This window comes from Nostoc sp. PA-18-2419 (assembly GCF_005869855.1).
GTDB lineage: Bacteria > Cyanobacteriota > Cyanobacteriia > Cyanobacteriales > Nostocaceae > Nostoc.
The window spans coordinates 288,356-346,026 of record NZ_SZNH01000002.1; the positions used below are offsets into that span (position 1 = coordinate 288,356).

50 protein-coding genes (1 of these 50 cut by a window edge) are annotated in these 57,671 nt (G+C 41.2%); 24 read left to right on the plus strand and 26 right to left on the minus strand.

All coding sequences use genetic code 11. The features are described 5' to 3' along the window. The first annotated feature begins 417 nt into the window (after positions 1-417). From FCR06_RS03140 to FCR06_RS03150, 3 genes are all read left to right on the plus strand, one after another. Complete coding sequence (locus FCR06_RS03140) at positions 418-2,775, plus strand: family 2 encapsulin nanocompartment cargo protein terpene cyclase (protein WP_138497394.1); 2,358 nt, start codon at positions 418-420, stop codon at positions 2,773-2,775. A gap of 165 nt (positions 2,776-2,940) precedes the next feature. Next, positions 2,941-4,350 carry a family 2B encapsulin nanocompartment shell protein gene (locus tag FCR06_RS03145; protein WP_138497395.1) on the plus strand — a complete coding sequence of 470 codons (1,410 nt, stop codon included), beginning with the start codon at positions 2,941-2,943 and terminating at the stop codon, positions 4,348-4,350. 107 nt (positions 4,351-4,457) lie between these two features. Next, positions 4,458-5,867, plus strand: coding sequence for a family 2B encapsulin nanocompartment shell protein (locus tag FCR06_RS03150; RefSeq protein WP_138497396.1), 1,410 nt, complete (start codon positions 4,458-4,460; stop codon positions 5,865-5,867). A 113-nt stretch (positions 5,868-5,980) separates the two neighbouring features. Here FCR06_RS03150 and FCR06_RS03155 read toward each other — a convergent pair whose 3' ends face one another. Together FCR06_RS03155 and FCR06_RS32370 are read right to left on the minus strand one after the other, a co-directional pair. Next, the gene (locus FCR06_RS03155) at positions 5,981-7,708 is read right to left on the minus strand and encodes a CHASE3 domain-containing protein (protein ID WP_223280029.1); all 1,728 of its coding nucleotides are present in this window, start codon (positions 7,706-7,708) and stop codon (positions 5,981-5,983) included. A 341-nt stretch (positions 7,709-8,049) separates the two neighbouring features. Further along, positions 8,050-8,196 (minus strand): hypothetical protein, encoded by a 147-nt coding sequence (locus tag FCR06_RS32370; RefSeq protein ID WP_189523305.1) that lies wholly within the window; start codon positions 8,194-8,196, stop codon positions 8,050-8,052. Between the two features lie 454 nt (positions 8,197-8,650). Here FCR06_RS32370 and FCR06_RS03160 point away from each other — a divergent pair, with 454 nt between their 5' ends. From FCR06_RS03160 to FCR06_RS03185, 6 genes are all read left to right on the plus strand, one after another. Beyond that, the gene (locus FCR06_RS03160) at positions 8,651-9,994 is read left to right on the plus strand and encodes an adenylosuccinate synthase (RefSeq protein WP_138497398.1); all 1,344 of its coding nucleotides are present in this window, start codon (positions 8,651-8,653) and stop codon (positions 9,992-9,994) included. Positions 9,995-10,049: 55 nt separating this feature from the next. Next, positions 10,050-10,652 carry a 50S ribosomal protein L25/general stress protein Ctc gene (locus tag FCR06_RS03165; RefSeq protein ID WP_138497399.1) on the plus strand — a complete coding sequence of 201 codons (603 nt, stop codon included), beginning with the start codon at positions 10,050-10,052 and terminating at the stop codon, positions 10,650-10,652. Positions 10,653-10,773: 121 nt separating this feature from the next. Beyond that, a complete protein-coding gene (locus tag FCR06_RS03170; protein WP_138497400.1) occupies positions 10,774-12,315 on the plus strand; it encodes an AAA family ATPase in 1,542 nt (513 codons plus the stop codon). A gap of 16 nt (positions 12,316-12,331) precedes the next feature. Continuing rightward, positions 12,332-12,835: a hypothetical protein gene (locus tag FCR06_RS03175; protein WP_138497401.1), complete on the plus strand. Its 504-nt coding sequence runs from the start codon at positions 12,332-12,334 to the stop codon at positions 12,833-12,835. Between the two features lie 108 nt (positions 12,836-12,943). Next, the gene (locus FCR06_RS03180; RefSeq protein ID WP_138497402.1) at positions 12,944-13,735 is read left to right on the plus strand and encodes a YdcF family protein; all 792 of its coding nucleotides are present in this window, start codon (positions 12,944-12,946) and stop codon (positions 13,733-13,735) included. Between the two features lie 8 nt (positions 13,736-13,743). Beyond that, positions 13,744-13,968, plus strand: coding sequence for a hypothetical protein (locus FCR06_RS03185; RefSeq protein WP_138497403.1), 225 nt, complete (start codon positions 13,744-13,746; stop codon positions 13,966-13,968). Between the two features lie 5 nt (positions 13,969-13,973). Here FCR06_RS03185 and FCR06_RS03190 read toward each other — a convergent pair whose 3' ends face one another. Continuing rightward, on the minus strand, positions 13,974-14,195 hold the full coding sequence (locus FCR06_RS03190; RefSeq protein ID WP_411267979.1) for a ferredoxin-thioredoxin reductase variable chain: 222 nt from the start codon (positions 14,193-14,195) through the stop codon (positions 13,974-13,976). Positions 14,196-14,386: 191 nt separating this feature from the next. Here FCR06_RS03190 and FCR06_RS34160 point away from each other — a divergent pair, with 191 nt between their 5' ends. Next, positions 14,387-14,518: a hypothetical protein gene (locus tag FCR06_RS34160; protein WP_262984640.1), complete on the plus strand. Its 132-nt coding sequence runs from the start codon at positions 14,387-14,389 to the stop codon at positions 14,516-14,518. Between the two features lie 114 nt (positions 14,519-14,632). On the opposite strand, the gene FCR06_RS03195 is transcribed toward FCR06_RS34160, so the two are convergent. Continuing rightward, entirely contained in the window at positions 14,633-15,895 is a 1,263-nt protein-coding gene (locus FCR06_RS03195; protein WP_138497405.1) for a glycosyltransferase family 2 protein, read from the minus strand. 839 nt (positions 15,896-16,734) lie between these two features. Here FCR06_RS03195 and FCR06_RS03200 point away from each other — a divergent pair. Beyond that, a complete protein-coding gene (locus tag FCR06_RS03200) occupies positions 16,735-16,923 on the plus strand; it encodes a hypothetical protein (protein WP_138497406.1) in 189 nt (62 codons plus the stop codon). Positions 16,924-16,960: 37 nt separating this feature from the next. On the opposite strand, the gene FCR06_RS03205 is transcribed toward FCR06_RS03200, so the two are convergent. Continuing rightward, positions 16,961-18,946 carry a protein phosphatase 2C domain-containing protein gene (locus FCR06_RS03205; RefSeq protein ID WP_138497407.1) on the minus strand — a complete coding sequence of 662 codons (1,986 nt, stop codon included), beginning with the start codon at positions 18,944-18,946 and terminating at the stop codon, positions 16,961-16,963. Between the two features lie 210 nt (positions 18,947-19,156). On the opposite strand from FCR06_RS03205, the gene FCR06_RS03210 reads away from it, so the two are divergent. Together FCR06_RS03210 and FCR06_RS03215 are read left to right on the plus strand one after the other, a co-directional pair. After that, entirely contained in the window at positions 19,157-19,591 is a 435-nt protein-coding gene (locus FCR06_RS03210; RefSeq protein WP_138497408.1) for an NfeD family protein, read from the plus strand. 114 nt (positions 19,592-19,705) lie between these two features. Continuing rightward, complete coding sequence (locus FCR06_RS03215; protein WP_138497409.1) at positions 19,706-20,716, plus strand: SPFH domain-containing protein; 1,011 nt, start codon at positions 19,706-19,708, stop codon at positions 20,714-20,716. A gap of 103 nt (positions 20,717-20,819) precedes the next feature. Here FCR06_RS03215 and FCR06_RS03220 read toward each other — a convergent pair whose 3' ends face one another. Beyond that, positions 20,820-21,203, minus strand: a complete 384-nt coding sequence (locus FCR06_RS03220; protein ID WP_138497410.1) for a Fur family transcriptional regulator — start codon at positions 21,201-21,203, stop codon at positions 20,820-20,822. 146 nt (positions 21,204-21,349) lie between these two features. Between FCR06_RS03220 and purS the strand changes: the two genes are divergently transcribed. Then, positions 21,350-21,628, plus strand: a complete 279-nt coding sequence (purS, locus tag FCR06_RS03225) for a phosphoribosylformylglycinamidine synthase subunit PurS (RefSeq protein WP_138497411.1) — start codon at positions 21,350-21,352, stop codon at positions 21,626-21,628. Between the two features lie 159 nt (positions 21,629-21,787). Then, positions 21,788-22,465, plus strand: a complete 678-nt coding sequence (gene purQ / locus FCR06_RS03230; protein WP_138497412.1) for a phosphoribosylformylglycinamidine synthase subunit PurQ — start codon at positions 21,788-21,790, stop codon at positions 22,463-22,465. Positions 22,466-22,691: 226 nt separating this feature from the next. Here the strand turns inward: purQ and FCR06_RS03235 are convergent, their stop codons facing one another. The 8 genes from FCR06_RS03235 to FCR06_RS03270 all read right to left on the minus strand — a co-directional run bounded on the left by FCR06_RS03235 (position 22,692) and on the right by FCR06_RS03270 (position 30,353). Then, the gene (locus FCR06_RS03235; protein ID WP_138497413.1) at positions 22,692-24,770 is read right to left on the minus strand and encodes a glycoside hydrolase family 10 protein; all 2,079 of its coding nucleotides are present in this window, start codon (positions 24,768-24,770) and stop codon (positions 22,692-22,694) included. 144 nt (positions 24,771-24,914) lie between these two features. Next, a complete protein-coding gene (locus tag FCR06_RS03240; RefSeq protein WP_138497414.1) occupies positions 24,915-25,394 on the minus strand; it encodes a GNAT family N-acetyltransferase in 480 nt (159 codons plus the stop codon). Positions 25,395-25,547: 153 nt separating this feature from the next. Next, positions 25,548-26,120: a DUF308 domain-containing protein gene (locus tag FCR06_RS03245; protein ID WP_138497415.1), complete on the minus strand. Its 573-nt coding sequence runs from the start codon at positions 26,118-26,120 to the stop codon at positions 25,548-25,550. Between the two features lie 116 nt (positions 26,121-26,236). After that, positions 26,237-26,788, minus strand: coding sequence for an alpha/beta hydrolase (locus tag FCR06_RS03250; protein ID WP_138497416.1), 552 nt, complete (start codon positions 26,786-26,788; stop codon positions 26,237-26,239). Positions 26,789-26,957: 169 nt separating this feature from the next. Next, entirely contained in the window at positions 26,958-27,149 is a 192-nt protein-coding gene (locus tag FCR06_RS03255) for a bromodomain-containing protein (RefSeq protein ID WP_138497417.1), read from the minus strand. Between the two features lie 233 nt (positions 27,150-27,382). After that, entirely contained in the window at positions 27,383-28,918 is a 1,536-nt protein-coding gene (locus tag FCR06_RS03260) for a tetratricopeptide repeat protein (RefSeq protein ID WP_138497418.1), read from the minus strand. Positions 28,919-28,945: 27 nt separating this feature from the next. Next, positions 28,946-29,965, minus strand: a complete 1,020-nt coding sequence (locus tag FCR06_RS03265; protein ID WP_138497419.1) for a caspase domain-containing protein — start codon at positions 29,963-29,965, stop codon at positions 28,946-28,948. A gap of 10 nt (positions 29,966-29,975) precedes the next feature. Next, on the minus strand, positions 29,976-30,353 hold the full coding sequence (locus tag FCR06_RS03270) for a hypothetical protein (protein ID WP_138497420.1): 378 nt from the start codon (positions 30,351-30,353) through the stop codon (positions 29,976-29,978). A gap of 339 nt (positions 30,354-30,692) precedes the next feature. Here FCR06_RS03270 and FCR06_RS03275 point away from each other — a divergent pair, with 339 nt between their 5' ends. Further along, the gene (locus tag FCR06_RS03275; RefSeq protein ID WP_223280030.1) at positions 30,693-30,881 is read left to right on the plus strand and encodes a ChaB family protein; all 189 of its coding nucleotides are present in this window, start codon (positions 30,693-30,695) and stop codon (positions 30,879-30,881) included. Positions 30,882-30,907: 26 nt separating this feature from the next. On the opposite strand, the gene FCR06_RS03280 is transcribed toward FCR06_RS03275, so the two are convergent. The 3 genes from FCR06_RS03280 to FCR06_RS03290 all read right to left on the minus strand — a co-directional run bounded on the left by FCR06_RS03280 (position 30,908) and on the right by FCR06_RS03290 (position 34,414). Beyond that, positions 30,908-31,780, minus strand: coding sequence for a Uma2 family endonuclease (locus tag FCR06_RS03280; RefSeq protein WP_138497421.1), 873 nt, complete (start codon positions 31,778-31,780; stop codon positions 30,908-30,910). A 210-nt stretch (positions 31,781-31,990) separates the two neighbouring features. Continuing rightward, a complete protein-coding gene (locus tag FCR06_RS03285) occupies positions 31,991-33,820 on the minus strand; it encodes a peptidoglycan D,D-transpeptidase FtsI family protein (protein WP_138497422.1) in 1,830 nt (609 codons plus the stop codon). Positions 33,821-33,943: 123 nt separating this feature from the next. After that, positions 33,944-34,414 (minus strand): hypothetical protein, encoded by a 471-nt coding sequence (locus tag FCR06_RS03290; protein WP_317616790.1) that lies wholly within the window; start codon positions 34,412-34,414, stop codon positions 33,944-33,946. On the opposite strand from FCR06_RS03290, the gene FCR06_RS34550 reads away from it, so the two are divergent. From FCR06_RS34550 to glgB, 5 genes are all read left to right on the plus strand, one after another. After that, positions 34,398-34,667 carry a hypothetical protein gene (locus tag FCR06_RS34550; protein ID WP_317616791.1) on the plus strand — a complete coding sequence of 90 codons (270 nt, stop codon included), beginning with the start codon at positions 34,398-34,400 and terminating at the stop codon, positions 34,665-34,667. The genes FCR06_RS03290 and FCR06_RS34550 overlap by 17 nt on opposite strands. Positions 34,668-34,828: 161 nt before the next feature. Further along, positions 34,829-34,987: a hypothetical protein gene (locus FCR06_RS33355; protein WP_223280022.1), complete on the plus strand. Its 159-nt coding sequence runs from the start codon at positions 34,829-34,831 to the stop codon at positions 34,985-34,987. A gap of 622 nt (positions 34,988-35,609) precedes the next feature. Further along, the gene (locus FCR06_RS03295; RefSeq protein ID WP_138497424.1) at positions 35,610-35,819 is read left to right on the plus strand and encodes a hypothetical protein; all 210 of its coding nucleotides are present in this window, start codon (positions 35,610-35,612) and stop codon (positions 35,817-35,819) included. A gap of 936 nt (positions 35,820-36,755) precedes the next feature. Next, positions 36,756-37,088 (plus strand): hypothetical protein, encoded by a 333-nt coding sequence (locus FCR06_RS03300; RefSeq protein ID WP_138497425.1) that lies wholly within the window; start codon positions 36,756-36,758, stop codon positions 37,086-37,088. Between the two features lie 252 nt (positions 37,089-37,340). Beyond that, on the plus strand, positions 37,341-39,632 hold the full coding sequence (gene glgB / locus FCR06_RS03305; protein WP_189523306.1) for a 1,4-alpha-glucan branching enzyme: 2,292 nt from the start codon (positions 37,341-37,343) through the stop codon (positions 39,630-39,632). Between the two features lie 42 nt (positions 39,633-39,674). Here glgB and FCR06_RS03310 read toward each other — a convergent pair whose 3' ends face one another. Then, on the minus strand, positions 39,675-40,535 hold the full coding sequence (locus FCR06_RS03310) for a hypothetical protein (protein WP_138497426.1): 861 nt from the start codon (positions 40,533-40,535) through the stop codon (positions 39,675-39,677). Between the two features lie 285 nt (positions 40,536-40,820). On the opposite strand from FCR06_RS03310, the gene FCR06_RS03315 reads away from it, so the two are divergent. After that, a complete protein-coding gene (locus tag FCR06_RS03315; RefSeq protein WP_138497427.1) occupies positions 40,821-41,423 on the plus strand; it encodes a hypothetical protein in 603 nt (200 codons plus the stop codon). A gap of 438 nt (positions 41,424-41,861) precedes the next feature. Here FCR06_RS03315 and FCR06_RS03320 read toward each other — a convergent pair whose 3' ends face one another. Next, positions 41,862-42,605 (minus strand): response regulator transcription factor, encoded by a 744-nt coding sequence (locus tag FCR06_RS03320; protein ID WP_138497428.1) that lies wholly within the window; start codon positions 42,603-42,605, stop codon positions 41,862-41,864. Between the two features lie 157 nt (positions 42,606-42,762). Here FCR06_RS03320 and FCR06_RS03325 point away from each other — a divergent pair, with 157 nt between their 5' ends. Continuing rightward, the gene (locus FCR06_RS03325; protein WP_138497429.1) at positions 42,763-43,827 is read left to right on the plus strand and encodes a YheT family hydrolase; all 1,065 of its coding nucleotides are present in this window, start codon (positions 42,763-42,765) and stop codon (positions 43,825-43,827) included. Between the two features lie 129 nt (positions 43,828-43,956). Here FCR06_RS03325 and FCR06_RS32375 read toward each other — a convergent pair whose 3' ends face one another. After that, entirely contained in the window at positions 43,957-44,124 is a 168-nt protein-coding gene (locus tag FCR06_RS32375; protein ID WP_189523307.1) for a hypothetical protein, read from the minus strand. A gap of 42 nt (positions 44,125-44,166) precedes the next feature. Continuing rightward, positions 44,167-44,436 carry a hypothetical protein gene (locus tag FCR06_RS03330; protein WP_138497430.1) on the minus strand — a complete coding sequence of 90 codons (270 nt, stop codon included), beginning with the start codon at positions 44,434-44,436 and terminating at the stop codon, positions 44,167-44,169. An 874-nt stretch (positions 44,437-45,310) separates the two neighbouring features. On the opposite strand from FCR06_RS03330, the gene hetI reads away from it, so the two are divergent. After that, a complete protein-coding gene (gene hetI / locus FCR06_RS03335; protein ID WP_138497431.1) occupies positions 45,311-46,030 on the plus strand; it encodes a 4'-phosphopantetheinyl transferase HetI in 720 nt (239 codons plus the stop codon). A 52-nt stretch (positions 46,031-46,082) separates the two neighbouring features. Here the strand turns inward: hetI and FCR06_RS03340 are convergent, their stop codons facing one another. The 5 genes from FCR06_RS03340 to FCR06_RS03360 all read right to left on the minus strand — a co-directional run. Next, positions 46,083-46,886, minus strand: coding sequence for an SDR family NAD(P)-dependent oxidoreductase (locus FCR06_RS03340; RefSeq protein WP_138497432.1), 804 nt, complete (start codon positions 46,884-46,886; stop codon positions 46,083-46,085). An 817-nt stretch (positions 46,887-47,703) separates the two neighbouring features. Further along, on the minus strand, positions 47,704-49,218 hold the full coding sequence (locus tag FCR06_RS03345; protein WP_138497433.1) for a thioester reductase domain-containing protein: 1,515 nt from the start codon (positions 49,216-49,218) through the stop codon (positions 47,704-47,706). 2 nt (positions 49,219-49,220) lie between these two features. Next, positions 49,221-50,894 (minus strand): PfaD family polyunsaturated fatty acid/polyketide biosynthesis protein, encoded by a 1,674-nt coding sequence (locus tag FCR06_RS03350; RefSeq protein ID WP_138497434.1) that lies wholly within the window; start codon positions 50,892-50,894, stop codon positions 49,221-49,223. 271 nt (positions 50,895-51,165) lie between these two features. Beyond that, positions 51,166-55,902 carry a PfaB family protein gene (locus FCR06_RS03355; protein ID WP_138497435.1) on the minus strand — a complete coding sequence of 1,579 codons (4,737 nt, stop codon included), beginning with the start codon at positions 55,900-55,902 and terminating at the stop codon, positions 51,166-51,168. Between the two features lie 222 nt (positions 55,903-56,124). Further along, a protein-coding gene (locus FCR06_RS03360; RefSeq protein WP_138497436.1) for an SDR family NAD(P)-dependent oxidoreductase crosses the window boundary here: on the minus strand, positions 56,125-57,671 show its 3' portion. It continues 169 nt past the right edge of the window; only the last 1,547 of its 1,716 coding nucleotides appear in the window; its start codon lies off the right edge, out of view; its stop codon occupies positions 56,125-56,127.

The window sequence follows — 57,671 nt, forward strand, 5'->3', positions numbered from 1 at the left end:
ATTTTTCGATTATTAGAGGTAATTTTACTTATCAAAGATTAACAGCAGATGTCAAATTACAGCGCTTGCCACTTAGGTAAGGTACAATATTATATCACTAAGTATACGGACACGGTAGTGCCTATTAGTATCAACTTAAGCCCAAATTCCTTTAAAACCTTGTTTCCAGCCATATGCTGAAAATACTATTGTTGTGGCAGAGTTGAGAGTTAAGAGGCAGAGCCTCTCATCAGGTGTTTTCTGTCAGAGATTGGAAACGAGACACTCTCTAAAAGTTGGTTATAGAATGGCTTTCACGTTAAGTTGACACCAGCAGGTAGTGTCGAGGTTCTATGAATATTCCTCGTGTAAACGAGAACTACCATTACACGACTTCAATCAAGATAATAAGCTTAAACTAATAGGTTTAAATGGACAATGACTTCAAGCAAGCAACCTTTTGAGTTGCCGAGTTTTTATGTGCCTTGGCCAGCACGGCTGAACCCAAACTTGGAAGCGGCACGGGTACATTCTAAAGCTTGGGCTTATGAAATGGGAGTTTTGGGTGGGGCAGAGGGATCGGAAGATTATGGGATTTGGGATGAGCGCAAGTTTGATGCCCATGACTATGCGTTGTTGTGTTCCTATACCCATCCAGATGCCGATGAACCGATGCTCAATCTGGTGACTGACTGGTATGTTTGGGTATTTTTCTTCGACGATCACTTCCTTGAGCTTTACAAGCGTACCCAAGATATGGCTGGGGCTAAGAAGTACCTCAATGGACTACCAGCGTTTATGCCTGTGCAGCCCCAAAAAACGCAGCCAGAACCCACTAATGCTGTAGAAAAGGGTTTAGTAGACCTCTGGAATCGCACCATCCCCAATGCATCCCAAGACTGGGTAATCCGGTTTTCTGAGAGTACGATCGCTCTTCTCAAAGAGTCTCTGTGGGAACTCGCCAATATCAGCCAGGATCGAGTCGCTAACCCCATTGAATACATTGAGATGCGCCGTAAGGTGGGGGGAGCGCCTTGGTCAGCTAACCTAGTGGAACACGCGGTTGGGGCAGAAATTCCCGATGCGATCGCTCCCACTCGACCAATGCGTGTCCTCAAAGACACTTTTTCTGACGGAGTACATCTGCGAAATGATATCTTCTCTTACCAAAGAGAAGTGGAAGAAGAAGGGGAAAATGCTAACTGTATCCTAGTTTTAGAACGATTCCTCGATGTCAAGACTCAAGAGGCAGCCAACCTCACTAACGACTTACTAACGTCTAGGGTGCAACAGTTCGAGAACACCTTTGTTACTGAGCTTCCTTCCTTGTTCGAGGAATATAGTCTGACTCCTGATGAGCGTCTGAAAGTAGTTCTATATGCCAAAGGACTTCAGGACTGGCAGGCGGGGGGTCATGAGTGGCACATGCGATCGAGCCGCTACATGAACCAAACATCAGACAAATCTTCAACTCTCGGCTGGCTTTTAGGCGGCCCGACTGGACTAGGCACATCAGCGGCCCGTCTTAGAGCCTTATACGATAGTTTGGGACTAAAACGGTTCAAAAGCTTCACCCATGTTCCCTATCAGCCTGTAGGGCCAGTAACCCTGCCGCAGTTTTATATGCCCTTCTCCACCAGTTTGAACCCTCATCTAGACGAGGCTCGGCGGCATTCTAAAGAATGGGCGCGTCAGATGGGGATGTTGGACGTACTGCCAGGAATGCCCAGCATTTACATCTGGGATGACCACAAATTTGATGTGGCCGACGTAGCCTTATGTGGTGCTTATATTCATCCCAATGGGTCTAGTGCTGAGTTGAATATCACAGCTTGCTGGCTGGTTTGGGGAACCTATGCCGATGACTACTTCCCGGCACTGTACGGCCATAGCCGCAATATGGCAGGGGCAAAAGTTTTCAACGCTCGGCTATCAGCGTTTATGCCTCTTGATGGGAGTCCTATCCCCGTACCAACGAACCCAGTCGAACGAGGTTTAGCTGACATTTGGGCGCGGACGGCTGGCCCCATGACGAAGAATGCTCGTCGCCAGTTTCGTCAGGCGATCGAGGATATGACGGAAAGTTGGTTATGGGAACTGGCTAACCAGACCCAGAATCGCATTCCCGACCCGATAGACTATGTGGAAATGCGTCGTAAGACCTTTGGCTCCGATCTAACTATGAGCCTGTCTCGACTTTCCCAAGGGAACGAGATCCCACCAGAGATTTTCCGTACCCGAACCATGCAGAATATCGATAATTCGGCTGCTGATTTCGCCTGTTTGACGAACGATATTTTTTCTTATCAGAAAGAAATCGAGTTTGAGGGCGAGATTAATAACGGTGTGCTAGCGGTTCAGAATTTCCTGAACTGCGATATTCCCCACGCCGTCGCCATTGTTAACGACCTGATGACCTCGCGTGCCCTTCAGTTTGAACACATCGTTGCGACTGAACTCCCTATCTTGTGTGACGATTTCGATCTGAATACCAGTGCTCGGGAAAAACTGTACGGTTACATTAAGAAACTGGAACAGTGGATGTGCGGCGTACTCAAATGGCATAGGGCGGTAGACCGTTATAAGGAATTTGAATTGCGGGATAACTCGACACAAAAGCGGTTACTCCAAGGTCCCATAGGGTTAGGCACTGCCGCGACCAAAATTAGACCAAGTGTCGGTCAGCAAACAACTCAAACCAATGTTCAGCCAGTGATACAGAAGTTACTGAATGGACCAACAGGTTTAGGGACTTCAGGTATCAAAATCGGTTCGTTGTTAGGAACAAAAGATTAGCTTAATCTGAGTCCTTATTGCGATCAATCAAATAATACCAATTTGAAAAAAGAATGCGACAGATACAAACCCAAAAACCTATATAAAGTCTGGCTTTCTTAATTACGAATTACGAATTACGAATTGGTATAACTTGTCAACAAACATTACTAATGGAGATTAATCATGACTAATGCAGCAAACACTCCCCTAGAAAATCAAATTGAGCAACTGCCAATGAGTTTGCAGACCGAAGCGGCGCGTAATTTGGCAACGACCACCAAAACCCAACCCCAAATGCAGGGAATTACCTCACGGTGGCTTTTAAAACTGTTGCCTTGGGTAGAAGCAGTGGGTGGTAGCTTTCGGGTCAACCGTCGCTTAACCTATACGGTTGGGGATGGACGGGTCAGCTTTACTAATACAGGGGCCCAGATACAGGTTATTCCTCAAGAACTCACTGAGTTACCTTTGTTGCGCGGATTTGAAGATGTCGGGGTGTTAAATGCTTTGGCTAGTCAATTTGTGCAACAAGAATACGCTGCGGGTGCTGTCATCGTCCAAGAAGGCCAACCAGCCGATCGCGTATTGCTGATTGCTCATGGTAAGGTAAATAAAATTGGCCCAGGCAAGTTTGATGATCGCGTTGTTTTGGCTGTATTAGCTGATGGCGACCATTTTGGCGACTACTCTTTAGTCGAATCCCAAGATACTTGGGATGTCACCCTCAGTGCCATTACCCGTTGCACCATCTTGTCTCTGCCTCAAGCAGCTTTTCAAAACTTGGTTAACCAGTCTGAGGCTCTGCAAGCGCAAGTAGATCGATTCAGAGAAAAATTGCGCCAACCCAAAAACGAAGCCGGGGAAGCCTCAATCGATATTACTTCAGGCCACCTCGCGGAAGCAGTATTACCTGGGACTTTTGCAGATTATGAAATCAATCCAAGGGAATATGAGTTAAGCGTCGCTCAAACCATTTTGCAAATCAATACACGGGTTGCTGACCTCTACAACGAACCCATGAATCAGACGGAGGAGCAATTACGGCTCACCATCGAAGCATTACGGGAACGCCAAGAACACGAAATGGTTAATAATCGTGACTTTGGACTGTTGCACAATGCCGATCTCAAACAACGCATTTTTACCCGCAGCGGCCCCCCAACTCCTGACGATCTCGATGAGTTGATCTCTATTGTTTGGAAAGAACCGAGCTTTTTCTTAGCTCATCCCCGCACAATTGCTGCTTTTGGTCGGGAATGTAACCGCCTTGGACTTTATCCCGATCCTATCCCTACGGGTAACAGTGCAATTCCCTCTTGGCGTGGTATTCCCATCTATCCTTGCAATAAGATTCCTGTTACAAAAGAGCGTACTAGCTCCATCATGTTAATGCGTGTGGGAGCAACCAATCAGGGTGTTATTGGTCTTCATAAAACTGGCATTCCTGATGAATATCAACCTAGTTTGTCTGTGCGCTTCATGGGTATTAACGAAAAGGCCGTTATTTCCTACTTAGTCAGCGCTTACTACTCTACAGCTATTCTCGTTCCTGACGCATTAGGCATCCTTGAAGATGTAGAAATTGGTCTTTAAGTAGTAGTCGGATATCCTCTTCAAAGTAGGGGCGAACGACTGTTTGCTCCTACCTCCTGATGCTCTCTGTTAGGAATGTAAATTTAGTTGCATGAAACGTTAAGTTTATGACAGATGCTTTGATTAGGCCAGATTTAGGTCAAGAAAACGGGCAACCCCAGATGAGCTTAAGCACGAAAGGGGCGCGGAATTTAGCCAAAACCACGAAAACTCCGCCCCAGATGCAGGGCATTACCCCAAGATGGTTGTTGCAGATGTTGCCTTGGGTACAAATCAAGGGTGGAGCCTATAAGGTTAACCGTCGCTTGACCTATGATGTTGGCAATGGACGGGTCAGCTTTACAAATACAGGGGCCGAGGTACGGGTCATTCCCCAAGCACTTTGCGAACTATCTTTACTACGTGGTTTTGAGGATATTGAGATACTCAACGCCTTGGCAGACCGCTTTGTACAACAAGAATTTGCCGCTGGTGAGGTCATTGTACAGGAAGGTCAACCAGCCGACCGCGTGTTATTAATTGCTCATGGTAAAGTTAATAAGCTGAAGGCCGGAAAATATGAGGCGGAAGCTTTACGAGATATCTTAGCTGACGGCGATTGTTTTGGTGGCGAAGCTATAGTTTTATCTCAGGACACTTGGGAGGTGAGCCTAAGAGCTGTTACACGCTGCATAGTTTTGTCTTTGCCAGTACAGGCGTTTCGGGAGTTGATGAACCAATCTGAAGCGTTGCAGACTCAGGTTGATCGCTTGAGAGCTATGTTGAGTAAACCCCAAGATAGGTACAATCAAGCTGAAATCCTTCTGTCCGCAGGTCATAGTCCGGAAACAGAGTTACCCAGGACATTTGTTAATTACGACTTGAATCCACGGGAGTATGAGTTAAGCGTCGCTGAAACCATTTTACGGGTGAATACGCGAGTTGCCGACCTCTATAACGAACCCATGAACCAGACGGAGCAACAATTACGCCTGACTATCGAAGCGTTGCGGGAACGGCAAGAATACGAAATGCTGAATAATCCTGATTTCGGATTATTGCACAATGCCGATCTGAAGCAACGCATCTATACCCGCACTGGGCCACCGACTCCAGATGATTTTGATGAATTGCTCTCAAGGCGGCGCAAAACCCATTTTTTCCTAGCTCACCCTCGCGCGATCGCTGCTTTTGGTCGGGAGTGTAATCGTCGTGGTATCTATTCCCCGAGCAAAGAGGTGAATGGAAAGATTGTACCTGCATGGCGCAACTATCTGATTTTTCCTTGTAACAAAATTCCGATTACCAAAGAAGGTACTAGCTCTATTTTGGCACTCCGTGTCGGAGAAGAAAACCAAGGGGTGATAGGTTTACACAAAACGGGGATACCTGATGAATACCAACCCAGTTTGTCTGTAAAGTTTTTGGGTATCAACGACAAAGCGATCATTTCTTACTTAGTAAGTGCTTACTACTCCACAGCCATACTCATTCCCGACGCACTCGGTATCCTTGAAGATGTCGAAATTGGGCACTGAATAAAATATTGTTGTGACAAATTGCTGTCGTTGGGTTATGTGTCTGATTTAATAAGAAAGCGGTCAAATTATCTGTTTAGGGGATAGTACTGCTGTTATTGAATTTGAGCAAGCTATCCGCAATCAACAAACCCAAGCATAACCGAAGGTGTTTCCCTAGATGTTAACGCGGGCAAGTACACGGTAAATTGAGTACCTCTACTTACCTGACTGCAAACATTGACAAAACCACCGTGATTCTTAATAATAGCCAGCGCCGTGGAAAGTCCTAAACCTGTACCTTTGCTTGCATCTTTGGTGGAAAAAAATGGTTCAAAAATCCGTTGCTGAACTTCTGATGACATACCCATACCACTATCTGTGACCACGATCGCAATATAAGAACCCACTTTGGCATCAATATTAATTTGGGTACAATGTTCGCTAATTATTAAATTTTCTACTACAATCCTCAGAATACCGCCATTGGGCATTGCATCACGGGCGTTAACTACTAAGTTCATTAGCACTTGATGCAGTTGAGTTGCGTCTCCCCAAATGTGCCAGAGAGTTTTAGGAATATCTATCTGACAGATAATCGATTTGGGGAATGTTTGAGTGATTATTTGCTCAATTTCAGCCATTAATGGCTGAACTTGGACAAATGTTAGTTTAGTTTCAATACCGCGTGCAAAGGTCAAGATTTGCTTGAGTAAATTAGCACCGCGTTTAACATTATTTTCTAAGGTTTGTAGTAATTTCTGGCTTTGTGCGTCGGGAAATTTTTTCTCCAACAACTGAACTGACATTAAAATTGGCGATAGTAGATTGTTGAGGTCATGAACGATACTGCTAGTTAGAGTACCGATGCTCTCCAAACGTTGCGATCGCAAAAGTTGAGCTTGTAATTGTTTATAATAGGTGATTTCGGTGTTCGCACACAAAATAGATTTAGGCTCTCCACTATCATGTCGTAACAATAGCCACCGACTTTCAACAATAATTTCCTTACCTTCTTTTGTCAGTTGATGCAACTCACCTCGCCACTCACCAGTGTTCATGACGCTTAAGTAAGCATCTTCTAGTTGTAGTGAATCTGKATACAAAAGTTGCAAAATATTCTTACCAATAGCTTCCTCAACTTTCCAACCGTAGAGACTCTGGGCACCTTGATTCCAAAATAAGATTTGGTTATGGATATTTCGTACTACAATTGCGTCTTTTACTACATCTAGTAATAACTTTTGTTCATAAATTCTCTGTTCTGCTTGTTGAAGTTGCCTAATGTTATGCCATAACAAGTCATAGAGTAACGCCACCAACAGCAAATGTATGATAACGGCGATAAAAAATATAACTATAACCTTTTGGGAAATTGCTTGTGATTCCTGTATGTGTTGCTGTAATAAATTTTTCTCTGTCTTTAAAGAGTCATAAATTAGCTGTTGAATTTCTTTGCCAGTTTGTTTGTCTGGTTTAGATAAAATTAGCTGTTGAGTTGCTGGCAATCCCTGATTTTTTCTTAAGTAAATTTCTTGTTGTAAGATGTTAAATCTATGACTAATTTTGGACTGCAATAAAGCAACCCACTGCTGCCTTTGAGGATTATTAACAGTTAACTTACTGAGGATCTGGAGATTGCGATCGCTTTCTCGATATGCCTGTCGATAGGCTTTTAAAGCATCTATATCAGATGTAATTAAGTAATTACGTTGTGCAGTTTCAGTATCTTCAAGTGTAACTCGTATACTTTGAAGTTGAGTAATAACTTTATGAGATGATGTCAGCCATTCCTGGTTATCAATCAGCTTAATAGTATTTTTTAAGGAAACTAAAGTATTAGTAAAAATAACTGCCGACACCAAGATGAATATTACTTTGTACTTTTGGATAGACCATTTTTTTATCATGCGATCGCCCTTTTTCCTACCAAAACCCTCCGTGAGTTTAAATTAATTAAAAATTACAAATAAATACTGAGAGTAATTTAGTAATTTCGACAATAAATAGAATTTGTTAAATTCGTTAATATCTTAACTTTTAGAGATAATCACTTATACAGAATTATTAGAAACTAACCCGCTAGTTTTTAATATAAATTAATTTTTGAGATGACTATATATTACGGAGTATTCTTTCAACTCACATACATATCGCATTAAAATATACATTAAAGCTAAATAATTTTTGCGATCGCCTACACTCAGTGGATTGTGCGATCGCCTTTTAGGTATGGTTGCCAATAAGTAATCAGTAAAAACAATCGGTCATCTGGTGCGTGAGGTGCAACTGGAGTACCCATATGCCAAGAGTTTTCAGAAAATACAATTGCAACAGAGGTATTCAGCATCGGAGGAACTTCGCAGATAACTGATTCAGGATTCAGGTATAAAATTGCGGAAGCAAAGAAGGGTGAGACAAAGAATTATTAGAATCAGCAATTAGAACCTGTGAAAAAATCAATTACAGATCGACCGAGCTTGACGAGGGCACGGCGGTCGCTTCAAGTTGGGCATTGTCTACCCAACCAACGTGCTACCTGAAGTTTGTACTACCGTCAATTGCAAGTTTATACGTGGAACAGCTGAAAACAAATACTAGGTTATTACGTCTTTAAATTACACAATCACTTGGTTTTTCTTCGTTGAGTGCTGACGATTAATACTCAGCAGTCACCACGAAAAAATGTGCTGCCTTAGATGCAAGGGCGGCTTAGATTGTTTTGCCAGAGCTTGACATTATTCAAAAAGTATGTTGATAATTATAGTTTGTGGAAACTTAGCTTTTAATATAAACGTAAACGCTTGGCTAACGTAATTGTCATAGGTGCCCAATGGGGCGATGAAGGAAAAGGCAAAATAACAGACTTGCTCAGCCGTTCGGCGGATGTTGTGGTACGTTACCAAGGGGGTGTCAATGCTGGACACACAATTGTAGTCAAAGGTCAAACCTTTAAGCTGCACTTGATTCCCTCTGGTATTTTGTATCCAGAGACCGATTGCATTATCGGTTGTGGGACAGTCATCGATCCACAGATTTTAATAGCAGAACTGGATCAACTAAAACAATTAAATATTTCCACTGACCACCTGCTGATATCTGAGACAGCCCACGTAACGATGCCTTATCACCGATTGATAGACCAGGCATCAGAAGAACGACGCGGAAGTCATAAAATCGGTACTACAGGTAGGGGCATTGGTCCGACTTATGCTGACAAATCTGAACGTACAGGCATTCGGGTTCTGGATTTAATGGATCCTGATGGGCTACGCGAGCAGCTGGAATGGACGATTAATTATAAAAACCTCATTTTAGAAAAGCTTTATAACCTACCGCCTCTAAATCCACAAGAGGTGATTGACGAGTATCTAGGGTATGCAGAACGCTTGCGGCCTTACGTCATTGATACATCGCTGAAAATATACAATGCAATTCAACGACGGCGCAATATTTTATTTGAAGGCGCCCAAGGCACGCTCCTAGACTTAGATCATGGAACTTATCCTTATGTTACCTCCTCTAACCCTGTAGCCGGAGGTGCTTGCGTTGGTACAGGGCTAGGGCCGACAATGATAGATCGGGTGATTGGGGTATCGAAAGCATATACCACAAGAGTAGGAGAAGGCCCGTTTCCTACGGAACTGGATGGAGAGTTGGGAGAATTATTGTGCGATCGCGGTGCCGAATTTGGCACAACCACCGGACGTAAACGGCGTTGCGGCTGGTTTGATGCCGTCATCGGTCGTTATGCCGTGCGGATTAACGGCATGGATTGCATGGCACTTACCAAACTGGATGTTCTCGACGAATTAGAAGAAATTCAAGTTTGTGTCGCCTATGAAATAGATGGCGATCGCTCCGAACACTTCCCCACCAGTTCCCGTCAATTTGCTAGATGTCGCCCCATCTACAAAACCTTACCAGGATGGCAAGTGTCAACAAGTCACTGCCGCACCTTGGAAGACTTGCCACAACAAGCACTGGATTATCTAAAATTCTTAGCAGAATTGATGGAAGTTCCGATCGCGATCGTTTCACTCGGAGCTAGTCGCGATCAAACCATTATTGTAGAAGACCCCATCCACGGCCCTAAACGCGCTTTATTGCACGCAGACGGCACACCTGCTTCCTTGTTAAGCGCTTAAATTGGTCATTAGTAAATTACAAATGACAAAGGACAACTGATAAAGGACAACTCATATGGCTATTACAGTCGAATGTCAAAAGCGACCAGAAGGTAGCAAACCCAAAGCTTTGCGCCGTTCTGGAGAAATCCCGGCAAATTTGTACGGTCACAAAGGTACAGAATCAATTTCTTTGACCATTAAGACCAAAACTGTCGAACAATTGCTCAAAAAAGCTTCAGTTAACAATACTTTGCTTGATTTAAACATTACTGATATACCCTGGCGGGGCAAAGCCTTGCTACGAGAACTTCAAATTCATCCAGCGAAGGGTACGCCTTATCACCTGAGCTTTTTTGCAGTTGCAGGTCACGGCGACACCACTGTAGAAGTACCACTGCGTTTTGTAGGAAATCCTGTTGGTGTTAAACAAGAAGGTGGTGTGTTAGACACCGTTGTTACAGAATTGCAAGTGAGTTGTGCGCCTGAGAACATCCCAGAAGTGATTGAAATTGATGTCACTGAACTGAAAATTGGAGACAAATTACATATCAGTGATATATCTCTTCCTCAGGGTGTAACACCTCTGGCTGAAGCAGAGCGAGTTCTAGTCGGCGTTTTGCCACCACAAATCAACGTTGCTGCTGAGGAAGAGAGTGAAACACAAGCAGATTCTTAAGCTACAAGAATAAGGCCTCTGCTCCTTACTCGAAACTCAATTGATAAACATATGTAATAATTTCTGATGTCGCCAGGAGGAAACTCCTGGTTTTTTATATTGGAAGCGCAGAGGCTAACAGGTGACAGACGTAACTCTTCCAGCTTTTATTGAACAAATGTTGCAGGCGGGATTTTATCCCCATAAAGTAACAGAACCGATTGAACTCATTCAAACCCACATTTCTTATGTGCTGTTGACTGGGGATTACACTTATAAACTAAAAAAACCAGTTAATTTCGGGTTCTTGGACTTTTCGACTTTAGAGAAACGGCAGCATTTTTGTCACGAAGAGTTACGTTTAAATCAACGAGGAGCAGGTGAACTATATTTAGAAGTTTTGCCGATAACTCTGGCAGAGAAAAAATACCAATTAGGGGGAACAACAGAGGCGGTAGAATATGTGCTGAAAATGCGTCAGTTTCCCCAAGAGTCGCTATTCAGCTCGCTTTTTGAACAGGGTAAGTTAAATAAGACACACTTAGATGATTTGGGACAGGTAGTGGCTCAATATCATGCCAAAGCTCAGACGAATGATTATATTCGCGGTTTTGGTGAAGTGCCAAATGTCCGAGCTGCATTTGATGAGAATTATCAGCAAACTGAAAAATATATTGGTGGCCCCCAAACTCAGGCGCAGTTTAGAGAAACCAAGGAATATACAGATAAGTTTTTTGCCGAACGTTCAGAATTATTTACTAACAGAATTTACAACGACTATATTCGTGAATGTCACGGGGATTTACACCTAAAAAATATTGCTTTGTGGCACKATAAAATCTTGCTGTTTGATTGCATAGAGTTTAATGAGCTGTTTCGTTTTGTCGATGTGATGTACGATGTGGCATTCACTGTAATGGATTTGGAAGCCGGAGGGCGCAGAGACTTAGGTAATGTGTTTTTGAATACTTACATTGAGCAAACTGGAGATTGGGAAGGTTTACAGGTATTACCTTTGTATTTAAGTCGTCAAGCTTACGTGCGAGCCAAGGTAACTTCATTTTTGCTCGATGATGCCAATGTACCCGCGAAAGTGAAGCAAGAAGCCAGAAAAACTGCCACTGATTATTACAAACAGGCTTGGGAGTATACTAAACCAAAACAGGGACAATTAATTATGATGTCCGGGTTGTCTGGTTCTGGTAAAAGTACAACTGCAAGACTTTTAGCTCGTCAATTAGGAGCGATTCACCTTCGTTCCGATGCAGTGCGGAAGCATTTAGGGGGAATTCCTCTGTGGGAAAAGGGTGGCGATAATTTGTATACACCTGAAATGACTGAGAAAACTTACACGCGCTTGTTATCACTAGGAATTATACTGGCTAATCAAGGTTATTCTGTAATTTTGGATGCCAAATATGATAAACAACACTTACGGCAAGAAGCGATCGCCCAAGCTACAAAACAGCAACTTCCTCTCCAGATTATCCAATGCACGGCCCCGCTAGAAGTGTTACAAGAGCGCCTGAACAACCGCACTGGCGATATTGCCGATGCTACTACTGATTTATTAGACTCACAACTCAAACAAGCTGAACCCTTTACAGAAGCAGAACAATCTTACGTAAAGATTTTAGATACAACTCAACCACAACAGGCACAATTAAAAGCAGTAATTTCCTAATAGCTTTTTTGATTTTATGGCAGACAAAAAGAATAATTTTTTTGCTATTTCTTCCGCCTTCTTTTCTCAACTATTATTTGGGGTATTTTTAGTATTTATATTAATCATGACCGGCTCAGCAGTACCCCTGAGCATCTTCTTAGGAATTTTAGGGGGTTTTGTCTTAACCTGGATTACAAGTGCAGCCAATAATAGCACCCAAGCTCCAACTGTAGCCTCTTCTGATGGCGTTGATACAGGATTAAAATACTGGTTATTTTTCATGCTTGGCTTCGTGTATTTGGGGTATCCTGCACCTATAAGTATCTTGCTAGGTGGAATAGCCGCTTTAGGTGGAGGTTGGATTACTGCTTGGTGGGGAAGTAAGGAAGAAACTAAAACTCAATTGCAAGTCGAAGATTTAGAAGAAGCTGAACTAGAACAATCCAACGAAAGGAGTAGCAAACGACAAAGAAGAAGACCTACTCGCCGTTCCCGTCGGAATTCTGGAAGTGTTAATTTTAGGTTTTGGGAAAGGTAGGGATTGGGGATTGGGTACTGGATATTGAGTATTGGAGATTGGAAACTATTCCCAATTCCCCAGTCCCTATTCCCGATTACCCCTTATCCCTAGTTCCCAATACCCAATATGTTCTTATATCTCTCAAAATTACTGCCACTATTTTTTTATCCACTAGGACTAGCTTGTGTAAGTTTAGTAGTAGCATTAGTCGCTTTGTGGAGACAACCGCGGATTGCAGCGATCGCCATTACTTTAGCACTCACTTTACTACTGTTTTGCAGCAATGCTTGGATTGCTAAATCGCTAGTGCGATCGCTAGAATGGCAAAATCTCCCACTTCCGGAAATACCGAATGCAGAAGCGATTGTGGTTTTGGGTGGTGCTACAAAATCAGCTTTCCCGCCAAGACCTACTGTCGATTTGAGTGAATCAGGCGATCGGGTGATTTATGCCGCCCAACTTTATCGCCAGAAAAAAGCGCCTATAATCATCCTTAGCGGTGGTCGAATCGATTGGCGTGGTAGCGGTTCGCCAGAATCAGGAGATATGGCAACAATTCTCACATCTATTGGTATTCCATCCCAGGCAATAATCCAGGAACCTGAGTCTCTAAATACTTATCAAAATGCCGTAAATGTGCGAAAAATTCTCGAAGCGCGTGGGATTAAACAAGTATTATTGATCACTTCAGCAATTCATATGCCACGATCGCTTAAGATTTTCCAACGTCAAGGAATTAATGTTATTCCTGCACCGACTGATTTTTTGGTTAGTCAAGGTGAACTACAAGAAATCAGCAGCACTCCCAAAGCCGCTATACTGAATTTATTACCTGATACCGACAACCTGCACCAATTTACCACCGCATTAAAAGAGTACATTGGTTCATTTGTCTATCGCTTACGCGGTTGGCTGTAATTAAGATTATGTCTAGAAATTTACCTTATATTATCATCCCATCGCCTCAACCCGAAGTTGAGGAAGGTTTTGCCACCTACCAAACAACCCATCAGTTTTATTATGAAGTTGAGAAGCGGGCAGAGTTTCGCCGTCATTGTGAATGGTATTATACTACAGCAGAACGCAACCGCCAAGACTTACAAAAAATGCGCGGCGAACTGAATATTTTTCAGTGGTTTCGCCGCCGATGAATGATTTAGATGACTTCTAACTCATTCTCACGTAAATGAGCTTTAAATTTTTTGCTAAACCGGACTAAAATCGGCAGATTAGCGCTTACAGGTCTACCTTGCCATTCAGTAACAACACCTGTGACTTCGCCTTCTGTGCCTTTGAGGTCAAAAGCCTGATTTCGATGTTCGGGATGATGATAGACTACCACCGATTCTTTAACGCGCACGCGATCGCCAACTTTCATAACAACATTCACACCTAGCATTTGCTTTTTCACAACTATCTGGTACAAAATATATGATTAAACTGCCAAAAATTTGATTTAATCATCTATTTCTTGACATTCAACAGGGGTGCAACGGTGCATTGATCCCTGCGCGTCTAGGCACGTCTTAGCCATCCGTGCATACTTCTCCAAGTTTTTTTACCGCGTTAATGTCTATCGCCCTCACCCTCCGGTTTTACCCCAAAACCTGGGAAACGAAAGAAAATCAAGCGATATCAGATGTCCTGACTACTTTGGCAAGACATCCAACCTTTTTATCTTCACTCCAGGATGTTCCCTAGGTCAACTGCTACGTAAAATCTAGACAAAGCTTGACATAGGTGGACGGTTGTGTAGTGCGGTTTGTCGATAAATATCACGTTTTGTCCAGTAAATAGAATATAGAAACTTGCAATTTATAGCGAAGTATTAGTATTGAGCGACTGACTTGAGTGTTGATAAGAGTGGTATTCTATTAAACGAATGTTCTTAGCACTCTTGATTTGGTAAGTTATGCCACGCCACTCAACATTTGGCATCAACATAGCTAATACAGTAGCAAATGGGACAAAAATTAATTGTGTGAACAAAATTGCTAGCAAAGTTTTTGCTATGACTTGAAACGAAAAGCTTTTTATTGGCTTGTCATGCCCGCAGACCACTCGTTGGACGCCTTGCTCTAAGAGTGTCAGTAGCAGAACTATTATCAGAATATAGCCAATTAATCCGCTTCCAACCCAAGCGCTCGCAGTAAAGTTATGGTTGACTAAGGCAATTAGTAGCAGTTCTATTGCGATTAAAAGGGTCAATGCTGGTGCGAATATCTGCACAACAAACAGCTTCCACTTTGGATGATATAGCCGTGGCATAAGTAATTGGCGTTTTATGAAGCGCAAACATTGAGTTAAATTGCACTCTTCGCGATTGAGCATCATAACTGTAGGTACAAATTTTACTTTTAAACCGATTTTTTGCAAAGCTGTATAGACAGGACCATCAACAGAAATAGTTTGCGTCCATGTCTCCAAAAGTTGTGACTGCTGCAAGACGGAGAGCTTCATGGCCATTGAGCCTCCCCAAGAATATTTGTGAATATACATGGAGACAACAGATACTGAGTTATAAACATATCGAACTAATGAACCCCACTGCTGGGGGTACGGCATATACCAACGATTTCCTGTGCTAACTCCAATCTGTTCGTCTACCAAGGGTGTAACTAGTTCACGCAGCCAATTTGGATGGGCAATAACATCAGCATCGATGAAAGCCACTACTTCATAAGAATTATCTAGTGCAAGAATAGCTTGTACTAAAGCACTACATTTTAGACTACAAGTGTAGGGACGAGTAAGTAAAGGGCTGACTTGGACATGCGTTGCTCCCGCTTGCTGAATAGTTTCTTTGACAATATTCCAGGCTGGGTCTTGTTGGCTATCAATAATAATGTGCAAGTTGTATTGTGGATAGTTCTGGTATAGCAGAGCGCGAATACAATCTGCTAAAAAAGGATCGCTACCTCGCAAGCAAAGAATAACTACTGCCTTGGGCAACCATTCGTGCTGTTCAGTCCTCAAGTTTGGCAAACGGAGTGATGATAAAAAAGCTGATGTACAAAGTATTTGAAAAATCACAAAAACTGCTAAAACTCCACAAATAGCAAACGCTAATTCGTTCATTAATTTACTTTAAACCTCATTAATTATCCTTAAAAAAGTTGTCAATGAAAATGATTAACAATAAAGTTGATGCAACAACACTTTTACTCTTACTTGAGTTGTGCATCAGCGTACTACTTTCGCTTTGTTGTCAAAAAGAGGTATTTTTACAAACAGATAGATTCAGAAAATGTATTTTAAATATTAAGTCTTATCATTTAATGAAATGGCTGGGGTATTCATCAGTGAATTCTTTGCTCTAAACATAGGCTAATAAACCACAGTCGTTAAATTTACTGATTTCTTTACTACCAAAATTAATTTTTTACTATTCTAGATTTGATAGTATAATTTCAGCAGATTAGCTAAGATTGTTAGCAATCAAATTAATAATATGCTTTTTTATTTTCAATTATTTTAAAATAAAACTAATGGAATTTTAGTAATTATTAAATATCATAATTGTTGTTTTTTATGATTTTAATGGTTACTTTGACAAGTTAGTTTAATTACTAACTTATAAACTAATTTTTGACACTCACTATAATTTTGATTTAATTTTGATATTTATCTGTATTTTGTACACATATATATTATTTGATTGAGATACTCAATTGCAACTCATATGCATCATGCTTGGAATCAAGTATTGATATTCTGTTGCCAATATATGTACACGCTCTGATAACTTGGGAGTGCAGCCATAATCAACACAGCATCACATAATATAGCTAGCGATCGCCTTTACCAAAGTCATGTAAAGTTATGTGTGGTGCGATCGCTTCACAGTATCAGTTCACCAGTTTAACTTTTACTAAACGGCTTCCGACTTAAGCAAAGCGGCTTGTGAGTTGAGTGAAGTGGCTTGTGAGTTGAGCAAAACGGCTTCCGACTTAAGCAAAGCGGCTTGTGAGTTGAGTGAAGTGGCTTTTGAGTTAAATGAGGTGGCTTGTAAGTTGAGCAAAGCGGCTTTTGAGTTAAGCAAAGCGGCTTTTGAGTTAAGCGAAGCGGCTTTTGAGTTAACCGAAGTGGCTTTTGCTTTTAATTAAACTCTCAGCCAAATACCCCATGCTCATTTTCCATTCGCTACTTCTTATTCGGACACACTTGCTGTACTCTTGAAGGCAGTTGCCGACATAGTCCCTCAAATCCTTGAGAATTAATTTGCCACCAAGCAAATAATCCCAGACTTGTACCCCCTGCAAGCAACGCTAAAACTCCGCCCAACATTAGCAAACGTTTACGTAAACGAGGCTTTTCAATCAAAGTTGGCGGGATTTCTGGAGTTCTAACTGGTTCATCTGAAACATCCAAATCTAGATGCAAATCTGGTAACGTCTGCGAACTTTCTACCAAGGAAATTGGTTGTTCTTGTTCTTGTAAATCTTCTTGTTCTTCTGGTTGTTGTATTTCTGCTTCTACAATTTCTACTGGCGGTGTGGGAGTAACAGGTGCTAAATATTCTGGATAAACACGGTAATAAGTAAGAACTACCGAAATATTATCACGCCCATTTTTTTCATTTGCCAGGTTAATCCAATTGCGGACAGCATCTTCAACTGTAACTTCACCCGTCAACACAGGTTTTGCATAATCTTGCCAAGATTGTTCTACCCAATCATTATCGCTTAAACCATCAGAACACAGTAGCAATATACCATCTTCTTCAACGATAAAACGCTGAACCCTCACACGCAAAGATTCTGCATCTCTTGTCCCTAAAGCTTGAGTTAGGGCGGTAGCATCTGGTCTTAAAAGTGCCTTTCGATACAAGCTTTTAGCAAAACGTACTTCCCGCGTCGTCACATCATCATCGACTGTGAGTAGCTGACAATAATCAGCAGTAATCCAATAGGCACGGCTATCGCCAACATTAATTAAGTATAGTTCGTGGCTATTGTTTGCTTGCCGTCCAGAAATAGTCTCAATTCGTTGGGGAATTTGCACAGACATGACGATAGTTGTCGCCATGCGTTCTCTACCTTGGCGTTTTTGCTCGTTATTCCGGGCAGAAATCAGATTATTCACCACTCGTAAACTGATTTCTAGCTGTTCCTGCAACAACTCTGGTGATACAAATTGACTTTGTGCTGCTACCTCCGCTAATAAAGCGCGAATTTGCAACTTTACAGACTCCACAGCTAATCGGCTAGCAACCTCACCACCTTCATGTCCACCAATACCATCACAAACAATCGACAAGTAAGGTATTAAAGGCTCGTCCAAGTCACTAAAACCGCCTGGATAGCAAGTGTCTTCATTTTGCGGCATTACTAAACCGACATCCGTGGAGCCTGCTACCCTTATACTTAGAGGCAACTCTGCCGCAGATGCTAATAGTAAATTATTCAGTTGAGTAACAATAGCATCTAAATCTACCTTAGTTTCATACATCTGCTCGACTATATTCTGCAACCGTTTGGCTATGGATGTTTTTGCAGACGCTACCAAAGGCTGCCAACACTGTCCTAAATCCTGTAAACTCAGCTTCTCGGCTGCTGGTGTTTGGTAGAGTTCCAACAGTCGCACACACCAGCCTTGGACTCTCAAATTATCTCGCGCCAATAAACTCCCAGTGAGTCCCAATTCTGATAAAGGTGTCCAAAGTTGGAGAATTTGCCACAGCCAATAAACTTGTCGTACCGCCGTTGCTTGCTGCCATGCCTGAGCAATAGTCGGGTAAATATGTCCCGTTTCATCTATCGGCACATTTTCCAATAAAAGGATATCACCATTACCCTCTTCAACATCGCGAGCAAACCCGTAAACCTGGGGTAAATGTAACCGTTCTTGATATAAGCGCAAGTAAGGAATTACTGCTTTTGGCAATTCCTCAGGTACATCAGGCGGTAGCCCTGGTTGACTATCGAGCCAAACTTGCTCTTTAATTACCTCATATCTATTTGCTACCTTAGTATTTAATGTTATTTTGGCTGTCAACGAGCCAACAGCCCAGAGATAGCGATGAATTAAAGGAGTTTGACAACTGGCACAAACAGCATTTTCCTCAGGATTAATGAGAATATCACAGTTCTTATTTATACAATAAATTATCCGTTGAGTAGAAATCATATCAACTCATGAATTTCGATTAAATTTAGCTGTCAACAACTTGAAGGCTAGAATAGACTGGACTTGTGTACCTCTGGCTACACTTTGTTACTGAAATTAATCAAAATTATTGGTAAAAAACCAAATTTTGCTTTCCGTTAATAGCCTACTTCTGGGTGTATCTAATCTTATAAATGCATTTACGTCAATGTAGAGTTTTAGGATAGCGCTATGCCAAGTTTTACTTTAATTTGGCTTCTTGCAGGAGCAGTTCTCTGTTTAACGGAACTGTTTTTACCATCGGCGTTTGTCGCCTTCATGATGGGAATTAGCGCTTTTATCGTGGCGCTGCTGTCTGGAGTCGGTTTGATAAATTTATGGTTGCAAATTGTAGTTTGGCTGTTGCTTTGCACAATATTAATTGTGCTTTCCCGTCGCTTTATACACCCGCGACGACGCAAGTCAAAAATTCGAGATGCAGTTATAGCTGAAACCCTCACAGAAATTCCACCTGGCAAAACAGGGCGAGTTCTGTACGAGGGAAATTCTTGGCAAGCACGATGTGACGATGACAAATTCAGTATAGCGCCCCATCAAAGAGTTTATGTGGTCAGGCGAGAAGGCACCACCTTAATTGTGATACCAGAAAATTTGTTGCATTCTTAGTCAAGGTGAATGAAAGACGCGATTAATCGCGTCTGTACAAGAGTTATTATTTCCCTTCTGCCCCACATTTTCCCTTTCAAGTGATATTTAATAAAAAAAATCAGGAGATTTACTATGGAACAGTTATTTTTACTAATGTTTTTAGCCCTTGGTGGTTCTGCTGTAGCGGGGTCTGTGAAAGTCGTCAATCAAGGGAATGAAGCTTTGGTGGAAAGATTGGGTAGCTATAACAAAAAGCTAGAACCAGGACTAAACCTTGTCATTCCTTTTCTGGATAAAATTGTTTACAAAGAAACCATCCGCGAAAAAGTCTTAGATATTCCTCCCCAAAAATGTATCACCCGCGACAACGTAAGCATTGAAGTGGATGCGGTGGTTTATTGGCGCATCGTGGATATGGAAAAAGCCTGGTATAAGGTTGAAAATCTCCAGTCAGCAATGGTAAACATAGTGCTGACCCAAATTCGCTCGGAAATGGGACAACTGGAACTCGATCAAACTTTTACTGCTCGTACCCAAATCAATGAACTTTTGTTGCAAGATTTGGACGTTGCCACTGACCCTTGGGGCGTGAAAGTGACGCGGGTAGAACTGCGTGATATTATTCCTTCTCAAGCAGTACAAGAATCAATGGAATTGCAAATGTCGGCAGAACGCCGCCGACGGGCAGCAATTCTCAATTCTGAGGGTGAACGGGAAGCTGCCGTCAATAGCGCCAGAGGTAAAGCTGAGGCGCAAATTTTAGATGCCGAAGCTCGTCAAAAATCTTCAATTCTGCAAGCGGAAGCGCAACAAAAAACCATCGTGTTGCAAGCCCAAGCCGAACGTCAGCAACAAGTTCTCAAAGCTCAAGCAACCGCAGAGGCATTGCAAATTATTACTAATACTCTGAAATCTGAAGCAAACGCGCAGCAAGCGTTACAGTTTTTACTCGCTCAAAATTATCTAGAAATGGGTACGAAGATTGGCAGTAGCGACAGCAGCAAGGTAATGTTTATGGACCCGCGTACTATTCCTGCCACCTTAGAAGGGATGCGTTCGATTGTTGCAGACGCTACTAATGGGAATTCTAACTCCTTGTTTAGTGGGGAAATATCGACAGGGAATAATAATCGGCTTGGGTGAGAAGTGGGGAGTGTGGGGAGAGAGGGGGCAAGATTTCTTCCCCATCCTCCTTTTCCTCCCACATCTACATTTCTTCCTACACTCCCTGTTTGCCCCATACCCTTTACAAACTCTGACATTGGCTACACAAGCCAAAAAACTCTAGGGTGTGGTAAAAAATTTTAAACTTGTGGCTGGTTTCTAGCTGGTCTTCTAGGTTATGGACCGGGCATTGATTAATTTGAATTGATGTACCGCATTGCAAGCAAGTAAGGTGGTGTTTGTCTTGTTGCGCTAGGCTATAGAGGGCTTCACCGTTAGCCAGATTCCGCATTTGTACCATGCCTTCAAGTTTTAGAACTTCTAAGGAGCGGTAAACTGTCGCTAAACCCATACCTTGATTACTGTTACGTAGTTCTACGTAAATATCTTGGGCAGAAATGCCTTTTTTGATAGTTTTCAGCAGGTTCAAAATACGCTCTTGACTGCGGGTGCGTATGACTGTCATAGACAATTATTTAAATATGCCAGTGTAATTTGAAGCTGTCGGACTGGCTAACTAATAAGTTAACTCTAACCGCTTCATAATCTTATTTTCACTCAGTTGGAACAGAAAGTTATAGTATAGCGATCGCAGCATTCAGCAAAAAGCCTATGCAATTGAGGTATTTAGCCAAAATTCACGTGACACTTCGTCCTTCAGTCTTAGACCCTGCTGGTGTAGCTGTACAATCCGGTCTTCAACAGCTGGGATACAATAACGTTGAGCAATTACGGATTGGTAAGTACATTGAACTGATCATCGTCTCCTCTGATGAGAAAAAAGCTCGTCAAGACCTGAATAACATCTGTGACCAAATGMTAGCAAATCCGGTGATTGAAAATTATCGATTTGATTTAATCGAGGTTGAATCACAGACGGGGGTGTTTTAGGGAGTGTTGACGGTTGACTGTTGACTATTGAGAGCCAGTTGCTTTAACAGGGGAAACCCACGTAAGGCACTGGCTTTTGTTGACTGGGGAGTAAAAGAGAAATAAGCACTGCCCTGTGCCTCAAATGACCAATGACCAATGACTAATGACAATTGACAAATGACTAAATTCGGTGTTGTTGTTTTTCCGGGTTCTAATTGCGATCGCGATGTCGCTTATGTGACCAGAGACTTGTTGGAACAACCGACTCGCATGGTTTGGCATCAAGAGACTGACATTGCTGATTTGGATGTTATTGTTATACCTGGTGGCTTTAGTTACGGTGATTATCTACGCTGTGGTGCGATCGCCCGGTTTTCGCCTGTGATGCAGCAGGTTATCGAACATGCTCAAAAAGGAAAGTTTGTCATCGGTATTTGCAATGGTTTTCAGGTATTAACTGAAGCTGGTCTGTTGCCAGGAGTGTTGACCAAAAATCGAGATTTACATTTTATTTGCGATCGCGTTTCGATAAAAGTTGAACGTACTAATCTGCCTTGGACGCAAGCTTATAACAGTGGTGAAGTTATTACTTTGCCGATTGCCCACGGCGAAGGACGATTCTACGCTGACGCAGCTACTCTGGCAGCAATCGAAGATAACGAACAAGTTTTGTTCCGCTATGCAACAGAGAATCCTAATGGTTCCCTCAACAATATTGCCGGAATTTGCGATCGTCGAGGCAATGTGTTGGGAATGATGCCGCATCCAGAAAGGGCGTCGGATACGATGTTAGGCAATAACGATGGATTACGGTTATTTCAGGGATTATTAGAGAAAGTGGCGGCATTAGTTTAAATTTCACGTTTGCGCCTTCTTTAAGATTTTCAGTCTACTGAGGTAGACTTTTTAAAAATGCGGCAACTTCAGTTGTTAAGCACTGAAGTTGCTATTTTATCGCTTTCTATTTTTACTTAGGGCTTGCTGAAAAATAAATTATCCAATTTAATCAGGTGATATTTTCTATGTCTCCCCTGCTCCCTGCCTACCTCATCAATGGAATATCTTTTTAATTAGAAGTCCCTTAACTAACTGTAATAACTGTTCCAACACTTTCATTAGCCAATCTATCCACAGCAGACACAGCATAGGTTCCTGCTTGTTGAACAGTAGCAAAAGTAGTACCAGCAGATAAAATTCGCTGGATTGTCCAGATATCACCAGTTTGCCGATAAAGTGCCCAAGAACGAACTGGCTGATTATCTCCAGGCTGCCAACTCAGTTTACGGTTGTTGACTTGTAGTCCAATAGGTGGAGGAAGTGGTGTTGTATTCTGCCAAGACATAGTAGGAGGTAAGGCAGGTTTGTTATAAAGTAGACTTTGAAATTTCTCAGCAATGCCCTGACTATCTTTCCTTAAAACACCGAGATTAAAGAAAATATTTCCCAGTGATAACTGTGCCGCTTGGCTACGACTAATTTTCACCTGCTTTTCAATCTCATCACTTTCCCGACTTTTCTCATTTGGTTCTGTGAGATTGTTACCAGCGTAAACGTGTCTTTGCTTTGTGTTTACCTGTGTCCACCACTTTAATAATGCAGAATAACTTTGTTGCGGTTGGTCTGTACGCCAGTAAAGTTGAGGCGCAATATAATCAATCCAGCCTTCTTCTAGCCATTTCTTTGAGTCAGCATAGAGTACGCTATAAGCATCCAACCCAGTAATACCAGAGGGTTGTCCGGGACGATAAATTCCAAAGGGACTGATACCAAATTTCACGTCAGGTTTGGTTAGTTTAATTCCCAGCCAGAGACGCTGTACCATTTTGTTAACATTGTCCCGTCGCCAGTCGTCCAAGCTTAGGGTACCACCAGCTGCTTTATATGCAGAATAAGTTTTATTATCTGGGAAAGATTGTTTCTCTAGAGGATATGGATAGAAATAATCATCTAAGTGAATGCCATCAATGTCATAGCGCTTGACTACATCGAGAATCACATTGTAAGCTCTGTCCTGAACTATTTTTAGTCCTGGGTCCATCCACAACTGATTGCCCCATTCATAAACGGCTTCTGGATTAGTCACAGCTATGTGAGGGCGGACATTGGGCGAACCTTTAATGCTAGTCTTGGCGCGGTAAGGGTTGAACCAAGCATGAATTTCAATATTACGCTTGTGACATTCTGCGATCGCAAACGCTAAAGGGTCGTAAAGTGGTTCTGGTGCTTTTCCCTGAGTTCCGGTAATCCAAGCACTCCAAGGCTCTATTTGCGATTCATACAAAGCATCTCCCTCTGGTCTGACTTGGAAGATTAGGGCGTTAAAGTTCAGCGCTTGTAATTTAGTGGCAATTTCAGTAATTTCTGCTTTTTGTTGCTCAACAGATAGTCCAGGTTTGGAAGGCCAATCACTATTCCACACAGATGCTACCCAAACTCCCCGGAATTCTCTGGTATGATTTAGCTTCACGCTACCAGAAGGTATAGGCGTTGGTGTTGGTATTGGTATGGGCGTTGGTGTTGGTATTGGGGTTGGCGTCGGTGTGGGTACGGGTGGCACCACTATGTAACTAGAAACAATCTTTTCTGCTATACCTAAATACACCAAAGCTTGATAAATAATTACTGCCACATCTGCACGGGTGGCTGCAAGATTGGGATTAAGTAATTTCAGATTTGGGAAATTAACTACCAGTCCAGCACTAGTGGCAATTGCTATCTGATTTTTGCCATAAGCAGGAATTTGGCTAGCATCTTGATAAATCTGTCCGAGTGTTGAGAGGAGGTCAGGTTTTACTTTTGTGGCAATTTCTAAACCTGCTACCAAAGAAACTAAAACTTCCGTCCTTGTAATCCGGTTTGCAGGACGGAAGGTATTATCTGGAAATCCGCTAATGAATGCTTTTTCGTAAGCTGTTTGAATGGCTGTTGCTGCCCAATAATTACTAGGTACATCAACAAAGACAATATACTGCCGCTTCTGGGAAACTGTCCCAAATGCCTGAGCGATGATAGCAGCAAACTCAGCCCGGGTGAGTGAGTTATCGGGGCGATAAGTGCCGTTAGGCAACCCACTAACAATACCACGTTGGGCTAAGGCTGTAATAAATAAGCGTGCCCAATGGTTTTGAATATCCGAGAAGGGAGTAGAACTAGATACCATTGTTGATTGCAGCTAGCTAGCCTGGATTTTAATTACCTTTGTTAATTTAGCAATACCAGAGCGATCGCTGCTGCAATCTCTTGTTAACTTTTTTAGACACTGGGAACTGAGAATTGGGTACTAGTGATTGGGGAAGGTAGGACTTTAAGAGGCAGTACTTACCAGTGCCTTGCGGAAAATGACTTTGTCATCTCCTAGTTTATAAAATTCTCGAATCCTCGCTTCCTCTTCGTAACCGCTCTTTCGATAAAATGCACGAACGTATTCAAAGTCTTTGAGCCCGGACGTTTCCACTAGTAGCATACGCTCACCTTTGTTAGCCAGCATTTGCTCTACGTGGTGCAACAAAAAGGCTCCACGCCCCTGTCTTTGACGAACCGGATGAATAGCGATGAGGTAGAGATTCCATGTCCCCTCAGTCATTCGTTCTGGCGCAGCGTATGCAACGCCTACGGGCTCGTTGTCGTAGTCAGTAAACCATACACCTTGGTTATCTGTTTTATCATCGAAATGCTGATTTAGCATTTGAGCGAGTTCTTCAATTTGATTTGACTCGAAAAGTCCTGTCGCTTCTGCCAAAGCGAGTAATGCATTTGTATCATCGGGCGCAGTCAGTCGAATCATAGCGAGTTTCAGTTAAGGCTTGCATGTTTGCTCTCATTATTCAAGCACCAACATTACAATTTTCTACAGCAGTTTTTTACCTTCGTGTAGAGTTTGGATTAGTCTCCATTACCCCTTATCCTCCCCCAGTCCCCAGTCCCTAATTCCCATTAACTAAGTAGGATTTGCCGCTGAGTCATCAGAATTTAAAGCAGAACGCACATTTAACGATAGCATTACGCGGGAAATGCCACTAAACAGAAGGCTGACACCGACTAGTGTTCCTAGAAGCCAAGGTGCATCATATGGCCACTGAAACCAAACCATTGCACCTAAGACGAGTGTAATAATGCCATTAACTAATACCCATGTCCAGTTTTGTTGGGGACGTAACTGGAAGGCTAGAATTGACTCAAATGTACCTTCAGTTAGCAGAAAAGTACCTAGTAATAAAGTGAGTGTGAGAACGCCTGTATAAGGATAAAACAAGAGCATTACGCCAGTTGCAATATACAGTCCACTCAATAAAAGTTTCCAAACAAAACCACCGCGATCGCGAGTTTGGGAGGCGTAAACTAGTTTTGTAAATCCAGCAAAAGTCAAAATCGCTGCAAACCACGTCTCAGCAAATATCGTGGTAAAACTAGGTACTGCAATCCCAATCACTCCTAAAATAATTAACAAAACACCTGCTACTATTGACCCATTAACTTTCTTGTTAATATCTTTAGAAACATCGGCTGTMATACTAATATTTTCCTACGCTTAGATTCATCTCTACATTTAAGCTAGGGAATTTTTCAGTCGTAGGGTACAACCTTCAGGTAGAGTCGTAGGTATTATATTTCAGTAAAGACTCAGGTTTATAAAAGTTCGGCAAGATTGCTTAGCCGTTCATAAACAGAAATCAGACGATCTCCTTCCAGTTCAACAGAAGCATTTGGATAATTCTGAATAGCTCCCAGCAGTGTAACTTCACCCTTTTGCTTAATAGTTGTACTTAAAGCAGTTCGTAATGCCTGCTGGTCTAATTGCCCTGCGGGGGGATGAACTACTTCACCAATTTGGCTAACCAAAACTGGTCCTGCCCAACTTGATAATAAGTTATTTAAAAATGCAGGATCAGCTTTTATGCCTGATTTGAGTGCTTTACGAGCCAATGCTGGGTCTTGTTTTGCCGCCTGCAAATAAGCGTCTAATGTTGGGGTGGTCTTGCCATTTTCGGCAAACTGATTTAATTCTTCAACAGATATTGGCCCTTGAAAGTCACCATATTTTAGAATAACTTGCTCAGCAGCCTCAGCGTTAGTACTTGAAAATAGAATAATAGCACCTGTACCTAAAGCTATCGTTTGAGCAACTAGTTTAGTAAAGTTAAGAGTGTTTAATCGATTCAAAATTTGAAAAATCTGCATTATTTTTGTCGAATTTAATCGTGTAGAACGTACATGGGCAAAAAACACCCAGTATCGTATTAAAAAATTTTGCTTAAAGATAGATAATTTTGGGCATACAATTGTATACCCTTAAAACCAGTTTAATTGTTGCAAATATTTTGAGAAATGGGGTTACTTTTGAGCCTTCTTATTGAGGTAGTATTGACTTATCTTCGTCTAAGGTTGGTGCAGGCACGCCCAAATGCTTTCTTGTAGCTTCTTCAGCTAGCTTTCGGTCTTGCTCGTTATCGAATTGACTCTCATCTAACAAATGAGGGTTTTTTGCCGCTTCATCTCGGCTTGGGCGATAGCCATTTTTCCACTTGTACTTCCAGTCCATAGTTTTTAATGCAGATATGCTGCTATTTTATTTCCTAACTTTTTATAATAAGCGCTCAATGGAAAATGACACTCTTGCTATAGGTTGAAGAAGCTCATTCGGAGGGTACAAATTTCAGCTCATCTTCAAGTAAGAATACTCTAAATATTTGATTACAAGCAAATTAGGAGTTGCGATCGCAAATTTAATAACTGTTTTCATTATCTAAATCTTCTCTTGTAAGAATAAAACTATTACTGAAGCTTCTTGATTCTGTTTATTGCATCAGTGTAATCTGCTGTCTTTCCTTGTTTCTTATAAAGCTCTGCCGCTTTCTGAAAATCCTCTATAGCACCCTTTTTATCCCCAAGAGCAGAGCGGGCATTACCCCGGTTGTAGTAGGCATTATCATAGTTGGGATTAATTTTGATAGCTTGGTTGTAATCCTCTATCGCACCCTTTTTATCTCCAATATCAGAGCGGGCATTACCCCGGTTGTTGTAAGCTATATCATAAATGGGATTAATTTTGATAGCTTGGTTGTAATCTTCTATTGCTCCCTTGTTGTCTTTTAGAGCATCGCGGGCAAGACCCCGATCAGTGTAGGCTTTATAATAGTTGGGATTAATTTTGATAGCTTGGTTGTAATCCTCTATGGCGCCCTCTTTATCTCCAAGACCAGAACGGACTAAACCTCGGTTGTAGTAGGCATTATCATAGTTGGGATTAATTTTGATAGCTTGGTTGTAATCTTCTATTGCACCCTTTTTATCTCCAATATCAGAACGGACTAAACCTCGGTTGTAGTAGGCATTATCATAGTTGGGATTAATTTTGATAGCTTGGTTGTAATCCTCTATGGCGCCCTCTTTATCTCCAAGATAATAGTGGACATTACCCCGGTACCTATAGGCATCAGTATAGTTAGAATTAATTTTGATAGCTTGATTAAAATCCTCTATCGCTCCCTGATAGTCTTTTTTCTGATATTTATCACTTCCTGCTTTAAAAAAATCCTCAGCAGTCATCGGAGAATTTGTAGAAGAGATGGATGGACTAGCACTAGGTTGAGATTCGGTATTTTGTAAAACCTCTGGTGTTTTTGGTATAGAAGAGATTATTAGAACTACAGCAAACACAGCAAAAATACTCCCGCCAACGAATAGGCGTAATTTTTTGGACGAGTTTACAGAAATTGCTTTAGAAGCTTTACCTATTATCTGGGTCGGGGATAGATTGATATCTCTTTGCCTAATAACTTTTTCTTCAATTCGTGCTACTTCTTCATCCTTGAGTTCCAAAACTTGCTGATATCGCTTCAATTCGTTACGAATCTCTTCACCAAACGGGTATCCATGCTGAATTTCTTGAGTTAATACTTGCTCATACTGCTGCAATTTTTGCTGGTAGGCTTGAATTTGAGCAGTAATTCGCTCTGCTATTGGGGCAATATCTTCATCTTTCAAACCTAAGATTTGCTGCTGTTGTCGTAGTTCCTTCCGCTTTACTTCCCTCAGAGGATATTCCTGCTGCGTTGCTGTGGTAAATGCTTGTTCATACTGCTGCAATTTTTGCTGATATGCCTCTATTTCAGCATTAACACGGCTTTCAATTAAAGCTATATCTTTACTAGTGAGTTGCCATTCTTGCTGCATCTGCTGCAACCGCTGGCGAGTAGCTTGACTGACAGTATACTCTTGTCGCATTGCCTCAGATAATGCCTGCTCATACTCTTGTAAATGCTTTTTATAGGCTGCAATTTGTGCAGTAACCCCCTCCTCAATTGGCATTGTATCTTCATTCCTTAGCCCCAATATTTACTGAAGATTTTGTCTTAGTGAATTAACTTCATCTGCGCTGAGAGCTACTGTTTGCTGGAGTGCCTCAGTGAAGTCTCTTTCATATCGCTGTAACTTTTCTCGAAATTCCAGACGAGAAGTTGCTAACATTTCATCTTCAATTGCAGTTGCTTCTACCTCAGATAGTCCTAAGTGACTTCTTAGTGCATCTAAAATCTTGCGACCCACAAAAGTAACTTCTCCACGATTATTGTATCGCGCCACTTCTTTGCGATACTTCTGTTTGGGATCGCCTTGGGGAACTTTTGTAAGTCGAATCTTAAAGCCTTCTCTACTTGTGTAAATTTCTGGCTTTATCGTCGGCTGTATTTCTCTAACCTTCAGGCTGGCATACTCATGCAACTCGTCAATGGAGACAACGCCATCTTCATCTAGGTCTGCTGCACCAGTTGTAATTCCTTCTATCAAATAACGGGTATAAATTGAGAGGTCTGACCCTTGTTGCTCAAAGGAATATTGAGTTGAACTGGATGAAGTGAGAACAGCTCGTCCTTCTCCTCCTAATTGCTCACGGATATCTACAGTACCATCGTCCTTGGCTGATAAACCCTCAGCAAAAGCACCACTAAAGCAACTATCTAAAATGATAACTTGCCGCTTAGAACGGCTGCGACTCATGCTTTCATGGATAACACTGGCTGCTACTGCCGATGAACGAATTAAATCTCCTCTGGGAGTTTTGTGTGTGGTACGGGTTGCTAAGAAAAGCCTACCAGTGTCATCTTTAATGCCATGACCGGAGAAAAAGAGAACTAACAGATCATCTTTTTGACGATGGGCAAAAAGATTTTCTATAGCTTCTTCCATATCTTGGCGCTGGGGATTTTTTAGCACCATAATATCTGTCTCAGTAAAGCCGCCCATTTCTGCGTGTAACAGCACTTGCTGCATCGCTTCTACATCTTTGACAGCACCAGGTAGCGGGTTTAACCCAGGCTCATATTCACTCACCCCAATCAGCAATGCTACTTTCGCCATTTGAAATACTCTATCCTGCTACAAATTTCTGGGCCGCCTCAACTGCTGCTTCTAACTCTTGCCGACTGCTAGCTTTGACTTTCAGTTTCTTGCCATTGGCCTCAATTTCTAGTTCAATAGTTTTGTTACCAAGGCGATCGCCTAAAAATCCCATCAGTGATTTAATGTTTTCGCCATTCACCTGGGCTGTTAGCCAACCCACAGCCAGCCCTGTGAGTGACTTGCTTCCCACTGGTGCTTCTGCTGGACGCAAAAGACCAGCGTCTTCTACTTCATCCAGTTCCAGCATTTGTTGCAATAGTATCTGCGTTTGTGTTTGCAGTTCGTCGTCATCCAAATCAGGCTCTTGGAGGGCGATGATAATCTGGACATTGGATGTACTCGCCATTCTCAACCTCTAACTGTGGTTAATAGTTAAATTCTTACGAGTATCTTATACAAGCTAGCTAATAACAATTCCGGTCTGCATTGTCGCGAATACAAAATTTACCAAGATGCATAGTGTGCTGTGAATATGAAGAGTACTGTAAAGTAAAAATAAATACTATTATTCGATACACCAAGTTAGGCTTAATTTTTATTTACTTTATTAATTTAATAAAACCAGAGCGATCGCTGCAAATATTCTTTTAAGTTTACCTAGCGATAAATTTCATTTACTTACTACTAGACTTTTCATCTACTCACTTAAATTGCAAATTAGTTATGATTTATGCCTTGTCAATAAATTAAAGATTTACCAGATTCAGTAAAAGATAACTTACCGAAGCACGCTCAAGAAATTTTTCGGGCTGCTTTTAATAGCGCTCAAGAAGAGTATGGTGAAGAAGAACGTGCTTTTCGTGTTGCTTGGAGTGCAGTGAAGCGCGATTACGAAAAAGGCGATGACGGACATTGGCACAAAAAGCCCGAATAGTTTGAGCAGTTAATCCTCGTCAAAAACTAGTCTATATCTGGTTCAAAGCCAAGCGATCGCAATTGTGCGAGCAATTTCTCAGCGCGTTGTTTTTCTTGTTCGGCACGTTGCTTTTCTTGTTCGGCACGTTGCTTTTCTTGTTCAGCGCGTTGTTTTTCTTGTTCGGCGCGTTGTTTTTCTTGTTCGGCGCGTTGTTTTTCTTGTTCGGCGCGTTGTTTTTCTTGTTCAGCGCGTTGTGTTTGTTGTTCAGTAGAAGTCAATACCCAGCAACCTGTCCAATCATACCAGCGTAACCAAGGCTGTTCCACATCTTGATAGCGTCCTTGCCATACGCCTAAGCCTAATTCTAATTCTGGTATCCAAAAGCGTGAATCTGAAAGTGCGACCTCAGTATAACGACCGCCGTTTAACTTAAACACTCTTAACTGATATTTATAGCGGTCAAATACTACATAATAAGGAATACGAAGAATCTGCTCATACACTTCCCATTTTCCTGGTGGTTGCTCGATATCCCGCAATGTCTGTCCCAAGTCTTCTTTTTCAGTACCGGGGGATAGTAACTCGACCACAATAAAAGGATGAACTCCTTCTTGCCAAATCACATAACTTAAGCGTAAATCCCGTTGTTCATAGAGACGGGAAACACCCAAAACAGCAAACCAATCTGGTCGCTTATACCACAGTGGATGGCGCGGGTCATAATAAAGATTCAAGTCGCTAGCAACAAATATCTCATCACTGGGGTAATTTAGGGGACGAAACGTTTCGTCTAACAGACGAGGTTGCAAGATATGAAACTGATCAGGCAAACCAGGCTCCTCAGGGTCTTCACTAGGAAGATCGTACATGGTTGGCAACACATCTTTTGGGGATCGTGGCGGGTCAGTTTGATACATCTTAAAGCAGTTGCGATCATGAGACTCTCTAGCTATATTATGATTTAAGAAAAATTTTTGCGATCGCTACTCCAACAACAGTCTTAATAATACATTCGGCATGGGACATAGGAAGACGTACAAAGGCAAGGGAAAGAATAAAAAATAACCTCTTTCCTCTGTGCTAATATCTCCCCACACTTCCCCATCTCCCCACCTCCCCCATCTCCCTCATCTACCTGATTCCATCGCCTTACTCGGCGKAATCTCTTCCAAAGGAATCAGCGCTTCGATCACAGACTTGACAATTGGGGCGGCGACAGTAGAACCATAAGCACTTTCTCCTTTTGGCTCATCCACCACTGCGAACACTACATAGCGAGGAGATTCCACTGGTAAAATAGCCACAAAGCTCGTCATCCTAGCACCCTTAATATAGCCGCCAGAGGGACTAGCTTTTTGAGCTGTACCAGTTTTACCAGCGATGCGATATCCCGGAATTTGTGCCGCCTTGCCACTACCTTGAGTAACAACAGTTTCCATCATTTCCACTACCTTTTGAGTTGTTGCAGTTGAGAAAATTTGGCGTGGTATGGTGCGAGTGGGAGAATCATGCATCTGCCCTTTACTATCAATCAGACCTCGAACTACATGAGGTGTGACCAACTTACCGCCATTGGCTAAAGCACCGTGCATTTGCACCAACTGTATAGGTGTCATGGAAAAGCCTTGCCCAAAGGAAGTAGTTGCTGGTTCAATTGGGGAAGCGATAAATTCTTCTTGAGTTTTGAGGCGGCCGCCAACTTCAAAAGGTAAATCTGTATCAACCTTTTGTCCCAGACCTAAGCGTTCTAGCCAGTTGTAATAGATTGCAGGCTTTAAACGTTGGATAATTTGCACCATGCCAATGTTGCTGGAATATTGCAGGATTTGAGCGATGCTGATTCGCCCATTCGCATTATTCATTGCATTTTTGATGGTGTAATTAGCTACGTGAATAGAACCGGAGTCATTAAACATATCATCTGGTTTAATGACGCCATTTTCCAAAGCGATCGCCACATTCAAAGGCTTGAAAGTTGATCCCGGTTCATAAAGATCCGCCACCGTCCAGTTTTTAAACAGTGAAATATTAGCTTTGGCGTATTCATTAGGGTCATATGTGGGCTGAGAAACTAAAGCAAGTAAAGAACCATCCAATGCGTCCATGACAATTACCGCTCCACGTTTAGCCTTAAACTCATCCATCCTTTGCTTAAGAGCAGTGCGGGCAATTCGTTGCAAACGGCTATCGATAGTCAGTTGCAATCGCAAATCATCAAAATGTAAAAAACCTTCGGGGGCACGGTCTGGCATTATCGCACCGTTACCAGACCGACTCAGCCGCACGGTTTGCACAGAACGTTCTAGCAACTTTTCTTGAGAGTATTCCACACCCGCTTGACCGCGGCGGTCAATATTCACGTAGCCCAGCACATCAGCAACCAAATCATCTGACGGGTAAAATCGAGAGTATTTTTGAATTAACTCCAATCCATTTAAACGTAAAGAAGTGATGCGATCGATAATTTCTTCTGGTATGGCTGGAGCAAGTATAATCCCACTTTTTTTGCTTTCAAAAGTCTTGACTAAATCAGTAGTATCTTTCCCCAATATTGGAGAAAGCTCTTCTGCTATCTCTTTATTAGACTTATCGAACAGCTTAGGATGAGCGTACAAAGTATATACAGGACGGTCAATTGCCAACAAATTATTATTCCGGTCTATCACAGGCCGACGGGGCATAAAAGGTCGCAAATTCACCATTTGCTGATTTCGTGCCTGCTCTGTTAACTTTGCTCCCCGGATAATTTGTAGGTTGTATAAGTTAATACTCAATCCCAACCCGGCGAGCATTAGTGCGCCCCAGACAACAAAAAGTCGGGACTTGGTGCTAGATGTTTGCCGTTGAATATTAGAGGTTAATTTCCCTAAAAACCCTGTTTTGGAGCGTTTCTGTTGCCTTGTGAATGCTGGATGACGAAACTTGGCGAATTTTGCTTTGCTTGGTGACTTTTGCATTGGGTTTGTCCTTTGTTTTTTTGTCTTTTGTCCTTCATCCTTTGTTGTTCGTCGTTTATCGTTTGTCCTTTGCAAATGACTAATAACCAATGACTAATAACCAATGACCAATGACTATTAACCTTAATATCCCAGCGGCGAGAGTGTTTGTTGCTCAGAATTTGGCTTTGTATTAGACGATGCTGATTCAGAATTAGAGGAAGCTGGAGGTAAGAAAATCATTCCTTCAGGAGTCGGTGATACTAGGCCTGTTGTTGGCTGTTCTGCTTCCTGTGCCATTTTGTTTGTCAGGGTCGCGTTAGTTGTCGTCAATAGCCGCTCATGACGCTGGAGATTTTGTAATCTCCGATATGACTGACTCCAAAGCTCTTGAGAATATACTGTCCAACCATAAACCGCAAGTGTTGCTGCTACTAACAAGAACGCCAAAACTGACGAATAACGATGAAACATGTACAAACGTACCAACCATAATGGCGTTACTCCAGAAACAGGCATGGTGGGAAGATTAAGAAAACCTACCTCCGAACTTTTACTGCTTTCATTCGACTGGTGATTAATTTTTGGCAGTTGTTGTGTGTCCAATTCTTTCATAGATTTAGGTATAACTGCCTCAGTTGTAGAAGAAACCGATAAATTTTTAAAAGAAGGCTTTCGTTTTGCAGATGACACTGGTGGAGCTTGGGGAATGGGTATAGAAGCATTCTGCGCTGTTGACTCCAAATCGACAGAACGTCGTCGCCTTCCTAACGAAAGGATAGAATCTCGCGAAAACCAAGTACCCCTTCTAGAAACAGCTGATTTACGAGCAATAACCATAAATTTTTTTAGATGGCAAACACTGTAGTTTGAATTAATTGTTTGTTTTTGCTGAGGTTAAAATCACCTTCTATACAATAAGGGACTGACAAATAAAAAATATCCCACTATTCGTAGTCAACGCTGTAACCAGCGTGGTCTTGGGGAGCCACTGTAGTCTTTTGGGGGTCTCCCTTATGAGCAAGTGGCGTGGTTTCCTCCATAAGCGGGCAATCTTTGCAGCCGTGTTCGACGCAGCAAAAAGTAGAAGCGGCGGCTAACGATGCTTTGTTAGCGCAGCGTTATCGACGCAGGAGCGTCATCCCGAAGCCGTCAAGAGTCATCAGTCATCAACTTCAAACGGAATAATTTATTTGTTGGAGTTCCCTAAACACACATAACAGACTACACCCTTTTAACTCTTCTAATAGCTAGATATTGCAATGTTTGCAATCAGCGATCACAAACTTGATACCTTGCTATATTAGATATCGCATCTAAAGTATGGCAATGCGAGGCAGCATGGTGCAATACTCGAGCAAAAAATAAAAACTAAGTCAAAATTAATACGAAGTTTCTCCGTGGCGGAAGCTGCTGAGAACTTTAGAGAAGATAAATATTTAGTAAAAGTTTATACTTAACTTTTGAATAAAACTCTCAATTGTAGATTCAAAGGTAATTTTAAACTCCGTATTCATCACTAGTCATACTCCAATTGATTTTGGATTTTGATGACTGACTCCTAAATTCTTCAGAATAAAATTTTTTGTTATGATAGCTTGATTGACAAAAAGTTTAAAACTTGCGATTTTGCTCTTGAGTTAAGAGAAACTAATCAAACGCCTGGATGATATCTAATTTGATAAAGAATACCTCAAAAGGTTGTTTTTTTTAAGTATGTAATCTTACACCATTAAAAAAAAAGCGATAAATACGGTATCGTATTCAACAGGCAAAAAATTTTCTAGCCACAATTGGTGAAAGAGGAGTTATGAAAACAAAAATCTTTGGTTTGGCTCTAATGTTAAGTCTGGCTGCAATTCTCGGAGCCTGTGAAGGTGGTGATAATGGTGGTACTACTACTACTACTCCAGCTGCCACAGGTGAACCAACAGATGCACCACCTACTGGGTCTACCCCTACTACACCAGCTACTCCTGCAGCTACTCCTAGTGCTAGTCCCACTGCTAGTCCTAGATAAGACACTCTAAAATTGAGTTGAAATTAGCCCAGAATAATTTGCTGAGACAAAGACGGGGATGCGGAGAATTATCAACTCAACTTTGGTTCACTTGCCAGACCATTAGTAGTCTGGCAACCTAAAATTCACTGGTTGAGGCTGACACCAACAGAAGTCACTAGCGCCGACTTTTGGCGAAGAGAACTTCTCATTCAAAGACGCTGCGCGAACGGGGGACGCGAAGAATTATCAACTCAGCTTTGATTGATTTGCCAGACGAGTAGTAGTCTGGCAACCAAAATTGTTTGATTGATGCTGACACCAACAAAAGTCACCAACCCCGGCTGACGGCGAAGAGAACTTCTCCTTCAAAGATGCTGTTACTAGCTTACTTAAGAGTTGGGCTACGGAGGATGCAAAGAGTTATCAACTTCAGCTTTGGTTGACTTCCCAAAGCACAAGTTTCAGGTACAAGCGAGTTGATAGCAAGCAATCGCAATTAGCAAGAAAGTAATTATAATCCTTATATCCCCTAAAACAATAGGATTAAAGATAATAGGCGTGCAGTTGCCTTGTGAGAGTACATTTCACAAATAAAATTCTAATGTCCATATTGATAGGTATGGAATTATGATTTCTAAGGGACTGAAAAATCAAAAAATATCCTACTGTTGGCAGTCAACGGTCAACAGTTATCAGTCATCCACTTGAAACGGGATTGTTTTTTCTTGGAGTTACCTAAATCTAAGCTATTTTATGAGCAAGGTACTTCCCTAGTTTGGTGTTTGGAATCCTTTAGATTACTCACTTTTAAGAGGGTAAAACAATTCATCATATATTAAAAAATAAGAGATAGTGATGTTCCTTGATGTTGCCAGATTTTTATTGGCATGGGGTATAAGGAATCTGATGTCTGAAAACAGATTTTCATGTTGCGTTGTAAATGCAGTTGGGGAGATGGTAATAGTTAAAGTTACAAAAGAAGTAAAATTACTTTGTATATTCGTAATTAGCGTCACATCAATATTTTTAAGTAGTATTTGGGGATCGGGGGTAATAGCATTACCGCCACCAGAGGATACACCAGAAGAAATATTAAGGACACAGATTATTATWGAAGCGCGATCGCCTGTTGATGGCAGATTCCTCACTGCTGCCGAATATGCTCAATTAGAAGCACARCTGCAACAGGTACCACCGCCAAAACTAGACCCCAAAATTCGCGACCAAATTTTCTTGCTTCGCCTCCGGAAAACCTTACTTCAGTTTTTCCCATTTTTAAATTTTTAAGAATTTGTCATTTGTTGTTTGGTATTTCTACCCCTGCTTCAAGAGCCTCGGCACTTTCCGCTTGCCCACTCCCTTATCTTCCTCATCCCCTTCATCACCCACACTCTCCCAGTGCCCGATACCCCAAAAACAGATAATTCATTCTGAGGTAGGATAACGATGGCGACAAATTTGCAAATAAATGTAAAGAATATATATAGATATTAAATAAAGTACGTTTAGTCAATCACGTTATTACACGTAGGTAGCTTCATGTCCATCACCACCATCGCTTCTGAACAGGTTAATCGTATCGTTTGGAATCAACATCACGATCCCTTTGAAATACTAGGTTCTCATCCCATAGAACAAGATGGCAAAACTGCTTGGGCTGTGCGAGCCTACCTACCAAATGCCAGCGCCGCCTGGGTAATTCTTCCAGAACAACGCAAAGAATACCCAATGCAAACAGTGCATCATCCCCACTTTTTTGAATGCACAATTGAAATTGCAGAACTGGCAAATTACCAGTTACGGATTAAAGAAGGCGAACACGAGCGTGTCATTTATGACCCTTACGCTTTCCGTTCTCCCCGCTTGACAGACTTTGACTTGCATTTGTTTAGTGAAGGCAATCATCACCGGATTTACGAAAAACTGGGAGCGCACCCTACAGAAATCGGTGGCGTTAAGGGCGTTTATTTTGCTGTTTGGGCACCAAATGCCCGGAATGTTTCAGTCTTGGGAGATTTTAACCTCTGGGATGGGCGCAAACACCAGATGCGTAAAGGTTCCACTGGAGTTTGGGAATTGTTTATTCCGGAAATCGCTGTGGGCGAGCATTACAAATATGAAATCAAAAATTTTGAAGGACACATTTACGAAAAATCTGATCCCTACGGTTTCCATCAGGAACTCCGTCCAAAAACTGCATCCATTGTCACTGACTTGGATGTTTACAGTTGGAATGACGAAGAGTGGATGGAAAAACGCCGTCGCACTGACCCCCTGACGGGGCCTGTTTCTGTCTATGAAGTGCATTTAGGCTCTTGGTTACACGCTTCTAGTGCCGAACCAGCTAAACTGCCCAACGGTGAAACCGAACCTGTAGTTATCGTTTCTCAACTGAAGCCGGGAGCACGTTTCCTTACCTACCGGGAACTGGCTGACCGACTCATTCCATATGTCAAAGAATTGGGATATACACACATAGAAATGTTGCCCATCGCGGAGCATCCCTTTGATGGTTCTTGGGGTTATCAAGTCACTGGGTACTATGCCCCCACTTCCCGTTTTGGCAGCCCCGAAGATTTGATGTATTTTGTTGACAAATGTCACCAAAATGATATGGGAGTAATTATGGATTGGGTTCCTGGTCACTTCCCCAAAGATGGACATGGTTTAGCATTCTTTGATGGTAGCCACTTATACGAACATGCTGACCCACGCAAGGGCGAACACAAAGAATGGGGTACTTTAGTATTCAACTACAGTCGCCATGAAGTCAGTAATTTCCTAGCAGCAAATGCCCTCTTTTGGTTTGATAAGTACCACATTGATGGTGTTCGTGTCGATGCTGTGGCTTCGATGCTCTACAATGACTATTGCCGGGAACCAGGGGAATGGCTGCCCAACCAGTATGGTGGCAGAGAAAATTTAGAAGCAGCAGATTTTCTGCGTCAAGTAAATCACACTATCTTTAGCTATTTTCCTGGGGTTCTGTCAATTGCTGAAGAATCCACTTCTTGGCCGATGGTATCTTGGCCTACCTACACAGGTGGACTAGGCTTTAACTTAAAGTGGAATATGGGCTGGATGCACGATATGCTGGACTACTTTAGCATGGACCCGTGGTTTCGCCAATTCCACCAAAACAATGTCACCTTTAGTATGTGGTATAACCACAGTGAGAACTTCATGCTGGCCTTGTCCCACGATGAAGTGGTGCATGGTAAGAGTAATATCATCGGCAAAATGCCAGGGGATAGATGGCAGAAGTTTGCTAATGTGCGTTGTTTGTTTACCTATATGTTCGCTCACCCAGGCAAGAAAACCATATTTATGAGCATGGAGTTTGGGCAGTGGAGTGAGTGGAATGATTGGGCAGACTTGGAGTGGCACTTACTACAGCATGAAGCCCATCAACAGTTAAAAACATTTTTTCAAGATTTGAACCATCTCTACCGCAGTGAACCAGCTTTGTACAGCCAGGATTTTACTGAACAAGGATTTGAGTGGATTGATTGTAGCGATAACCGCCATAGTGTGGTTTTCTTTATGCGCCGTGACAAGGATTCGGATGATTTTGTGATTGTGGTTTGTAATTTTACGCCGCAACCCCATTCTCACTACCGTATCGGTGTTCCAGAAAAAGGATTTTATACCGAGTTGTTCAATAGCGATGCTCGCAAGTATGGCGGCAGTAATATGGGCAATTTAGGCGGTAAGTGGACAGATGATTGGTCATTGCACAGTCGTCCTTATTCTCTGGATTTGTGTTTACCACCTCTAGGTGTGTTAATTCTCAAGTTGGATAAGGAGAAGACTGCTGAAGCATTGAAATAATAATTTGGGGTGGGCAATGCCTACCCCGAACAAAATTTTTGTTTATTGGCGTGTTACTGAACCACTGACTGTCATCGGAGAGCCAGAACGTTCCCATTTAACATCTAAAATATCATCCCCAATTAAATTCATTGTGATTGTGCCATTACTAATACAAGACCCTACTGTGATATTTTCAAAAAATTGGGCAGTTCCTAATTTTAGACTTTGTAAAATTAAGTCACTGGTACAATAGTAAGGATATTTATATGCAACAGAACCAACCTTTGAACCCACATTACCATTTTTTAATTGAATTTCTACCTTAATATCTTGAGATGAATTGTCTTGAGAGTTCTTTTGGATCAGATTACCGAACCATTTACCAACATATTTGCCTGTAAGTGTACCTCCTGTAGCTGTTGAAGGAGCGGGCTTTTCTCCTGGTGAAGATGTTGTTGTAGATGTTGATTGAGATGATTGTGGTGGAACAACTAAATTTCTGTTACTTGCTGTTGAATTAGGCTCTAAGTAAAAAGTTTTAGTTGTATTAAGTGTAGTTTGCAAATTTACTTGATAATTAGCTGTTTGATAGCCATCTTTACTTAAAAGTATTTTGACAGTTTTTCTTTTCGGAATACTAATTTCTGAATAACCATTGTTATCTGTTTGGGACAGAGTAGGTGGTCCATCAGAAATAATTTGGACTTGGACTCGCGGGATAACTTTTGATTCCTGCCTATCTTCAACGTAGAAGTTGAAATTTTCATATTCAACAGATGGCGATTCTGTTGAGGTAGGTGATAAAGGAATAAAGTTACGACTAATTAGAAACTCAATACCTGCGTATCCGCCAGTAACTACAACTAGTGCCAATAAAAGAACTTTTACTAAAAGGGGTAGATTTCTTAAATTTTGTAACATAGTAGTAATTACAACAGTATAGCTACTGTAATAATTGCATGAATTTTAAAGAAAATACATAAGTAACTCTAAACTCCAAGCATGAGAGGTAATGAGCAATTACCATTGCAGTGATAATTACTTATCGTAAAATAAGTTCACTAGCAATGGTCATTCTACAAAAGCTCAATGTCTCAGTTAGATGTAGTAGCGTGTCAAGGCTAACGCACCTTAAATTATTGGTGGTGCGCCGCTTGGGGACAAGGCACCCTACATTTAAACTTATTAACTTAATTACGAATTACTATGCCCTACAGTCAATTCACCATTGATAAAGTGAAACAAGATTTTCACTTAACTACTGTAGAGGGAGTTCGCTTTTTTCCAGACTCAATTGAACCAGTTACATCAAGTCCTAGACTGCAAACTATTTTAGAGAATTTACCGTGGGCGATCGCAGTTGATACTAAAAAAGCACGTTCAGAGGTAATTATCAATCCTATACTTCTGGAAGTACGGCGTATCCTTAATTCTTCAATTAGTGTATTTTCTGGTGAAGAGTTTAACGTTGATGCGAGTATTGGACTCAATGGTGTATGTGACTTCCTGCTTTGTCGTTCGCCAGAACAATTAACGGTGGAAGCACCTGCAATTATGATTGTTGAAGCAAAAAAAGCAGATTTAAAATCAGGACTTGGACAGTGCATTGCCGAAATGGTAGCTGCACAGCGATTTAATGAAGCTAAAAAACAATCTTTTACAGCAGTTTATGGTACCGTGACTAGTGGAACGCAATGGCGATTTCTGAAGTTAGAGGGACAAACGGTAACAATTGATTTAATGGATTATTTCCTTCCTCCTGTGGAGTTAATTTTGAGCTTTCTGGTATGGATGGTGAAAGCAGGTTAATTCTAATTGCGGGGTTTTCGAGACCTGATAAATTGCCCTCTCTACAACTGTTTTGGTCTTATCTAAACTGTATTGTTTTATATTCTGTCTTCATGTTTAGGTGTTTCACGCAGGCTGTAATAGCTTCCATCTTGGCTGTAGTAACTTCTGTCTTCACGTTTGAGTGTTTCGCGCAGCATGTCGCGGTCTTCAACCATTAAAGTGTGGATGGATTGATTACGACAATGAGTATTTCAGGCAATTTTATAGAAAGCGGCAGGAAGCTCAACCTATTGTTTGTGGCTGGAAAGGAATAGCTACGCTACTGTTTGGGACATTGGGTATTGGTAATTTTTCCCCATGCCTAAAAATTTCATCACCTTGAATTTAGTAAAGTACATTAAATTTATAGGGTAGCACAGCTGTGCTACCCTACTACTCAGAACTGCTGCGGTGATTTTATTCCACCGCTGTTACGGAAGCTCCTTCGGCGGCTGGAGGTATACTCGGTAACTCCAGACAGTATCCAGCACCATATACTGTCTTGATGTAGCGGGGATGGCGGGGATCTGGTTCTAGTTTGGTTCGCAAGTGACGAATATGGACGCGAATGGTTTCGATGTCGTCATCAGGATCGTAGCCCCAAACTTCTCTGAGGATTTCGCTGGGAGAAACTGTTTGACCGTGGCGTTGCAACAAGCAGTGAAGTAGCTCAAATTCCAAGTGAGTCAATTTCACTGTTTCGTTGAACCAGATGGCCTCAAATCTTTCGGGAACGAGGGTGAGTGAGCCATAGTTGAGAATCTCACTGTGTTTGGCTGCTTGGGGAATGCGGTCGGTACGTCGCAAAAGTGCCCGCACCCGCGCTAGCATTTCTTCAACTTCAAAAGGCTTGGTGAGGTAGTCATCTGCACCAGCATTAAAGCCTTCCACCTTGTCCTGAGTTTGGCTCAACGCCGTCAACATTAACACGGGAATCTCGGCGGTGCGATCGTCGCGACGCAGGCGTTGGCAAACTGTAAATCCATCGACTCTGGGCAGCATCAGATCGAGCATGATCAAGTCTGGTTGTAGCTGGAGAGCCAGCGCTTGACCTTTGATGCCGTCTTCAGCTTGACTAACATCGTAGCCAGCCATTTCCAAGTTGACGGCAACTAGTTCTGAAATCGCTGGGTCATCGTCTATGACAAGAATCCTCGGCATTCTTAAAAAATTATTACTACTTATTAAGGATAATTAAGAACCTTTGATAGATACAAAGATTTTTGAATTGACTCTAAAAAAGATTTTAAATCTTACATAAATATTAAGATTAAATGACTGTGAAATCAAGACTTAACTAAACGAAATCTTATAGTCTATGATGTGTTATACTCCCACATTCAATCCGTCTTGGTTTTTACAAAACGGTGTAATTATGACTGTACACACCGCTTTGTGGGGAAGCCGTTATTGGGAAAGTACTAATCAAAATCCAGAACCGTCTTATCACGAAAAAATTTTTATAGGTGGCCAAGGTGTGCCAATTTTTGGCTTGGTTGCTATACCTGAAAATGCTCACAGCACGATTATTGGAACTTATGGTATTACCGGAGAGTTAAAGACAGAATGGTCTTTGAGAGTATTAGGACGTAAAGCCTATGCTCAAGGCTACGCCATAGTATTATTTGATTGGCGTGCCCACGGTAAAACTGCTGACTTGTCGCCAACTTTGACTTCCGATGGATTGTATGAGGGGGAAGATTATGTTCGCATTGCCGCTGCTGCTAAGGCAATGGGATGTCCGGGAAAATTTTGGTTTACAGGATTTTCTTTAGGAGGGCAATTGGCGCTATGGGGGGTGAAAGTCGCTAGTGAAGTAATTAGAGAGCATGAAGATTTAGGACTTGAAAATAGCGACATTGGCGGTGGTATGGTAATTTGTCCGAGTTTGGATTCTGAGCGATCGCTATCTTATCTAGTCACAAAACCTTTTGGCAGATATTTGGAAAGGCAGATTGCCCAGAATTTAAAAAAACTCGCATGGCGAATACATGATGCTCATCCTGGAAGCATTGACCCAGCAGCGATTGAGCGCGCAAACAGTATTTGGGGTTTCGATAACGAACTAGTAATTAACCGACTAGGTTTTCCTTCAGTGGAAGCATATTACCAAGCTAGTAGCGCTTTAGAAATATTGCCGCAAATATCAAAACCGACTTTGATTATCTATGCTGCTGATGACCCACTTTTTGACCCAGCCATCATACCTGAATTGGAAGCTGCTTGCGATCGCAATCCGGCAATAGATTTGTTGCTTACCCGTTACGGCGGCCATGTTGGCTATATGAGTAGCAAAAATTGCCAACGCCAATTACAAGACCCTGACCCTTGGTGGGCATGGAATCGGATTTTACAATGGCTGGAGCAAAAGCGAACAGAGTAATAGGGAACTCCAAGAAATAAATTATCCCGTTTGAAGTTAGTGACTGACGACTGTTAACCGTTGACTGTGAGCAGTGGAATATTTTTTATTTGTTAGTCTCTAATCAAAAGGATGGCATTGATTGAGAAGCTACCACAACATTATTGGCAAACCAGCAATCACAGAAGCAATACTTGTCCAGAGAGTAAAGCGCTCAATATCTACTTCATCTAAAGCAATGCTCATTTGCTTAATTGCTAATAATAGGGCTGTCAGTAGCACCACAAAGAAAGCAAAGTACTCTAAATTAACAAGCATTCATCCTCACTATCTCTATAAAAAAGTAGTTATAATAGGTTTTTAACAAGCTTTTGCAGGTTTTTTTTGTTTCCAATTTAACACTTTCTCGAAATAATTATTAACTAGTGAATAAATATCTACTTCAGATAGCCAAATCATAGTTTCATAACCAACCCGACCCATTTGTGGCTCTGGCCCCATAGGCATTTCCACCAAATATTCCCAACTACCTGACTTAAATCGGTAGTTTTTGATGATGCCTTCTCCACCAATAAAACTGACTGTCTGACCATTACAAAACTTAGGTATTGGCAAAACACTTGCAGACATTCTTAGTAATTCCTTTGAGTAATATCGTAATAGCTAATGTTGTAGCTAAAAGAAAATTTGTAATTCTCTATCAAGGGTTTTAAGGTACTCTCCTTCAAAGGATTTAAGCTGGAGTTAAGAATCGTACATCTAGAGTAATAAACGGCGCACGTACATATAGAGCAATAAATTATGATATTAATCAGCAAAAGCAATCGCAGCTACCTGTAACTTAGTATTAAGTAGTGATGTTTACAGCCAGACTTAACATTTAACAACTCCTTTGGCAGATTTTAGGAAAAATAGACGTATTTGTATAGATATTAAGGACAAGCGCTTGTACTGGAGGTGTGAAATATTGGGTTTTATATTTGTTTTTTAATTGAGTAAGTCGGTACAATAAAACTAAACTGGATGAAAAAATAAACAAAGCTTAAACCCTTTTTTATGCGCCCTCTGCTCCCAACTCCCCGCCTTATCCCAACGATAGTTATTTATGCAGACCTACTTATTTGTTGACTATTAGTTGGACTAGAAATTGAGAGATGATTGTCTTTAATGGAATTGGCTATAGTACATCTTTGTAAAATATATCCTTGAGGAGATAGGAATTTTTGCTCAGATCATAGATAGCTCCTATATCTTAATGTGCAAATTTCCTAAAGCTCGCTCAAAGGATTTAAGATAGCAAAAGCGCGATTGTTTGAGTGCGGTTAGCTGTAACGCTGCCAGATTATAGGCGAAAAAGTTGTAACTTTGCGTTGAACCCGCCAAGCGATCGCCTCGATCTAGCGTATAGTATAGTAGCGCTAAAGCCTTAAACTAGACCCACCGATAATAATTCGTCGTCATTAAACAAACTACTAGAGTACAACTCCCTTAACTTTTTGACTCAATGACCGCTGTTAATAATATTTGGCAACCTGCACCCATAGATTTAACTCTATTACCGGATGAGATTCATGTTTGGCGTATAGACCTAGACCAACCAGAAGCACAACTGCAAAATTTGGCAGCAACCCTTTCTGATGACGAGATGATTCGTGCTCAACGATTTCATTTTCAGGAACATCAGCAGCGTTTCATTGCTGGTCGCGGTATTTTGCGAAGTATACTAAGCCGTTACTTGGGTATCAAGCCATCAGAAGTTCAGTTTAATTATCAACAGCGCGGCAAACCAATATTAGCAGAGACATGTGCTTCAAGGGGACTGGGGTTTAACTTGTCTCACTCCCAAGAATTAGGTTTGTGTGCGGTGAATTGTACGCGTGAAATTGGTGTAGACCTAGAATATATTCGTCCAGTTTCAGATTTAGAAGCTCTTGCCAAACGGTTCTTTTTACCGAGAGAATATGAAATGTTGCGATCGCTCTGTTCAAACCAACAGCAAGAGGTCTTTTTTCGTTACTGGACTTGCAAGGAAGCTTATTTAAAAGCAACCGGAGACGGACTATCCCAGCTAGAAGAAGTTGAAGTATTTTTAACTCCGACAAAACCAGCTAAGTTACAGATAACTCAAGACTGGAGTCTTTTTGAATTAATACCTGCTAACAATTATGTTGCTGCTGTTGCTGTAGCAAATTTTGGCTGGAATTTAAAATGTTGGCAGTATTGAAAGTGTTGACTGTTGAGTGAGGAGTTATTATTCTCCCCATTACCCCATCCCCCTATTTCTCTTCCTGCATACTTCTGACAATTTTCGTTACCATTTTTCTGGGTACGAATCTGACAATTTTTGTCAGTAATTTATTTATAAAACCAGGAATAACAATGATTTTGCCCTTCATTAAGCCGCGATAACCCATTTCGGCTACTGTTTGTGCGTCCATCATTCTCTTACTCTTGAGCATCTTAGAGTCTGCCATTCCCGTTCTTTGATGAAAGGCAGATTCTGTTGAACCTGGGCAAAGAACTGTCACAGTGACGCCTGTTCCTTCTAATTCATTGGCGATCGCTTCTGAAAAGGATAAGATATAAGCCTTAGTTGCAAAATAAACTGCCATCAAAGGGCCTGGTTGAAAGGCAGCAGCCGAAGAGACATTTAATATTCTTCCTTCACCTTGCTTGACCATATCCTTGAGAAATAGCTTGGTTAAATGGGTAAGACACACCAAATTTACCTGTAGCATTTCTAATTCAGCCGTCAAGTCTGTTTGATTAAATAATCCATAAGTACCAAATCCAGCATTATTTACCAACACATTGATTTTAATATTGGCTTGTTGTAGTTCTGTGAAAATTTCTTCTGGAGAGGTTGATATAGATAAGTCTTTAACAATATCTTTGACAAAAATTTCAAATTTTGACTGAAATTTTTCAGCAATTTCTGCTAACTTTATCCCATTTTTATCCACTAAAACAAGATTGTAATCATCAGCAGCAAAAAGACATGCTAATTGATAACCAATTCCACTTGCTGCTCCAGTAATGAGAGCTGTTTTTTTACTATGTTTTGGATGTGTTGTGTTCATTTAAGAATGTGGGTGAATTTTAATGAATGAAAGTGTTTTCTATCAACAGTGGTTATTCATCTACAATTAAGTATGCGTAATATCTCAAACTCCAAAAAATTTATTGAGTGAAAATAATCTTTGATTTACTTGCTAATTCTGAATTAATCGTTGATGCCTAAGAGCGAGTCAAAATAATTCGTCGTTCATAGTTCCAATCACTGGAGGCTTGAAGCCAGTACTATCTTGTTGACCACCGTATGGGTTTACCAGTCATACCAATTCGTAATTCGTAATACTCGCCTTCGGCGAGAAGCAAGCTACGTAATTTGTAATTAATAAAGTCTAATTTAGTCTGGGTTCCTGGGTTTGGATCTGTATCATTATTTTTGGAAAATGGTATCACTTATGAGGGAAAACCTTTAGACCACGCTGGCTCACGAAATTTGTGATTTGGTGAGAAGTTGTAGCCATTAAATTACGAATTAGGAATTAGTAATTACTTAGTCAAGAAATATTCCTGTATCTGCAACATGTATTTGAAATATTTACTTTTGTAAGTAATTCAAATTTTGTATTCTCTAATAACCATTGTATCTGTTTTTTTTGTCAAGGAGTAAATTTTAAAATTTACATTTTTTAAACAGTAATTAGAGGTAAAAATTCAAAATTATTGAAAATTTCATCCAGAAAAGCTAAAATTTAAGAAGAGCAATATTTCATACTTATTTTTAAAATTAGAAAGTATAAATTAGTTTGCTTTTCGAGATTTTTTAACTTTGGATTTTGAATATTCAATCCAAAATCCAAAATTTAAAATTTAAAATTTTGCAGGCTACTAAGCGAGATTTAAGAAACCGCTTTGAATTAAATAAGCGGTATAAGTCATAAACAATTGAGAGTCAATGATGGGGCAAGCAATAGAACTTCCTGCTAGGGCATGGAGGGTATCTTGGCAGCTGATATGAGGTCTTCTAGCTTGCAGGTATAAATCAGGAATAGTCAGTTGTTCATCAGACCAGCGTTCTAATAAAAATGGTCGCAGAGTGTATAAAGGATTGTCTACAGAAGATACATTGTTGATTAACTCTGCTTGCCATTTTTCGTAAGGAATCATCTCAACTGAATAGCCAAAAGAACGTATCCAGTCAACTAAGATTTTTAAAGGTGCAGGTTGGGGATGTTGTAAATGGAAAGCCTTACCTATAGATTCTTTTTGGCGTGATAGATAGACAACGGCTTTACTAACATAGTCTACAGGAGACATATCCAACATATATTCTACATCAGGAAAACTTCCCATTTGTAGACAGCCTTTTGCCATCAAATTGATAAAGTCGTGGGTATTACAAATGCCTGTTTTACTATCTCCAGCAATCAGAGGTGGGCGATAGATAGTTACAGGAAGTCCTCGGTCACGGGCGATTTTAACTAACTTTTCAGCTACCCATTTTGTTTGAGAGTAGCCAAGATAAATACCTTCCCAATGATTGAATTCATCCTGTTCTTTAACAACCTTTCCAGCATAAACAGGCGATTCAAAAACTGCAACACTAGAAACGTAATGTACAGGCTTGACTTTAACTTGACATGCTAATCTTAAAACTTCTTGAGTTCCTAGAACGTTAGCAGCTTTCAATGCCGAGTAAGGGTAAACATAATTCAGCAAAGCACCGCTATGATAAATACTATCAATTTTGGTAGCTAAGATTTGAAATTGTTCCAAGCCAAGACCTAATAATGGCAGAGATAAATCGCCAATAACAGGAATAATTCTAGAATTATAGTCTTCCTGCCAAATTGCATATTGTTCGAGATTATTTTGCAGTTTAGTCTTGCCTGCTTGTAGATTATCAGCACGGACTAAACAATAGATATCCGCGTTGGTTTCCTGTAGTAATTCCCGGATAATGAAAGCTCCTAAAAAGCCTGTTCCTCCAGTTAAAAAGATATTTTTGGGTTCGCCTACAGGTAAATTAGCAGCACCACCAGGATTAATGGTAGGGTCAAGAACAGCTTCGGCACTTAAATTTAAAACCAAGGGGGTAGTATTGGCGTTAGAAGATGCTACCTTTGTATCTTGAACCTGTGAATCTTCTTGCAACTCTTCAGCTAAACGCTGTGAAAGTGCTGCAATATTTGGGTAATGCCATAGTAGCAGTGGAGATGGTTGAAACCCTAGTAATTTTTCTAATTTTCCTACTAGAATCATGGCTTGGGCAGAATCCAAGCCATAGTTTTCTAAATGTTCTTCGATATCTATTTCAGCAGTTTCTACTTCTAGCAGTTGGGCTAAGTTAGATACTAAAAAATGCTGAATATCTGCTGCTGTCAAAGACTGTTTTAAAGTCATTTTTAAATCTCCATTAATGTAGAACGTACTGGCTGATACTGACTGTAATAATCAGAGACTTGCAGCCCTTGAATTTTCAAACTTTGGATGCGATATAAAAAGGCTGCACCATTCATCATTTGGTCAGCAACATCAACTACCTGGCGATTTTTCGGGTCAGACAAGTAAGAACCTCGTACCCAGTCGTTGAAGCTTCCCATCGCTGGACCACACCAAATTTGATAATCGACTTCTCGACCTTTTTCACCACAATTAGACCACCGAGAAGATAATCCTAAATACCAACGAAAAATTAATGCCATTTTTAGCTTCGGATTGTTAACTGCTTTGCCCAGTTTTTCTGGATTTCTTTGGGACAAATAAGCCGCAGTTCCTTCCCAAACTTCAGCAATAGTTTTGCGAAAAACTTGTTTTTCTAATTTCTCTCTTTCTGCAAGCGGAATATCTTCAATTGAGTCATAAGCGCGATATAATTCAAATAATTTTTGCGCTCGCATGGGGAACATTGTACCCCGTTTGAGAACTTGTAATTTGACTCCCATTTCAAACATATCTGCGGCTGGTGCCATCATTACATCAGCCATTTCTGCTTGAGCTAGTAATTTCTTGGTATATTCACAAGCTCCAGATTCGATGCATGACTGATTAATAGAACCAGTTACTATGTAAGCAGCACCCATCATAAAACCAGCTAATGCTGATTGTGGTGTACCAATTCCACCTGCTACTCCCACTCTAATGGGCATTTGGTAATGATATTGGGCTTGAATTTCGTCCCGTAAAGCCACAAGAGAAGGTAGCAAACAAACCAAGGGACGGTTATCTGTATGACCGCCAGAATCAGCTTCGACGGTAATATCATCAGCCATCGGAACTTTAGCTGCGAGAGTTGCTTGTAATTCAGTAATTAATCCTTGTTCCAGAAGTTCTTTAAGAATTCTGGGTGGTGCGGGTTGCATGAATTTAGTAGCAACTTCTCGGCGAGAAATTTTGGCGATGACTTTGTTTTTGATTTGAATTTGATTGGCGTCATTTAATCCCAAGCCAGCTACACGATAGTAGACAATGTTGGGAGTCAAATCAAGAAATGCAGATGCTTCTACTGTTCTTACCTGATATTTGAGGTATAAATTTACAGCACGGCGTTCAATTGTAGGTTCGCTGGGACTGTGAATTAAATTAAATGCATAAGGCCCTTGAGGTAAAGCTTGTTGAATCTTTTTAATGGCTGCTTCTAAACGGTCTGGGCTTAAACCACCTGCACCAAAAGAACTCAAAATTTGTGCTTTTCCCAGTGCAATGACCATTTCTTCAGAAGCAATTCCACCAGCCATTGCACCAGTAGTATAAGCATATTTCACTCCATGAAAGGAGAGAAAATTAGGATCTCCTAACTGTTGAATATTGACTGGTGCAACAAATGTCAACAGTTCTACTTGTGATGTTGTAGTATTATCGACTGGGGACAAATACCCCTCGTTTGTGACACCGATTTTTCCAGCAACTTTCACGATGTAGCAAGGTTTATCTAATACCATCAATTTGTTTTTGATGGCTTCTTGCTCAAAAGATATAGATTCTAAAGAACCTTTCCACACTTGGTTTTGAGTATGAGACCAAGCTGAGAAGTTCAGGCCATTATCGTGTTTACTTAGTACCGTATTTACGGTTGTCACAGCGGTTGTCCCTCAAAGTATAAGCGTTAAAGTTGAAGTCGGGTTTTTAGTTTGGCGTTGCTGAGTGAAGGTGGGAATTTATCTCACGCACAGACGCAGCGGAAAGTCTGAGCGGAGGTTTCCTCCGATAACAACTTTCCAAGACACAGATGCAGAGAGTAAGAGTTTGAGAGATGAGATTTTTGAGTTGGATGTGATAGACTTCTTGCTTTCATGCAAAGGCGTAAAGAAGAAGGTAACAATGAGGAGTTTTACAAGAAGTCTAATGCTTTTATTTGGATTCTTCGTCAAGTAAGTTTTGCGCGCAGGCTAATTGGAGTTGAATGATTTCACTCATTTGCTTGCTAAATTCTTGTCTGGCTTGTAGGAATGTTGTGTGTGCTTTAGTTATCTTGGAATTATTAGCGTTGAGTTTTTGATACTGAGATTTATTTAAATCAGACATGTGGATGATTTTACGAAGTTTCAGAGTGGTGATTGGAGGGGAAAAAGTAGGTTGAGTGATTGTTTGTTCAATTGCAGTTGACTCAGAAGATTTTACTTCCTCTTTAAATTCAAAACCGTTATTAATGATATTTTTCACTGCAACTTTTTCTGGCTGGAGAGGGGAGGGTGGGATGTTATCGTGATTACTTCTTTCGGAGGATATTGCACTGCGAATTTCTAAGGAAGAGTCAGGTAAAATTTGATGTTGTTTTTTGGTGCGATCGCTCTTACATTTCTCTACCACATCTTCAAAGATTTGCCGATTTTCCTCAGTCAAAATGCTATCAGTAATCGACTGTCCACCCAAAGTTACAATTCTCAAAGTTGCTTTATTTTGATTGCTACTTTGTGCAACATTATACAAGGGTGATAAATCTACATCCACCCGATGACTCACAAGTTTTGCCAGTGCTTTAACAATAGAAGCATGGTCATCCATACCTCTACGATTTAGAGATACTGTAATGTGTTCTTTACCTTGAAGAATTTTATCAATCCAGCGAGAACAGACATTACCAGCACCAGCTTCAATGAATATTTTGGCACCATCATTATAGAGATGATTGACTAACCTGGGAAAGTCTAATTGTTGAGAAAGACCTGTAGCAATACTACGAGCGATGTCACCGCTCTCAAGTGTAATTGGTTGATATTCAGCAGCAGAATAAAATACAATGCCAGGAATATTTTGTGATGGTAAAGTGTTTAATTTCACCAATTCACCATACTCAGATCGCATTGTCTCGGAATGAATTACATGGTCAAAAGGAGCCGGGAAAGCATTACATCCTAAGGCTTTGATGACTCGCTGACAAGCTTCTGGTTCACCAGCAATTAATACCTCTTCTGGTGTATTAATCTGAGTTAAGTAAACGCGCTGTTCATTTTTTAGACATTCCCTTACTTGGTCTGGGTTAGCCATTAAAACATAGTTACCCCAAAGATTATTGTCGGCAGCTGAGGAAATTTTTGGTAGTCCCCAATACTCACGCACAGCATTTTTCGGCCCGGATAACCTATCGCCAAATAAAGCTGATGAGTTGAAGCTACTACTGCCTTCATAAAAATTGCTCCAAACTCCTTGGGCAACCATCATGCTTGTTTCACCCAAGCTATACCCAAAAACATATTTAGGTTTAACTTGAAAATCATCACGAATAATCGTAGTGAGTAATCTGGTGCAAAACATTTCCGCTTCAAACATTGCTAGAGAATCATCTAGCAATTTCTTTTCTAATGTTTCTAGTTCCCTAGTAGTGAATTTCTTCAAGCTTCTAGGAAAAACTAGCGGTTCAACATCAGCAGCACGTTTGTAAATACTTTTAACCATTAAGTCGTTATAGACTCTAGGAAATAAGCGAAACAGCGTGCGACCGATGCCAAGATAAGAATTGACTGCTGCCGGATAAATGTAAGCAATTTCACCTTGTTTACCCAGTGGTTTAGCAGTAAAATAACTACCATTAGGTGTCTGCCAATCTCCTCCACGTTCAAAAGCGTTATTTACACCTTTACGCGCAGACTCAATTTCTTTGACTAATTCTTTTTGGTTACGTCCTGTAATTGATAGGACATATTTTGCAGTTGATTGTTTTTGAAAGTTCTCAAAATATTTGCTTGCAGTTACTTTGAGAGAAGCAGAATTTTCAATCGTTTTTTGGAAATTATCTAAAGCCGCAAATAAACTTGAGCTATTATCAGCTGGGATAGGAAAAAGACAAAAGGGTTTTTCTGCTAAATATCTGCTGCTGCGTTCTTCTTGGCTACCTTCTTCCGATAAGATGACATGAGCAAAACTGCCATCATAGCCAATACTATTAAGTGCCGAGACTCTGGATGTACCGTTTTTGCCTAAAAACCAAGGTCGTGATTCTGTAGCCACGTAGAAAGGACTACCTTGCCATGCTTGCGGCGTTTTCACACCAGACCAATTGGGGGTAGCGGGTATGTATCTGTGATACAGGCAAAGAGCATTTTTAATCAGGCTGGCAATACTGGAAGCGACATAGGTGTGACCGATATTTGCTTTGACGCTACCAATTGCACAATGCAACCCATCGCCTACTGGCGGATAAGCTTGCAGCAAACCTGTGATTTCTGCTGCATCTTCCTGGGGAATACCACTACCGCAAACTTCCAGATAATTCACCTGTGTAGGTTGGATACCTGCGATATCGAAAGCTTGTTTGCAGATTTGGCTGATAGTTTCGCCATCAACAACAGTAGAATGGGCTTGTCCGATGCTAACAGCATCGATAACTGCATAGATGCGTTCCGCATTTTCTCGGGCGGTGTCATGACGCTTAAGAACAACTGCACCCGCACCTTCACCAACCGTCCAGCCATCTGCGTTTTGGTCGTAACTCAAGGTAGTAGTACCCGTATTCACCTTAGCGATTTGGCTTCGCAGTAAAACATTTTCTACACCACCAGCTAAATCAACAGCACCAACAACCACAGCTTCGACTTCTCCAGCAGCCAGTAGCATTTGTGCTACTTCTAAAGCTTTGAGGGCAGAATTTTCGCCTGCTGTCATCGTAAATGCTGGGCCTGTGAAATTCCACAAAGCAGAAATCCGACTGGCCATAATGTTGGCGATGTGACTCACATATTCACCGATTTCTACGGGGTGATGAAGGCTATCTTTGACGATGGTTTCCAGTTGAGTTTGCTGTTCGTTAGGCAAAGAGATTTCTTTAGCGAGTAACCCTTCTTTAACTTGCCAAGGCAAATTCCACCTTTGCTGTAGTTGATGTACAGACAACTCTGTTTCGGCGGCAATGATAACTGCCACATTGCTACCTTCTGGGATTTTCGCATCTTTGAGGGCGCGATCGCTCACTTTCAGAAGTAGCAATTGCTGTGGGTTTAGTTTGTCTACTTCATTTGGTGGAATCTTGCACGCTAAAGTATCGATTTCAAAATTTTGAATGTATGCTCCTACTGGTGCCTTACCATTTGGTAAACCATATTCTTTGAGTAAATTTTCTTGGTTTTCTATACCCTGCCATCTTTGCGGCGGTAAGGGAATAAAATGTTGAATGCCATCGTAAATCGAACGTTCAAAAGCATCTAAGCCATTACAGTTGCCGAAGAAGGCATCCATACCGACTATGGCAAGTTTTACAGGTGGAATAGGTTCAATTGAATTATTTAATTCGGTTGTAGTTCCTTGTTCTAAAATCAGATGCGAATTAGTGCCACCAAAACCAAAAGCACTAATAGCAGCCCGTTTGATTGCAGCGTTATTATTCGGCCATGCAGTAGCAGTTTTAACTATTTTATCGGTGGAAATTGTACTATTTTCACTAGCTATCGGTTCAGTTATATTCAGTGTCGGGGGAATTACACCGTGAGACATACTCAAAATTACTTTGGTCAAGCCAACCATTCCAGCCGCAGTTAATAAATGACCAGTATTTGCTTTAGCAGAACCTATCAAAGGTGCAGCTTGATGTTCACCAAAGAATGTTTCGATAGAATTAAATTCGGTTGTGTCTCCTAATAATGTGCCGGTAGCATGGCACTCTAAATAATCGATGCTTTGAGGTTTAATTTTTGCCTCATGATAAGCCCTTTGAAAAGCGAGAATTTGTCCTTTAGGATTGGGGCTAAGCAAATGCTTGCCTTTACCATCATTTGAAAGTCCATTCCCACAGATAGTAGCGAGAATTTTATCGCCATCTCTGACAGCATCAGAATATCTTTTTAACATCACCATGCCAACACCATCGGCGGGAATTAGCCCTCTGGATGATTTATCTAAAGGACGGCTAATACCGTTTTCTGGGAATCCTTGTACGCCAGAAAATAACATCCGCACAAATAGGGAATCTGCACTACTGATTGCTCCAGCTAACATGACATCAGCTTTGTGCGATCGCAAATAATGAGATGCCAGTTTAATAGCATAAAATGATGAAGAGCAAGCAGCATCGAGACATAAGTTAATCCGAGATAAAGATAAGGCTTGAGCAATTATCGCTGCTGGTAAGCCAGAAATCATCGCATTATATAAAGATGCTTGATTGGCGGTTGGTAGACTAGGTAAATCTAAATCTGGAACTTGTAAAAGCTCTTTGAGGGCAGGTGCAATGGTTTTTTGATAAATGGAAGAAAACAATTGGTTGGAAAGTTTTGTTGGGAATGAAAGATTTCCCAAAATTACGCCACATTTTGAAAGAACAGTTTGATTACCCCAATAACCACTTTGGAGAATTGCTTGTTTGGCAGCGTACAATGACCATTTGAAGGTGTTATCTAAATTGGTAAGTAATTCTGGTGAGAGATTGTAGCCAGATGGGTCAAATTCAAAGTTGCGGATGTATCCACCTTTGAGAGAATAGGTTTTATCTGGTGTACCTTTGATGGGATGATGAAAGATTTCTGGATTTACTCCGATTTCTTGGATGGTTGCGGATGAGGTAGAGTCTTTTTCATTGATGATATTTTGCCAGAATTCTTCGGGATTTTTGGCGTCGGGGAATAGACATGATAATGCGATAATGGCAATTTTTTCCATTATTTTATCCTCAAGGTTTGGGTATTAGGCTAGAGATGATGAGCGGACAGAAGGATTTACGCTGTTCCCCAAACTTGAAAGATGTTTTGTGTCGTTTCTTTGTGAAGCTGCGCCAAGTCTTAGCTTTTTTTAACGCAAAGGTACGCAGAGGTAAGCGCAGAGGTACACAAAGGTTTTCTAATGATAATTAGGCGCATCTTCATAGACAAGAGGAGAGGAGAGTTAGCTTCTGAGGAGTTTCATTGACCAAATAATTGCTCTGGCTCCCAGGAGGCGTGAGTAGATTTGTCCTTGTTGGTTGTGGATGATGATGTCGGCGGTTGCGCTACTGGGGGTTTTGGATTTGACTTCGCAGGAGACGTAGAAGGGTTCGTTTTGTGGTGTGGCTGCAAATTGTTCGTATTTTGCGACTTGTCCGGGTAGACAACCTTCTTGATGGAAGTGCTGTGTCCAAACCCAGAGTGCGTGCATACTGAGATCAGTTGTATATGGATTGACCCATTGGACTGGAAATTGTCCTTGTTGTTGATGTGAGATTTGTTCCCATAGGCATTGTGTTGTGATTTTTTCTGTGGTGATGTTTAGAACTTTTTGGATTTCTTGAAAAGCTCTACCATGAAATAATGTATCTTCTCCATTTTGATAAAAAGATTTACCAGTGAGAGTAATGATATTATCTGGTTCTAGATTAACTGCATCGTAAATTGGGGCAGTAGGAATTTCTAGTAAGAGTTGGATTTGGGCACTAAAATGATAAAATGTTTTCCCAGCCGAATTTTTACTCGATATTTTCGTGTTGAATGTAATTTGTTGACCATTAGTTTTTGAAACTTCTTCGACATCTACAATATATTCACTTGCCAAACTATCGTTAAAAGTAATTCCTTTCAAAATTTTGAAATCTTGGGCAGCAAAAAATCTATATCCTGGATAAAGTTGTTCGCAATAGTCAATCATCCATGATAGAGCGCATGTAGCGGGTAATACTGGAGAACCAGCTATCACATGATCCAATAAAAATGGATTTTCTGCTAATGTCATGCGGCGATGTAAACGATAGCCGGTCAGTTGAGGATCTAACTCTCTAGCTAATGGTACTAGGGGGCTACCAATGACGACTTGTGTATTTTCTTGATAGGCGGGATGCAATTCGTTAACTAACATTTGTGTCCCAGCTTCTACGGGAATCACTTCAACTCCGCGTTCAGCAAAAGCTTTTTTGAGTTCTGGTGACACCATCCCACTGTCCCAAGCTCCCCAGTTAATTGCTACTACATGACATGAGGGATATTGTTGTTTGAAAATATGGGCTGATTTATTGAGGATTTCATTGGCGATCGCATAATCAGATTGGCCAATGTTTCCATAGAATCCTGTTACCGAAGAAAACAAAACTAAATGCTGAAGTTGATACGGATTGATACAATCCAGGAGGTTTTCTAATCCTTTAACTTTGGCAGTATAAACTTTTTCAAAATCCTCTTCTGTTTTCTTTTCAATTAATTTATCGGCTAAATTACCAGCACCATGTATAATGCCTGTAACTGACCCAATATTAGCCAGCTTTTCTTGTAAAGCCTGTGTATCTGTAACATCAACGCTAATATATTCGGCTTTGGCTCCTGCTTTTTCTATTGCGGCAAGAGTCTTTTTAATTTCGCGGCTAGAGGTAATTTTGTTATATATTTTTTGCACATTCATGGGTGTGGGTTTCTCTCCTTGGGCAAGAAGAGTTTCCATGATGCGTTTTTTCAAAGCTGATTCTTCAC

Coding starts and splice junctions, on each gene's coding strand:
- FCR06_RS03140 (WP_138497394.1), top strand. CDS start 418: ATGACTTCAAGCAAGCAACCTTTTGAGTTGCCGAGTTTTTATGTGCCT.
- FCR06_RS03145 (WP_138497395.1), top strand. CDS start 2,941: ATGACTAATGCAGCAAACACTCCCCTAGAAAATCAAATTGAGCAACTG.
- FCR06_RS03150 (WP_138497396.1), top strand. CDS start 4,458: ATGACAGATGCTTTGATTAGGCCAGATTTAGGTCAAGAAAACGGGCAA.
- FCR06_RS32370 (WP_189523305.1), bottom strand. CDS start 8,196: ATGCTGAATACCTCTGTTGCAATTGTATTTTCTGAAAACTCTTGGCAT.
- FCR06_RS03165 (WP_138497399.1), top strand. CDS start 10,050: ATGGCTATTACAGTCGAATGTCAAAAGCGACCAGAAGGTAGCAAACCC.
- FCR06_RS03175 (WP_138497401.1), top strand. CDS start 12,332: ATGGCAGACAAAAAGAATAATTTTTTTGCTATTTCTTCCGCCTTCTTT.
- FCR06_RS03180 (WP_138497402.1), top strand. CDS start 12,944: ATGTTCTTATATCTCTCAAAATTACTGCCACTATTTTTTTATCCACTA.
- FCR06_RS03185 (WP_138497403.1), top strand. CDS start 13,744: ATGTCTAGAAATTTACCTTATATTATCATCCCATCGCCTCAACCCGAA.
- FCR06_RS03190 (WP_411267979.1), bottom strand. CDS start 14,195: ATGAAAGTTGGCGATCGCGTGCGCGTTAAAGAATCGGTGGTAGTCTAT.
- FCR06_RS34160 (WP_262984640.1), top strand. CDS start 14,387: ATGTCTATCGCCCTCACCCTCCGGTTTTACCCCAAAACCTGGGAAACG.
- FCR06_RS03195 (WP_138497405.1), bottom strand. CDS start 15,895: ATGAACGAATTAGCGTTTGCTATTTGTGGAGTTTTAGCAGTTTTTGTG.
- FCR06_RS03205 (WP_138497407.1), bottom strand. CDS start 18,946: ATGATTTCTACTCAACGGATAATTTATTGTATAAATAAGAACTGTGAT.
- FCR06_RS03210 (WP_138497408.1), top strand. CDS start 19,157: ATGCCAAGTTTTACTTTAATTTGGCTTCTTGCAGGAGCAGTTCTCTGT.
- FCR06_RS03215 (WP_138497409.1), top strand. CDS start 19,706: ATGGAACAGTTATTTTTACTAATGTTTTTAGCCCTTGGTGGTTCTGCT.
- FCR06_RS03220 (WP_138497410.1), bottom strand. CDS start 21,203: ATGACAGTCATACGCACCCGCAGTCAAGAGCGTATTTTGAACCTGCTG.
- purQ (WP_138497412.1), top strand. CDS start 21,788: ATGACTAAATTCGGTGTTGTTGTTTTTCCGGGTTCTAATTGCGATCGC.
- FCR06_RS03235 (WP_138497413.1), bottom strand. CDS start 24,770: ATGGTATCTAGTTCTACTCCCTTCTCGGATATTCAAAACCATTGGGCA.
- FCR06_RS03240 (WP_138497414.1), bottom strand. CDS start 25,394: ATGATTCGACTGACTGCGCCCGATGATACAAATGCATTACTCGCTTTG.
- FCR06_RS03250 (WP_138497416.1), bottom strand. CDS start 26,788: ATGCAGATTTTTCAAATTTTGAATCGATTAAACACTCTTAACTTTACT.
- FCR06_RS03255 (WP_138497417.1), bottom strand. CDS start 27,149: ATGGACTGGAAGTACAAGTGGAAAAATGGCTATCGCCCAAGCCGAGAT.
- FCR06_RS03260 (WP_138497418.1), bottom strand. CDS start 28,918: ATGCCAATTGAGGAGGGGGTTACTGCACAAATTGCAGCCTATAAAAAG.
- FCR06_RS03265 (WP_138497419.1), bottom strand. CDS start 29,965: ATGGCGAAAGTAGCATTGCTGATTGGGGTGAGTGAATATGAGCCTGGG.
- FCR06_RS03270 (WP_138497420.1), bottom strand. CDS start 30,353: ATGGCGAGTACATCCAATGTCCAGATTATCATCGCCCTCCAAGAGCCT.
- FCR06_RS03280 (WP_138497421.1), bottom strand. CDS start 31,780: ATGTATCAAACTGACCCGCCACGATCCCCAAAAGATGTGTTGCCAACC.
- FCR06_RS03290 (WP_317616790.1), bottom strand. CDS start 34,414: ATGAAAGAATTGGACACACAACAACTGCCAAAAATTAATCACCAGTCG.
- FCR06_RS03295 (WP_138497424.1), top strand. CDS start 35,610: ATGAAAACAAAAATCTTTGGTTTGGCTCTAATGTTAAGTCTGGCTGCA.
- glgB (WP_189523306.1), top strand. CDS start 37,341: ATGTCCATCACCACCATCGCTTCTGAACAGGTTAATCGTATCGTTTGG.
- FCR06_RS03310 (WP_138497426.1), bottom strand. CDS start 40,535: ATGTTACAAAATTTAAGAAATCTACCCCTTTTAGTAAAAGTTCTTTTA.
- FCR06_RS03315 (WP_138497427.1), top strand. CDS start 40,821: ATGCCCTACAGTCAATTCACCATTGATAAAGTGAAACAAGATTTTCAC.
- FCR06_RS03320 (WP_138497428.1), bottom strand. CDS start 42,605: ATGCCGAGGATTCTTGTCATAGACGATGACCCAGCGATTTCAGAACTA.
- FCR06_RS03325 (WP_138497429.1), top strand. CDS start 42,763: ATGATGTGTTATACTCCCACATTCAATCCGTCTTGGTTTTTACAAAAC.
- FCR06_RS32375 (WP_189523307.1), bottom strand. CDS start 44,124: ATGCTTGTTAATTTAGAGTACTTTGCTTTCTTTGTGGTGCTACTGACA.
- FCR06_RS03330 (WP_138497430.1), bottom strand. CDS start 44,436: ATGTCTGCAAGTGTTTTGCCAATACCTAAGTTTTGTAATGGTCAGACA.
- hetI (WP_138497431.1), top strand. CDS start 45,311: ATGACCGCTGTTAATAATATTTGGCAACCTGCACCCATAGATTTAACT.
- FCR06_RS03340 (WP_138497432.1), bottom strand. CDS start 46,886: ATGAACACAACACATCCAAAACATAGTAAAAAAACAGCTCTCATTACT.
- FCR06_RS03345 (WP_138497433.1), bottom strand. CDS start 49,218: ATGACTTTAAAACAGTCTTTGACAGCAGCAGATATTCAGCATTTTTTA.
- FCR06_RS03355 (WP_138497435.1), bottom strand. CDS start 55,902: ATGGAAAAAATTGCCATTATCGCATTATCATGTCTATTCCCCGACGCC.